At 59.8% G+C, this 57671-nt stretch carries 49 protein-coding genes (2 of these 49 cut by a window edge); 20 read left to right on the top strand and 29 right to left on the bottom strand.

Annotated features, from left to right (window positions below; translation table 11 throughout):
• Window positions 1-3423, top strand: partial view of a DUF4329 domain-containing protein gene (locus BKD70_RS09220; protein WP_047273180.1) — the 3' portion only. Its footprint begins 78 nt before the window's first position; the window shows 3423 of its 3501 coding nt (coding positions 79-3501); its start codon lies off the left edge, out of view; the stop codon is at window positions 3421-3423.
• Here the strand turns inward: BKD70_RS09220 and BKD70_RS09215 are convergent.
• The 14 genes from BKD70_RS09215 to BKD70_RS09150 all read right to left on the bottom strand — a co-directional run bounded on the left by BKD70_RS09215 (window position 3420) and on the right by BKD70_RS09150 (window position 17329).
• A complete protein-coding gene (locus tag BKD70_RS09215) occupies window positions 3420-4430 on the bottom strand; it encodes an iron ABC transporter permease (RefSeq protein WP_047273181.1) in 1011 nt (336 codons plus the stop codon). The genes BKD70_RS09220 and BKD70_RS09215 overlap by 4 nt on opposite strands.
• Window positions 4427-5377, bottom strand: a complete 951-nt coding sequence (locus BKD70_RS09210) for an ABC transporter substrate-binding protein (protein WP_047273182.1) — start codon at window positions 5375-5377, stop codon at window positions 4427-4429. Before BKD70_RS09210 ends, BKD70_RS09215 begins: the two co-directional genes overlap by 4 nt.
• Window positions 5374-6162: an ABC transporter ATP-binding protein gene (locus BKD70_RS09205; protein ID WP_047273183.1), complete on the bottom strand. Its 789-nt coding sequence runs from the start codon at window positions 6160-6162 to the stop codon at window positions 5374-5376. Before BKD70_RS09205 ends, BKD70_RS09210 begins: the two co-directional genes overlap by 4 nt.
• Before the next feature lie 18 nt (window positions 6163-6180).
• Window positions 6181-8307, bottom strand: a complete 2127-nt coding sequence (locus BKD70_RS09200; RefSeq protein WP_047273184.1) for a TonB-dependent siderophore receptor — start codon at window positions 8305-8307, stop codon at window positions 6181-6183.
• 161 nt (window positions 8308-8468) lie between these two features.
• The gene (locus BKD70_RS09195) at window positions 8469-9845 is read right to left on the bottom strand and encodes a PepSY domain-containing protein (RefSeq protein ID WP_047273185.1); all 1377 of its coding nucleotides are present in this window, start codon (window positions 9843-9845) and stop codon (window positions 8469-8471) included.
• Between the two features lie 91 nt (window positions 9846-9936).
• Window positions 9937-12027 carry a TonB-dependent copper receptor gene (locus tag BKD70_RS09190; protein WP_047273186.1) on the bottom strand — a complete coding sequence of 697 codons (2091 nt, stop codon included), beginning with the start codon at window positions 12025-12027 and terminating at the stop codon, window positions 9937-9939.
• Window positions 12028-12120: 93 nt separating this feature from the next.
• Window positions 12121-12489, bottom strand: coding sequence for a DUF2946 domain-containing protein (locus BKD70_RS09185; RefSeq protein WP_047273187.1), 369 nt, complete (start codon window positions 12487-12489; stop codon window positions 12121-12123).
• 48 nt (window positions 12490-12537) lie between these two features.
• Window positions 12538-13032, bottom strand: a complete 495-nt coding sequence (locus BKD70_RS09180; protein ID WP_047273188.1) for a copper chaperone PCu(A)C — start codon at window positions 13030-13032, stop codon at window positions 12538-12540.
• 48 nt (window positions 13033-13080) lie between these two features.
• Window positions 13081-13479 carry a DUF2946 domain-containing protein gene (locus tag BKD70_RS09175; RefSeq protein ID WP_047273189.1) on the bottom strand — a complete coding sequence of 133 codons (399 nt, stop codon included), beginning with the start codon at window positions 13477-13479 and terminating at the stop codon, window positions 13081-13083.
• A 102-nt stretch (window positions 13480-13581) separates the two neighbouring features.
• A complete protein-coding gene (locus BKD70_RS09170; RefSeq protein WP_047273190.1) occupies window positions 13582-13905 on the bottom strand; it encodes a DNA-binding protein in 324 nt (107 codons plus the stop codon).
• 5 nt (window positions 13906-13910) lie between these two features.
• Window positions 13911-14249, bottom strand: a complete 339-nt coding sequence (locus tag BKD70_RS09165) for a type II toxin-antitoxin system RelE/ParE family toxin (RefSeq protein ID WP_047273191.1) — start codon at window positions 14247-14249, stop codon at window positions 13911-13913.
• A gap of 41 nt (window positions 14250-14290) precedes the next feature.
• Window positions 14291-15031, bottom strand: a complete 741-nt coding sequence (locus BKD70_RS09160; RefSeq protein ID WP_047273192.1) for a cobalt-precorrin-6A reductase — start codon at window positions 15029-15031, stop codon at window positions 14291-14293.
• Entirely contained in the window at window positions 15028-16125 is a 1098-nt protein-coding gene (locus tag BKD70_RS09155; protein WP_047273193.1) for a cobalt-precorrin-5B (C(1))-methyltransferase, read from the bottom strand. Before BKD70_RS09155 ends, BKD70_RS09160 begins: the two co-directional genes overlap by 4 nt.
• Window positions 16118-17329 carry a bifunctional cobalt-precorrin-7 (C(5))-methyltransferase/cobalt-precorrin-6B (C(15))-methyltransferase gene (locus tag BKD70_RS09150; RefSeq protein WP_047273194.1) on the bottom strand — a complete coding sequence of 404 codons (1212 nt, stop codon included), beginning with the start codon at window positions 17327-17329 and terminating at the stop codon, window positions 16118-16120. The genes BKD70_RS09155 and BKD70_RS09150 overlap by 8 nt, the downstream gene beginning before the upstream one ends.
• Window positions 17330-17536: 207 nt before the next feature.
• Here BKD70_RS09150 and BKD70_RS09145 point away from each other — a divergent pair, with 207 nt between their 5' ends.
• From BKD70_RS09145 to BKD70_RS09105, 9 genes are all read left to right on the top strand, one after another.
• The gene (locus BKD70_RS09145; protein ID WP_047273195.1) at window positions 17537-22498 is read left to right on the top strand and encodes a dermonecrotic toxin domain-containing protein; all 4962 of its coding nucleotides are present in this window, start codon (window positions 17537-17539) and stop codon (window positions 22496-22498) included.
• A gap of 95 nt (window positions 22499-22593) precedes the next feature.
• Complete coding sequence (locus tag BKD70_RS09140) at window positions 22594-22806, top strand: hypothetical protein (protein ID WP_139047488.1); 213 nt, start codon at window positions 22594-22596, stop codon at window positions 22804-22806.
• Window positions 22807-22926: 120 nt separating this feature from the next.
• Window positions 22927-24258, top strand: a complete 1332-nt coding sequence (cobG, locus tag BKD70_RS09135) for a precorrin-3B synthase (protein ID WP_047273197.1) — start codon at window positions 22927-22929, stop codon at window positions 24256-24258.
• Window positions 24251-24877, top strand: coding sequence for a precorrin-8X methylmutase (locus BKD70_RS09130; RefSeq protein ID WP_047273198.1), 627 nt, complete (start codon window positions 24251-24253; stop codon window positions 24875-24877). The genes cobG and BKD70_RS09130 overlap by 8 nt, the downstream gene beginning before the upstream one ends.
• Window positions 24877-25608 carry a precorrin-2 C(20)-methyltransferase gene (locus BKD70_RS09125; RefSeq protein ID WP_047273199.1) on the top strand — a complete coding sequence of 244 codons (732 nt, stop codon included), beginning with the start codon at window positions 24877-24879 and terminating at the stop codon, window positions 25606-25608. Before BKD70_RS09130 ends, BKD70_RS09125 begins: the two co-directional genes overlap by 1 nt.
• A complete protein-coding gene (gene cobJ / locus BKD70_RS09120) occupies window positions 25605-27278 on the top strand; it encodes a precorrin-3B C(17)-methyltransferase (RefSeq protein WP_047273200.1) in 1674 nt (557 codons plus the stop codon). Before BKD70_RS09125 ends, cobJ begins: the two co-directional genes overlap by 4 nt.
• Before the next feature lie 691 nt (window positions 27279-27969).
• Window positions 27970-28755 (top strand): hypothetical protein, encoded by a 786-nt coding sequence (locus tag BKD70_RS09115; protein WP_047273201.1) that lies wholly within the window; start codon window positions 27970-27972, stop codon window positions 28753-28755.
• 71 nt (window positions 28756-28826) lie between these two features.
• Window positions 28827-29516: a hypothetical protein gene (locus BKD70_RS09110; RefSeq protein ID WP_047273202.1), complete on the top strand. Its 690-nt coding sequence runs from the start codon at window positions 28827-28829 to the stop codon at window positions 29514-29516.
• A 142-nt stretch (window positions 29517-29658) separates the two neighbouring features.
• Entirely contained in the window at window positions 29659-30309 is a 651-nt protein-coding gene (locus tag BKD70_RS09105; protein ID WP_139047489.1) for a hypothetical protein, read from the top strand.
• A gap of 37 nt (window positions 30310-30346) precedes the next feature.
• Here BKD70_RS09105 and BKD70_RS09100 read toward each other — a convergent pair whose 3' ends face one another.
• From BKD70_RS09100 to prmA, 8 genes are all read right to left on the bottom strand, one after another.
• Entirely contained in the window at window positions 30347-30943 is a 597-nt protein-coding gene (locus BKD70_RS09100; RefSeq protein WP_047273204.1) for a MarC family protein, read from the bottom strand.
• Window positions 30944-31015: 72 nt separating this feature from the next.
• Entirely contained in the window at window positions 31016-33805 is a 2790-nt protein-coding gene (locus BKD70_RS09095) for a hybrid sensor histidine kinase/response regulator (RefSeq protein WP_047273205.1), read from the bottom strand.
• Window positions 33806-33905: 100 nt separating this feature from the next.
• On the bottom strand, window positions 33906-35204 hold the full coding sequence (gene purD / locus BKD70_RS09090) for a phosphoribosylamine--glycine ligase (RefSeq protein ID WP_047273206.1): 1299 nt from the start codon (window positions 35202-35204) through the stop codon (window positions 33906-33908).
• Window positions 35205-35393: 189 nt separating this feature from the next.
• Complete coding sequence (purH, locus tag BKD70_RS09085) at window positions 35394-37001, bottom strand: bifunctional phosphoribosylaminoimidazolecarboxamide formyltransferase/IMP cyclohydrolase (protein ID WP_047273207.1); 1608 nt, start codon at window positions 36999-37001, stop codon at window positions 35394-35396.
• Window positions 37002-37082: 81 nt separating this feature from the next.
• Complete coding sequence (gene fis, locus BKD70_RS09080; protein ID WP_019408796.1) at window positions 37083-37403, bottom strand: DNA-binding transcriptional regulator Fis; 321 nt, start codon at window positions 37401-37403, stop codon at window positions 37083-37085.
• Window positions 37400-38413, bottom strand: coding sequence for a tRNA dihydrouridine synthase DusB (gene dusB / locus BKD70_RS09075; RefSeq protein WP_047273208.1), 1014 nt, complete (start codon window positions 38411-38413; stop codon window positions 37400-37402). The genes fis and dusB overlap by 4 nt, the downstream gene beginning before the upstream one ends.
• 195 nt (window positions 38414-38608) lie before the next feature.
• Window positions 38609-39844 carry a DUF3426 domain-containing protein gene (locus tag BKD70_RS09070; RefSeq protein ID WP_047273209.1) on the bottom strand — a complete coding sequence of 412 codons (1236 nt, stop codon included), beginning with the start codon at window positions 39842-39844 and terminating at the stop codon, window positions 38609-38611.
• 30 nt (window positions 39845-39874) lie between these two features.
• Window positions 39875-40753: a 50S ribosomal protein L11 methyltransferase gene (prmA, locus tag BKD70_RS09065; protein ID WP_047273210.1), complete on the bottom strand. Its 879-nt coding sequence runs from the start codon at window positions 40751-40753 to the stop codon at window positions 39875-39877.
• A 294-nt stretch (window positions 40754-41047) separates the two neighbouring features.
• On the opposite strand from prmA, the gene BKD70_RS24710 reads away from it, so the two are divergent.
• Genes BKD70_RS24710 through BKD70_RS09040 form a run of 6 tightly spaced genes read left to right on the top strand, consistent with a single transcriptional unit; the run spans window position 41048 to window position 44279 of the window.
• Window positions 41048-41587, top strand: coding sequence for a PAAR domain-containing protein (locus tag BKD70_RS24710; protein WP_070415361.1), 540 nt, complete (start codon window positions 41048-41050; stop codon window positions 41585-41587).
• Between the two features lie 5 nt (window positions 41588-41592).
• Window positions 41593-42519 (top strand): DUF6402 family protein, encoded by a 927-nt coding sequence (locus BKD70_RS09055; RefSeq protein WP_047273211.1) that lies wholly within the window; start codon window positions 41593-41595, stop codon window positions 42517-42519.
• The gene (locus BKD70_RS24175; RefSeq protein WP_080960295.1) at window positions 42516-42959 is read left to right on the top strand and encodes a hypothetical protein; all 444 of its coding nucleotides are present in this window, start codon (window positions 42516-42518) and stop codon (window positions 42957-42959) included. Before BKD70_RS09055 ends, BKD70_RS24175 begins: the two co-directional genes overlap by 4 nt.
• Window positions 42956-43399, top strand: a complete 444-nt coding sequence (locus BKD70_RS09050; RefSeq protein WP_047273804.1) for a hypothetical protein — start codon at window positions 42956-42958, stop codon at window positions 43397-43399. The genes BKD70_RS24175 and BKD70_RS09050 overlap by 4 nt, the downstream gene beginning before the upstream one ends.
• The gene (locus BKD70_RS09045; protein WP_047273213.1) at window positions 43396-43839 is read left to right on the top strand and encodes a hypothetical protein; all 444 of its coding nucleotides are present in this window, start codon (window positions 43396-43398) and stop codon (window positions 43837-43839) included. Before BKD70_RS09050 ends, BKD70_RS09045 begins: the two co-directional genes overlap by 4 nt.
• Window positions 43836-44279, top strand: coding sequence for a hypothetical protein (locus tag BKD70_RS09040; RefSeq protein WP_070415360.1), 444 nt, complete (start codon window positions 43836-43838; stop codon window positions 44277-44279). Before BKD70_RS09045 ends, BKD70_RS09040 begins: the two co-directional genes overlap by 4 nt.
• Before the next feature lie 125 nt (window positions 44280-44404).
• On the opposite strand, the gene accC is transcribed toward BKD70_RS09040, so the two are convergent.
• From accC to BKD70_RS09010, 6 genes are all read right to left on the bottom strand, one after another.
• Window positions 44405-45763, bottom strand: a complete 1359-nt coding sequence (accC, locus tag BKD70_RS09035) for an acetyl-CoA carboxylase biotin carboxylase subunit (RefSeq protein ID WP_047273215.1) — start codon at window positions 45761-45763, stop codon at window positions 44405-44407.
• A 17-nt stretch (window positions 45764-45780) separates the two neighbouring features.
• Entirely contained in the window at window positions 45781-46242 is a 462-nt protein-coding gene (gene accB / locus BKD70_RS09030) for an acetyl-CoA carboxylase biotin carboxyl carrier protein (protein ID WP_047273216.1), read from the bottom strand.
• Between the two features lie 25 nt (window positions 46243-46267).
• Window positions 46268-46723: a type II 3-dehydroquinate dehydratase gene (gene aroQ, locus BKD70_RS09025; protein ID WP_019408789.1), complete on the bottom strand. Its 456-nt coding sequence runs from the start codon at window positions 46721-46723 to the stop codon at window positions 46268-46270.
• A gap of 118 nt (window positions 46724-46841) precedes the next feature.
• Entirely contained in the window at window positions 46842-48614 is a 1773-nt protein-coding gene (locus tag BKD70_RS09020; protein WP_047273217.1) for a protein-disulfide reductase DsbD, read from the bottom strand.
• Window positions 48615-48728: 114 nt separating this feature from the next.
• A complete protein-coding gene (locus BKD70_RS09015) occupies window positions 48729-50690 on the bottom strand; it encodes a methyl-accepting chemotaxis protein (RefSeq protein ID WP_047273218.1) in 1962 nt (653 codons plus the stop codon).
• A 53-nt stretch (window positions 50691-50743) separates the two neighbouring features.
• Window positions 50744-52414, bottom strand: coding sequence for a PleD family two-component system response regulator (locus tag BKD70_RS09010; protein WP_047273219.1), 1671 nt, complete (start codon window positions 52412-52414; stop codon window positions 50744-50746).
• A gap of 285 nt (window positions 52415-52699) precedes the next feature.
• On the opposite strand from BKD70_RS09010, the gene BKD70_RS09005 reads away from it, so the two are divergent.
• The 4 genes from BKD70_RS09005 (at window position 52700) to speA (ending at window position 57041) form a co-directional block, all read left to right on the top strand.
• Window positions 52700-53767, top strand: coding sequence for a DUF2333 family protein (locus BKD70_RS09005; protein WP_047273220.1), 1068 nt, complete (start codon window positions 52700-52702; stop codon window positions 53765-53767).
• A 3-nt stretch (window positions 53768-53770) separates the two neighbouring features.
• Window positions 53771-54304 carry an NUDIX hydrolase gene (locus tag BKD70_RS09000; protein WP_047273221.1) on the top strand — a complete coding sequence of 178 codons (534 nt, stop codon included), beginning with the start codon at window positions 53771-53773 and terminating at the stop codon, window positions 54302-54304.
• 231 nt (window positions 54305-54535) lie between these two features.
• Complete coding sequence (locus tag BKD70_RS08995) at window positions 54536-54907, top strand: translation initiation factor Sui1 (protein ID WP_047273222.1); 372 nt, start codon at window positions 54536-54538, stop codon at window positions 54905-54907.
• A 217-nt stretch (window positions 54908-55124) separates the two neighbouring features.
• Window positions 55125-57041 (top strand): arginine decarboxylase, encoded by a 1917-nt coding sequence (gene speA / locus BKD70_RS08990; RefSeq protein WP_047273223.1) that lies wholly within the window; start codon window positions 55125-55127, stop codon window positions 57039-57041.
• 68 nt (window positions 57042-57109) lie between these two features.
• Here the strand turns inward: speA and BKD70_RS08985 are convergent, their stop codons facing one another.
• On the bottom strand, window positions 57110-57671 hold the end of the coding sequence (locus BKD70_RS08985) for an MATE family efflux transporter (protein WP_047273224.1). The gene runs 788 nt beyond the window's last position; only the last 562 of its 1350 coding nucleotides appear in the window; the start codon falls outside the window, past its right edge — the gene reads right to left on this strand; the stop codon is at window positions 57110-57112.

The following is a 57671-nucleotide window of genomic DNA, read 5'->3' as shown; positions in this document are numbered from 1 at the left end:
TTTGCGTATGCCGATGATGCGGCCCGCTTCGCCCACGAAATGATTGGCGATCGACGTGAGGGTGAGTACGGCGGAGTCATCCTGCAACGTCACGACGGGAAGTTTTTCGCCACGTTACCCGTCAAGGGCCAGAGCAGGATGTTCTCTCACGAGTTGGTGCTGTCGACAGACGCCGACAATAATTTTTTGCACCCCCCCGGTTATACCTGCCATGCGTTCTATCACTCGCACCCCAATAACTACGCCGAGGTGAAGCGGTATTTTGCGCAGTGGTCAAAAGAGTCGGTCGAGACGTCGATGAACTTCTTCTCACCCCCCGATGTGGTGTTCACCGTGGGCATGCGCGGGTTCGCACGCGTAGGCTATTTGTCGGGCCTCAATGGTTCGCTGATCAAATATGTGCCCAGCGGGTCCGAGCAAGAGGCCGCGCTGGTGGAGGGGTATCAGAAAGGTTTGGTCCGAGCCAAACAGTTGATCAGTTACGTGCATGAGTTGGCGGCTGTTGGTGAACTCAGCGTGATTCAAACCAATGACATCTGGGGCTGGAAAGTCGGAAAGGTCGACGCGGATTTTAAGATTTACAACCCGGCGACGCTTCCTCAGGCACCGAACAAGCAGATTCAGCAACCGGCCTACAGCCCCGTGTTTTCAAGCCTGCTGGATGCGGTGAAATACACTCGGCTGCGCATGTACCAACAACCTGAACAGCAGTTCGGCTACCTCCTCAAATACAAGGATCAGGCGCAATACCTGGCGACTGAGCCCGTGCCCGGCGCTGAACACCTGTTCAAGCCTGACGCCGTGTTCACGCTTAACGCAGCGGGGGCTGTGGTCATCCCCCGTAATCTGGAAGTGGTGGCCCAGTATTACTGCGACAACCTGTATCACGCGCCGGATCAGGTGCCCGCGCAGCAGCGTCAGGTCTACAAGCGTTTCGTCGAGCCTAACGCCATGGCGCAAAGCATTCGCATGTCGCTGGCCCTTCGGTTTGGGCGGGATGTGGCACCGCTGCCCCTCTACATCACGGTGCGTGACGGCGCCTTGCTTGAGTATCAACCGTCCAGCACGTTGGCCGAAGAGCCCTATGTGCGAACGCTCAGCCAGGCACAAGGGGGTGGGCTGGCGATCAAGCGTGACCTGCTGGGCGGCCACGTTACCCCCACGGCCTATGTCCATCGGCTGGCGCAAATGGGGACGCTGAAGGTGCTGTACCACAGCGATCTGTGGGGGTTGCCAGGCACGGTCGATCAACACTGGACGCCTTATGCGCGCCTGAGTCGCAGGGCCTTGAGCCCGTCTTTTTTAACGATGGATGACGCTGCCCGTTATGTTCACCGCAAGATTAAAAAGTCACCGAATGCGGACCGTATCTTCGGAGGGTTGATATTTCAGCGCCTCGACCAGCGCTTTGTGGCCACCGAGCCGTTGGCGGGTCGCGGTGAGACCTTTGATCCTTACGGCATCATCCCCGCTGAACGCTTTGACCTGACCCCCACGGGCGGAACCATTGTGGGTTTTTACCATTCTCATCGGCCGCAAGACTCGATGTTGTTGCCGCCGGGTGTCGAACAACAGCTCTACGCGGACATGCTGGAACCCCATGAAGTGTGTGCCGCCATCCAGGACCGTGACTGGGCGCCGGTGCGCTTTCTGTCGACCCCGCAAGGCGCGTTGCTCAAATACGTGCCCAGTGGCACTGACCGGGAAAAGAAATTCCTTGCTCGCGTCGCCCCCCCGGTGAGCAACCCTGAAAACGTGCGGCACAACGCGCTGCAACTCAAGTTGCGCACGCATACGCTCAAGGCCACCGAATACGTGGGGCAGATCGTGCGCACCGGTGATTTGTATGTGGTGGAAGGCAACACCCTTTGGGGCAATCCGGGCAAGGTCACGACCCACTGGAAGCCTTCACCTGAACCGGCACCCGTGCCACTGGCGACCGAGCAGCCCGCCTTAAGCCCGGTGTTTACCCAGGCGCAGGATGCGGCGCGCTATGCCCACCACCGCATGGGGGCGCGCACGAAGCGCCAGTTCGGTTTTATTCTCAAGAGTGTTCACAGCGAAGAGTTTGTCGCGACGTACCCGCTCGAAGGTGGCGGTCTGGGGCTGGATCGGGTGTTCCCCCGCAAACCCTCCGAGCGCGACAACACACTGCCCGGCGATTTCAAAATCCATGGGGTTTACCTGGGAACGCCCGCGACGTATTTCTCATCACCCTCGCACGTGAAGGACGTGCGCAACCTCAATACGCTGCTGGGGTTTGTGACCCCTGACGATTTTGCCGACGCGCTGGGTCTGGTGAACCTGGTCAAACAGCAGCGGGGCGCGTTCACGGGCGACGTGCCGCTGTACCTGTCGACTAACGACGGCGCGTTGCTCAGCTATGTGCCGGTCAACCTGTGGGCACAGCTGACCTCCGGTCTGTTTGGTTCTTGGGGCCGCCCGTTACTGACGCAGATCCTGAACGGTGAATTGCACGTGACGGAGTACGTGCATCAGGTGGCGGCCAACGGCCAACTGGAGGTCGTAATAAAGAGCGCCCTGTGGAATGCACCGGGGCACGTTACGCAACAGTGGGTGCCTTATAAAAAGGCGGCGGCGATGCCGTTTCCGGCCACCCGGCGCTTCCCGCTCAGCCCGGTGTTTGCCCACCCCGATGACGCCGCCCGCTATGTGCACGCGCACATCCCGCACCCCAACCAGTTGAATGTGGTCGCCGCCATTCTGGGCAAGGCCGACTACAACACCTATGTCGCCATTGAGCCGAACTCGGGCGGGGAAGTGGCCAATGCGCCGCAAACCCTGCTGTTCACCCACAAGCACGTGGACGGCCAGTTACACCCGGTGCCGCTGTTTGCCGCCGGGTACTCGCGCAAGCACCTGCTGTTTTCGCGGGCGTATTCATCGCAGGCGGGTTACAGCGCGCTTGAAAATAACTTGCTGAACAACATGTTCTGGCCAGTGGATATTTGCTACGCCACCCGCCTGCTAAAAACCTATGACAGTGACAACAGTTTTGAGGTGATCTACCACTCGACCAATGATGGCGCCCTGCTCAAATACCGGCGCGGCGCGACCCTGGCGACGCAGCAACTGTGTGAGTCCATCAGCGGCTCAAACCTGACCTATGAGGGGTACTTTGCCGAGAACTATGAACCTGACCGCACCACTCGCCGTTACTACGAAAAGGCGCCCGAGCCTCAAAAGCCCGTCGAGCTGCTGACCCGCGTTCTCAATACGGGGCAACTGAGCGTGATTACGGTCAGCCGCACTTGGCCGAACAAGGGCGAGGTGCAGCACACCTTGACGATCAACATCGAGCCTGCAGCTGAGTTGTTCGAGTGGGACGATCCTCGCAAGGTGCAACTGGTGCCCACCAACGGCGCGGACACGCCTTCCGCGCCCTGGCATGACGAGCTTTAGCGTTTACGCATCAAGCCAATAAAAAACAACCCGCCAATCGCCGCCGTCGCCACGCCGATGGGCAGGTCTTCAGGGGCGATCAGGGTGCGGGCCGCGACGTCGACCCAGACCAGAAACACACTGCCCAGCAGCGCTGAGACCGGCAGCAAACGGCGATGTTCTGCACCCACCAGACGGCGCGCAATGTGCGGGATCATCAAGCCGACAAAACCAATCGAACCGCTGATGGCCACCAGTACGCCGGTCATTAGCGAGGCGATCAGAAACACCCGCAGGCGCACGTTGCGTGCATTCAGGCCGAGGGTGACGGCGGTTTGTTCGCCCGCCATCAGGGCATTCAGCGGGCGGGCCATGCCCAACAGCAGCACCAGCCCCAGCAACACGCTGGCGCCGGGGATGGCCAGCAGTTCCCAGCGCGCCAGCCCCAGACCACCGAGCATCCAGAACAGCACGGCGGAACTGGCGCGGTGGTCGCCCAAAAACAGCAAGGTGTTGGCCACGGCCATCATCACAAACGACACCGCCACGCCGCATAACAGCAGGCGGTCACTGTCTAGTCGGCCCTGACGGCTGGCGATGACCAATACCAGCAGCATGCTCAGCAACGCGCCAATAAAGGCCGCGATGGGCAGGGTCAGTAAACCGATGATCTCGCCCACGTGCAGCACCACGATCACGGCGCCCAAGGTGGCGCCGCTGGTGACGCCCAGCAGGTGCGGGTCCGCCAGCGGGTTGCGGGTCACGGCTTGCAGCACCGCGCCGATCAAGGCCAGCCCGGCCCCGACCAGCGCACCCAGCAGCATGCGCGGCACCCGTATCAGCCACACGATGTGTTCCTGCCCGGCGCTCCAGTTCACCTCGCCAATCCCGAACAGCTTGTGCAGCACGATGTGCCACACCACGTCCACGGGCACCCGCGCCGGGCCGAACCCAAGCGACACGACGCACGAAACCAGCAGCACAGCGCCCAGCCCCAACAGCAATAGCGCATAGCGACGCGCCATCATTGCGGATGAAAGCCTTTGGCCAGGGTCTGGATGGCCAGCACGTTGTCGATACCCGGCGTGGCCTGGACGTAGGGGATGACGATGAAGCGTTTGTGACGGATTGCGTCCACCGATTGCAGCGCGGGGTGGGTTTCCAGGAAGTGCTGTTTCTGTTCGGCCGTCACTTCGCTGTAGTCGACGATCACGATCACCTCGGGATTACGTTCGACCACGGTTTCCCAGTTGATGCGCGTCCAGCTGGCGTCGATGTCGCTGAGGATGTCGTTACCGCCTGCCGCTTCAATCAGCGCGTGCGGGATGCCCAGACGGCCGCTGGTCATGGCGCGGTCTTCACCGCTGTCATACAGGAAGACCCGCGGTTTTGAGGCGGGAAGGGTCTTTTGCACCTCAGAAATTTCTTGCTGCATGTGAGCGATCAGCGCGTTGGCACGGTCCTGCACGTCGAAGATTTTGCCGAGGTTGCGCAGGTCGTTGTAGGTGTCTTCCATGCTGGCTGGCGGGCGCTTCATGACAAACGCGCAAGACTCGGTCAGCTCGTACACATTGATGCCCAGCGGTGTCAGGGTCTGGGGAGTCAGGTCGCCGCCCACACGCATGCCGTAGTCCCAGCCCGCAAAGAAGAAATCCACATTGGCATTGAGCAACGTTTCAACAGACGGGTACTTGCTCGCCAGTTCGGGCAGGCCGTCGAGGATCACCTTCATTTGCGGGGTGACGGCCTTCCAGCCGCTGATGCCGCTGTAACCGGTCATGTGCGGCTTCAGGCCGAGGGCCAGCATCATGTGCGTCATGTTGATGTCATGACTGACGGCATGCTTGGGGGCTTCATTGAAGGTCACGTCACGATTGCAGCTTTGGATCGTCAGCGGGTAGCGGGTGGCGTCGGCCTGGGCCAGTTGAGTGCCGAACACAGCGCAGACGCAGAGAACGAGGCGGATCAGGTTCATGGTTGGGTTATCCAGGTGATGCGCGGGTAGCCGGCCAGCGGATGTTCATCGATCAGGGCGTCGACGCCAAACACCTCGCGCAGCAGGGTGACGGTCAGCACCTCGCGAGGCGTGCCGCTGGCAACGATTTTGCCGTGGTCGATCACATACAGGCGGTCGCAAAAAGCGGCGGCGAGGTTCAGGTCATGGATGCTGGCGAGGGTGCCGATGTTCAGGCGTTTAACCAATTGCAGCAGTTGCAGTTGATAGCGCGGGTCGAGGTGATTGGTCGGCTCGTCGAGGATCAGCAGGTCCGGTTGCTGGGTCAGGGCGCGGGCCAGAATCACACGCTGTTTTTCACCGCCCGACAGGGTGGCAAACGCGTGGTCTTCAAAGCCCTGCAAGCCCACGGACGCGAGGGCGTTTTGCGCCAACTGGCGGTCGGTGACAGTGTCGCCGTCAAACAGCCCTTTGTGCGGGGTGCGGCCCATGGCGACCACTTCATCGACGGTCAGGCCAAAGGCATCGGGGAATTCTTGCAACACCACGGCGATGCGTTGCGCGCTCCAGCGGGGGGATTGTTGCCAGAGGTTGTGTTGCCCAAGGTGAACGGTGCCGGCCTCGGGCTTGCTGAAGCGGTAGGCGCACCGCAGCAGGCTGGTTTTGCCGCTGCCATTGGGCCCGATCAACCCCACGAACTCACCGGCGGCCACGTGCAGGTTGGCGTCACGCAGGTGGAACTGGTGATGACAATGACCGTGCCCCAGGGGGGACCAGGCGAGTTGCGTGAGGGTGAGGCGCGGCATAAGTGTCCAGGTCAAACGTTAAAAGGCGTAATCGGCCGTCACAAAGAACGAGCGCGGCTCGCCCATGATCCATTGCTGGCCGCCATTGTATTGGGTTACGGCGTACTGGCGATTAAACAAATTATTCAACCGCACGCCCAGGGTGGTGTTCGGCAGGGCGTGCCAGCTCACCGTGGCGTCTACCACGGTGTAGCTCGGCAGTTCGACGCTGTTGGCCGTGTCGGCGTAACGCGCATCGACATAGCGCACTCCGGCGCCTGCGTTCACGTCGTCGGTGATGACCTTGCTCACCCACAGGTTGGCGGTGCGACGGGGGACGTCGGTGGGGCGGTTGCCTTTGCGCGATACGCCGTCTTCGTTGAAGGTGTCGTATTGCGCCCGCACGATCGAGGCGTTGGCTTGCAGCGCCCAGCGGTTCGGCAGTTGCAGGTCGAGGCTGGCTTCCAGACCGTTTGACGATTGCTCGCCCACTTGCAGGGTGCGAGTGACGTTCGCGGGGTCAGTGGTCAGCAAATCCTTTTTGACAATGTGATACGCCGCCAGCGTCCATTCGCCCCGCTGGTCCCAGAACATCTGCTTGAAACCGACCTCGGTCTGATGCGCATGGGCCAGACCGTAGTCTTGCTGGCTCTGACTCAGGCTGATCAACCCGCCGACGCCATCCACGCTGGTGGCCTGTTGGGCGTAGAGCGACATGTCCGGGGTCAGTTCATAGACCAGGCCGACTTTCCAGCTGTTGGCGGACAGGCCACGGTCACTGCGGGTGGTGTCGCCGTTTTCGGCGAAATCATCGCGATCCAGGTGCACGATGTCGCGGCGCACGCCGGTGACCAGCGACAGTTGGTCGGTCAGCTCAGTGCGGTTTTCGGCGAACAGCGACACCTGCTGCGTCGTGCTGGTGAATTGGTCGCGGTACGGCGAAGCACTCTCGAACTGGCCACGGTTCGGGTGGTACAGATCGACAGGTTGGCCGTTGGGGGCGACATCGTCATACGGCGCATTGCTGTGCAGGCTGAAGTGGATGCGGTTGTAGTCCATGCCCACCAGGGTTTTGCTGTTGAGGCCGAACAGGTCGTGATTGAGGGTGAAGGTCTGACGGTCACCGAGTTGTTCCTGATCGTGCTTGATGCTGAAAAACCCGCTACGCAACAGGCTTTGGCTGGCCTGGTCCCACGCATGGTTTTCGGCGTTCTGCCAGCGCCGCTGGGCTTTCAAGTAATACAGTTCGTTGCTGGCGCTCAGGGTGTCGCTGATCTGCCATTCGGTGTTCAGGCGCGTCCACTGATCGTTGTAGTGCAGTTTGGCGTCGCGCACGTTGTAGTTTTTGTCGCGCAGACCCTTGTGGTAACGGCCGTTGATCAACGGCACGCCAAAGTCGTTTTGCGGTTGCTGGTCGCCGTAGTCGTGGCTCAGCGTGAAGGCCAGGTCATCCGTGGCCTGCCAGCGCAGGGCGGCGCTGATGAAGGTGTTTTCTGAATCGCCATGGTCGATCCAGCCGTTGCTTTGAGTGTGGTTGATGTTCAACCGGTAGCTCAGGGTGTCGGTCAGTGAGCCGCCGCTGTCCAGCGCTTGTTGTCGGGTGTCATAGGAACCGTAGCCGATGCGCACGTGGTTTTCGATGTCGCCACTGAACGGTTTTTTCGGGATCACGTTGATCACCGCGCCTGTCGCGCCTTCGCCATACAGCACGGACGCCGGGCCGCGCAGGACGTCGATGCGTTCCACCGACCAATCGTCAACCGGGAAGGTCACGGTGCCTGCGCCGCTGTACAGGCGCACGCCGTCATACAGCTGCATGACCGAGCCTTCGCCGACAAAACCGCGGGCCGAGTACGCAGAGCCGCCGTTACCCGGTGTGCCGGTGTTGCTGATGCCGGTGGTGCGGGTCACGGCGTCTTGAACGCTGCGATCGCCACGGGCCCGGATCTGCGCGCCGGTCAGGTTTTCGACACTGGCCGGAGTTTGCAGACTGTTGAGGTTCAGGCGCGAACCGGTAGACGTGGCGGTCTTGAGGTCGATGTGGGAATCATCGGCTTCAGGGGCTGTGATGGTCGCGGCAGGCAGCATCAAGGACGGTGCAGTGTCGTCCGCTTGCGCAGCGGTGACGGTCAGCAGGCAAAGGCTGGAGAACAGGTACTTATTCATCGGGACAGTGAGTCGCTTTTCAAAGGTATGCCCGCTGCCTCCTGGCGGCGGGTGATGAAGCCTCAATAAAGCGGTTACACATAACCGCCTTAGTGGGTTTTTTATCAGCGCGCCATTATCCCCGAGTCTCTAGCGCGCGGCTCTCGAACTATTCACGTTGGTCATGAGTGCTGCTCACGTTGTGGTTTAGCGCGCATCAGCAATAACAACCGGTCAAGCACCCAGACGGCAATCAAAGACACGCCCACCAGCGGGAACAGTACCGCCAGCCCCAGCATGATCAGCACGCCGGTTTTCCAGGTGGGCAGCGCATGGCGCAGCGGCGGTACGCCCAGGCGGCCTTGTGGGCGACGTTTCCACCAGATCACCAGGCCGCTCACCGAACTGAGCAGAATCATCAGGCACACCAGCAGGATGGCGATCTGGTTCAGTGAGCCGAAGAGTTTTCCTTCGTGCAGCATCACGCCCATTTCAGTGGCGCGGGCGACGTTGCTGTAATGCTGCCAACGCACGTCGGCCAGCACTTGGCCGGTGTATTGATCGACATGCAGGGTGGCATCGTCACGCGGATCGTCAGCGAAGACGGCGACGGTAAAGACGCCTTCGGCGGTGGTCGGCAAGGTGATGCTGTAACCGGGTTCGACGTTGCGCCGGGTGGCGGTGTCGACCACCTGTTGCAGGGTGATGGTCGGCGCGGCCGGGCCACTTGCCTGGGCGCCGTGGCCCATGTGTTCGGCATGGGCGCCCGAGACGGGCATCGGGGTGTTCTCCATTGCCCAGGGCACGGTTTGACGGGCTGCGGTGTTGAGGCTGCGCGCTTCCAGGTCAGATTTGGGGACGTTGTTCCACATGGCCGCCGGGAACTGATTCCACAAGTCGGCGTATTGCTTGCCCCAGAAGCCGGTCCAGGTCATGCCGCTGATCAACATAAACAGCAGCAATGCAGCGCCCCAGAAACCGGTGACGGCGTGCAGATCGCGCCACAGCACACGCCCGCGACGGGTCAAGCGTGGCCACAGCACGCCTGCCGCCGATTGCCCGCGCGGCCACCACAGGTAAAGCCCGGAAATCACCAGCACCACGCCCCAGCCCGCGGCCAGTTCGACCAGGCGATCGCCCAGCGTGCCGATCATCAACTCGCCGTGCAGCGCTCGGGCCACGGCTTGCAGGTTGAGCTTGGCATCCTGCTCGCCCAGCACCTCGCCGTTGTAGGGGTTGATAAACACGTTCAGCTCGCGCCCGCCGTTATGGATGACAAACTGACCGCTGCGCTGCGGGTTGATCGGGGGCAGGTACTGGCTGATATGCCCCTGTGGATAAGTGGCCTGGACGCGGGTGAGTTGTTCGTCGGCGCTGAGGCTGTGATGACCGGGGCTGACGTTGATCAGGTGGTCGTAGAGCAACGGGTCAAGCTGGGGCTTGAACAGGTAAATGATGCCGGTCAGGGCCAGCAGGATCATGAACGGGGCAACAAACAGCCCGGCGTAGAAATGCCACCGCCAGGCCAGGTTGTAAAAAGAGGGGGTTGGTTGGCTCATGTGAGCGGCTCCGCAAGGTCAGCAATTGTTTTCAGGCATCACCCCGGCCCTTGCCTTAAGCACAGGACCGGAGTGAGGGGCAACGTGGTGCTTAGAAGCTCACGTCAATTTTTGTCCACAGCGTGCGGCCGGGCTCGTTGATCGGCGTCGGGTCGCTTGCCGGGTAGCCGTAACCTGCGTTGCCGGCCATGTTCAGGTGTTCGCTGTAGTTTTTATCCAGCAGGTTGTCGACCCCGGCGCTGACTTTCAGGTTTTTGCTGATGCGGTAGGCGCCGTTGAGCGAGAACACGCCAAAGCCTGCGCTTTTGTCGTAATCCTTGCCCACCACGTTACCGGCGTTGCGATCGATCCGGTCTTGCCGGGCCACCACGCGCCACAAGGCACCGGCGCTCCAGTCGTCTTCGCTGTAGGTCAGGCCGAGGCGGGTGTCGAGCGGCGGCATTTGCGGCAGGGCCTTGCCATCCGTGGTGTTTTTGCCCCAGGCATACGCCAGTGTGGCGTCGGCTTTCCAGCGGGCGGTCAACTGATACGCGGCTCCCAGTTCGCCGCCCATGACCCGGGCGTTGACGTTCTGTGCCTGGGACGATCCCTTGGCGTAATCGAACAGGATGTAGTCGCGAATCTCACCGGCGTAGACCGAGGCCCAGGCTTCGAGGCGTTCGGTTTTGTATTGCAGGCCCATGTCGAGCTGGGTGGTCTTCTCGGGTTTGATCGCGTCGAATGCGTTCACCGAGCCTGCGGGGCCGGATGACGGTGAAAACAATTCCCAGTAATCCGGGAATCGCTGGGCGTGGCCCAGACCGGCGTAGACGGTGGTCGGGCTGTCAGCGATGTCGTGTTCGTAGCGCACAAAGCCGCTGGGCAGTGTGTCGGCGCGGGTTTTATCGAGTGTCGGGTTGGGCTTGCTCATCATTCCCGAGCCAATCCGCGCGCGGAAGTCCTTGGCGGACGCACGGTCAAGGCGGGCACCGGTGATGACACGGTCGCGCTCAGCGGCGTACCAGGTCAGTTCGCCAAAGGCCCCGTAATTGTGGAAGTCGGCGTCTTTGCTCCAGTTCTGGTCCTTGTAGGTGTCGATGCCCATTCCCATGCGTTTGCGGTGTTCGTTGGTCTGAGCGTCGATGCCGCTGATCAATTGATAGTCGGCCCAGCGCCAGGTGGCCTTGATGCGTGCGCCCAGGGTGCGGCGATCGACGTTGGAGGCCATGGGCCCGGCCATCATGCCGGTGCCGGACGGGGTGCGCAGGGTGTAGTTGTCCATCACGTGGTCGGCGTAGTTGTAGTAAACCTGCGCTTCGACCTTATCGAGCACTTCACCGATGTTGGACTTTTCAAAGCGCAGGCCCAGGCTTTCGCGCTTGTACTGGCTGCCGTCCATTCCGCGACCGGCCGAACGTGCCTCGCCGTCGCCCTTGCCGGCAGTGAGTTCCAGCAGGGTGTCGGCATCGGGGGTCCATCCGAGGGCGATGTCGCCGTTCCATTTGTCATAACGTGACGGCACCGTGTCGCCATTGCCGTCTTTGTAATCGTCGGAATGCGCGGTGTTGCCGATCACCCGCACATAACCCAGCGGGCCCCCGGCGGCGGCGTCGATGGTTTTGTCGAAGCGGCCATTGGAACCCGCCAGCACACTGGCGTTTACCCGCGTGCCCAGCTCACCAAAGTGCTCGGGTGCGCGATCAAACAGGATGGTGCCCGCTGAGGCGCCTGGCCCCCAGAGCACGGTCTGCGGGCCTTTGATCACGGTGAGTTGATCGTAGGTTTCCGGAGAAATGTAGGACGTTGGGGCGTCCATTCGGCCAGGGCAGGCGCCGAGCATCATGCCGCCGTTGGTGAGGATGTTCAGGCGTGATCCGAACATGCCGCGCAACACCGGATCGCCGTTGGTGCCGCCGTTGCGGATCAGGGCAAAGCCGGGGATGGTTTTGAGGTAGTCGCCGCCGTCGCTGGCGGGCACGGGCTGACGCGGGTCTTTCGGGTTGGTGACGATGGTCAGCGGGGAACTGGGCGCGACGGCAGTCACCACCGTCGGGCTGAGTTCACGCACGTGCCCGGCGTGCTCATCCACGGGGTCGGCGGCCAGAGCCAGCGGGGCGAACAACGCGCAGCACAGCGCGCTCAGGGCGAAGGGGAACACCGTCTGGGGGTGAGGCAAACGGGAGGCAGCAGTAAAACGGGACATAAACATTCCAATATTCAAACGAATACAACACGGCCACGCGCCTGCCTGGGGCAGGGCATAAGACGGGCCAGGGTGAAGTTGTTGTGTCGGTGGTTAAAGGAAGGCGGGCGGCGCGCGTGATCGGGCGCCGGGGAAGACCGGTTGCCGGGCGTGGCCCAGTCGGGGGTTGGACGCCAGATAACTTTCGGGCTCAGGGGGATTGAACAGGGCCAGGTCAACCGTGCCGGGGAGCGCGGGGCAACTGAACAGCAGCGTGCAGTACCCGCATTTTTCCCACATGGCGTGGTGATCAGCGGACGGTTGTTGAGGCTCGGCGTGTTCGCTGTGCGCCGACACCCGCATGTCCATCGGCATGGGCATGGAGGCGTGATGATCCATCGGCATCGCTTGGGAAATCAGCGGGCCGATGAAAATCATCAACATGGCAAACAGGCTCAACCAACTGCCGCGGATCTGCGACATGGGCGGCCTGGCGCGACGGGCGCTCACGGGGCTCAAAGACCTTGGCGGTTAGTGGGCGTGCGAGGTTTCCTTGCTGGCGCCCGGTGCCTGTTTCTGCACGTTTACGTCGACTTGCACAGCGCCTGCCTTTTCAAAGTGCAGGGTCAGGGGGAAGCGCTTGCCGTCTTGCAGCAGGCTGCGGTCTTTGAGGTTGAACAGCATCACGTGGTACGCCATGGGGGCAAACGTGACAGTGCCACCTGCCGGGACATCCACCGTGGGCACGCGCTGCATTTTCATCAGGTCGCCCTGCATGACGTGCTCGTGGATCTCGGCTTTTTCGGCAATCGGGGTGTCTGCGCTCAACAAGCGGTCGGCGGTGTCGCCGGTGTTCTTGATGATGAAATACGCCGCGACAGTCGGCGCATTGGGCGGCAGCTCCTGGGACCAGGGGTGAGCGATCTCCAGCGCACCAACGGTGTATTGATGAGCGTTGGCGAAACAGGCAGGCAACATCAAAGCCGCCGCTATCAGGGCGTGCTTGACCAGTGACAGATTCAACATGGTAATTCTCCGGAACGATTCAAAGCGCAAAGGGGTTGCGAGGATGAATCACACCAGAGGAGAGGCGCGGGGGTTGAGGCTTGGCCATTGCTGGCGCGGGGTAGGGCGTTTCAGGTGATCCGGCACTTGGCTATGGCCGTGCTCGATGGCCGCGAAATACAGCGTCGGGACATGGGACGGCAAGGCCACCAGTGGCGCCGAGCCCGAGCAGCACCAGCAATGTTGCATGGTGGAATGATCGTCGTTCTGGCTGTCGCCAGCGTCAACCTTGCCCAGCGACACGGCTACCATTTTGGTACCGGTCGAGGTGCAAAAGCTGCTCCACATGAACTGCTCGGTGGGCGCCTGACGGGCGCCGCTCATCGCCCCTGCCGTCGACATGGCGAGCATGTTGAACAGCACTGCGAAGCAGGCGATCCAGGCAAATGCAAAGCGTTGTCGGGACATGACGAATTCCGTGAGTGGAGCGATCAAGGGCGCTATTTAGCCTGAATGATCGGCGTAAGTAAAAAGGCCGGGTGCGGCGAAGTGTCGCTTTGGGTGTCTCATTCAGTGAGCGGGTACGGCATGCACCTCTATGGCAACCCCAAGCGATGAGCGCATTACCGAGAAGATGGCGGCCAGGTTGTCCATGCTTGGATTGCCTCCGACAGACAGCATTCTGTGCAGGCTCTTGCTGGGCTTTGCTGTTTCCTTGGCAAGCCCCTCAAAGCCAACCGTTGCATTCACCAAGTCACGAAGGATGACCCGGGCCATTTCAGGTTCGCCGTTAAGGAAAAGAGTAGCTGCCTCATCGAGTAATGCTTGAGCAAATGCAGGGTCGCGTTCGGCTCGCTCAGCAATCGTCTGTTTGAAACTTCTTGTGAGAGCCATAGAGTTTACCTCGCGTGTTTCGTGGTGTTTTTGTGGCGTTTGTACTCGCTAATTAATTTTTTAGCGTGCTTGATATCCTGCTGCTGGCTGGATTTATCCCCTCCGCCAAACAGAATGATCAACTGCAGGCCTTCTTGTAACAAATAGATTCGATAGCCGGGGCCCCAATCTATGCGGTATTCCCCTAAACCTTCAAACCATTTGATGTTAGAGGTGTTTCCCATCTCTAGACGCATGATGGCTGTAGCGACCTTGGCTGCTGCTTGAGCGCTTAATGACGAAAACCAGCGCTCGAAGGGGCTGGTCTGGTCGGGGGTGCAATATTCTTGAACAGTGATCGTCATGCCATAAAGGTAACTAATAAGTTACTTTGCGGGCAACCCCTTCACGTGTTGCTGATCATTTCAGCGTCATTTTCCAACGCGCTCAGCACCTCCCCAACCCCCCAAAACACCCGATCTACCTCCGCCAATTCGGGGCGTTTGAGGATCAACACGGGCACGCCGCGTTCGCGGGCAACCTCCAGTTTGGGCTCGGTGGCGCTGCTGCCGCTGTTTTTACTGATCAGTACATCGATGTGTTGCTGCTCAAACAGGCGCCGTTCGTCGTCGATCCTGAACGGGCCGCGGGCGCCGATGACCGTGCAGCGTTCGTTGCCGGGATACGGGTCCAGCGCGCGCAAGGTCCAGAATTGATCGGCGGGAATTTCGTGCAAATGCGCCAGCGGTTCTTTGCCCAGCGTGAACAGCGGGCGTTTGAAAGGCGTGAGCGCCGTGACCAGTTCGTCCCAGTCCGCCACCTCACGCCAATCGTCGCCGGGTTGCGGCTGCCAGACCGGACGCCGCAACGCCCAGCATTCAATACCGCAGGCGCGGGCGGCCAAGGCTGCATTGCCGCTGATTTGCGCGGCATACGGGTGTGTCGCATCCAGGAGCACATCGATGTGCTGCTCGCGCATATAGCGGGCCAAACCCTCGGCACCGCCGTAGCCGCCGACCCGTACTTCACAGGTCAGGTCAGTCGGCACACGGCCCACCCCGGCGAGGCTGTACACGTGCTGTGGCCCCAGGGTGCGGGCAATGGCCAGCGCTTCGGTGACGCCGCCCAGCAGTAAAATCCGTTTCATTCAAAGGCTCCCGCATGGCCCACAATCCCGCCCTGGCGGTCGATGGCGAAGACTTCAACCTGTACCTGGGTGGGCACCACGCTGCGAGCGAAGTTCAGCGCGTGCTGACACACCGCGTCGCCCAAGGCGATGCCGGCTGCATGGGCCATGGCCAAGGCTTGCTGGCTGGTGTTGGCCTGACGAATGGCGGTTTGCAGTGCGGCGTCAGCCCCAATGGCGGCGGCCCAGTCAGCCAGTTGCGGCAGGTCGATGCTTGAGTGGCGACTGTGTAAATCCATGTGCCCGGCAGCCAGTTTGCTGATCTTGCCGAAGCCGCCGCACAGGCTCAATTTATCCACAGGGACTTTGCGCAGATGCTTGAGCACCGCGCCCACGAAGTCGCCCATTTCGATCAGCGCGATCTCCGGCAGGTTGTACACGCCGCGCATGGTGTCTTCGCTGGCATTGCCGGTGCAGGCGGCGATGTGCAGGTAGCCGTTGGTCTTGGCCACGTCGATGCCCTGATGGATCGAAGCAATGTACGCCGCGCACGAGAACGGGCGCACGATGCCGCTGGTGCCCAGAATCGACAGACCGCCCAGAATTCCCAGTCGCGGATTCATGGTTTTCAGTGCCAGCGCTTCGCCGTCGCGGACGTTGACGGTCACTTCAAACCCCCCGGCGTAATCGCAATCACGGGCCAGTTGCAGTAGGTGATCGGTGATCATTTTGCGCGGCACCGGGTTGATCGCCGGTTCTCCCACGGGCAGTACCAGACCGGGCCGGGTGACGGTGCCTACGCCCTGGCCAGCCACGAAGACGACGCCCGCGGCGGGGATCAGGCGCACTTGCGAGTACAGCAGCGCGCCATGGGTCACGTCCGGGTCGTCGCCCGCGTCTTTCAGGGTGCCCGCCTCGGCGCCCCCGGCCAGCAGGCGACAAAACTCCAGGCGCATCGTCACCACCTTGCCCTTGGGCAGGGTGATTTCAACGGCGTCATGACACACGCCGCTTAGCAACAGGCGTGCGGCAGCCAGGCTGGTGGCCGTCGCGCAACTGCCCGTGGTCAGGCCGCTGCGCAGCGGCGCGGGTTGTTCAGCGGTTTCGTCACGCATCGTGGGGTTTGGTCACATCTAACAGGGTGATCGGCAGCGCTTGGCGCCAAGTGTCGAACTCCCCCAGCGGCCGGGCGTGAGCGACGTGCAGACGGGTCAGTTCCCCGCCATGCAGAGCGCGCCAGTTCATCAGGTGCAGTTCGCTTTGCAGGGTGACGGCATTGGCCACCAAGCGGCCACCGGGCTTGAGTTGCTGCCAGCACGTGTCGAGAACGCCTTCGCGGGTCACGCCGCCACCAATGAAAATCGCGTCGGGGCGTTCGAGCCCGGCCAGCGCATGCGGGGCCTTGCCGCGGATCAAGCGCAGGCCGGGTACGCCCAGCGCGTCACGGTTGTGTTCGATTAACTGCTGACGGCCCTCATCAGCTTCGATCGCCAGCGCGCGGCAGCTCGGGTAGCTACGCATCCACTCAATGCCAATCGAGCCACTGCCCGCGCCTACGTCCCACAACAGTTGGCCGGGCAGGGGCGCGAGACGCGCCAGGGTCATGGCGCGCACGTCACGCTTGGTCAACTGGCCGTCATGCTTGAACGCGCTGTCGGGCAGTCCGCCGATACGCGACAGCGGGTGCGCGTCGTGAGAGGCGATGCATTCGATGGCAATCAGGTTCAAGTCGGCCATGTCGCAGGCGTTCCAGGCGTCGGCGCTCGCCTCGATGCGCCGCTCGGTCGGGCCACCAAGGTGTTCCAGCACATGCACCCGGCTCGGGCCAAAGCCGCGCTCGCTCAACAGCTCGACGACGGCAGTCGGGCTGCTGGCGTCATTGCTCAGCACCATCAAGCGCACACCGCTGTGCAGGTGGGCATTGAGCGCAGCCACGGGCCGCGCCACCACCGAGAGCGTCACAACGTCCTGCAGCGCCCACCCCAAACGCGCCGCCGCCAGCGAGAAAGACGACGCTGAGGGCAGTACGTGCATTTCGTCGCCGGGGATCACACGCGCCAGACTGGCACCCACGCCGAACAGCATCGGATCGCCGCTGGCCAGCACGCAGACCGGTTCGCCGCGCAGTGCCACTACCGGCGCCAGCGAAAAGGGGCTGGGCCACGTCAGGCGTTCAGCGCCGATGCAGGCTGGCAGCAAGTCCAGCTGGCGCTGCCCGCCGAACACCCGCGCAGCGCTCAACAGCGCACGCCGGGCCGTTTTGCCCAGACCGCTGAAGCCGTCTTCACCAATTCCCACAACTGTTAGCCAGGGCGACATGCCAATCCTCTTGTTAAACGCCGAAGTCATCGTTTACCCGCCTGTGCAAGGCGGTGCGCATGATAGCGCGCCTTGTGCCTGTCGGTTGCGCACGCGTGTCAGGAGCACGCCTTAACTATGTAGCGCCAGGGGCGGGAAGGGCCACGGTAGCGTTTGGGAACACCTCTGGGGCCCGACAGGCGGTCCCGGCAACCGTCAGGAGTTTCCATGAACCTTATTGCACACGCGGCGTTGACCGAGCAGGCCTTGCATGCCCTTTACCTGCGCGGTCTTGACGCTGCGCAAACAGCCGGGGTTATCGGCGCGTTTGAACATGACTGGCTGAGCCAGGCGCTGACTGCCGTGCCCGATGAAACCGGCAATGCGATCCCCGCTCACGTCAGCAGCGTGTTTTTGAGTCGGCATCAGTCCCGTACGGCGCAGTGGGCAGGTGCATTGCTGCTGACGCACACAGCCGCCACGCAGTCCCCGGTATTTCTGCTGACCCCGCTGGGGGCATTGGAGAAATTCAATGACATCGAGGCGCTGAGCGCTGCGTTGGAACTGCTGCTGGATGACCCCTTGCTGCGTGAACCGGTGCTGCGTTTTTGCCCGGTGGACGTGCGACCGTTCCTGAGCCTGACGGGCGAGCTGACCCTGCGAACCCGTGACGTGCCCGCGCCGGTCCTGACGTACCTCAGCCAGACACTGAATGATTTTCTGACCGCCAGCCAGGCCGATACGCTGGAACGGCTGCTGGCCACGCCCACTCTGAGGGCCTTGGTGGATCAACAGTTACAGGTTCAGCTGGAGCTGCACTTTGCCGGGCAGCCCGTGACGGCTCAAAACATTCACCGGGCCAGTACGCCGCAGGGTCAGACACCTGACGACCCCGGCCCCAGCCTGAGCAGCGTCGCGCTGGAGTTGTTTGTTAACGGCCAGTTAGCAACGGACCGTTCATACACCTGGACCGGTCCTTTTACCCGAAGTCCGGCAGAAAATGACGCCGACCTGGATCGGCGATTTACGCGTGTGCTCACGGCGGCGACCGAGCAACTCATGACCCGTATGAGCGAAGCGATGTCTGTTTTTTGGGACCTGCCTGCGGGCCCCCAGCCGAGCCCGCATGCGTATGGCGTCGCACGGCTGGGTGATGTGTTTTTTCAGCACCTGGTGCAAGCCCGTCAGGCCGGCGAAATCTCTGCGCAGACGTTTCAGGCTCTGCAACAACTGCTTGCCTCACAGCATGACCCCGCACGCATCGGGGCGGCTCGCCTGTTGGTGTCGCAGGGCAATGGCACTGAGGTCGAGCTGGCGGGGTTGTTGTGCCTTTATTTTCCGGGGCAAAACAATGGCGTGTACGTGTTCAGTGCCTCGACCGGGCTGGTGAGCATATCGACCCGTGCACGGCTTTCCAGCTATGTGCTGAGCAAGCTGCGCAGCCCTGCCACATTTGACACCATTGCTCGTCATGCGCCTCAGGATCAGCATCCCTTGCTGGCCGGCATGGTCTCGCCCACGCTGCGTGTCGAAAACATTGCCGGTGCGGTCTTTGAAGATTGCATTCATGCCGTACGGGCCAAGCAGATCCGCGACCTGGTTTATCTGGCGGGCCAGTATCAGGACCGTCGACTGGCGCTGGCTGCGGTGGACCACGCACTCGATATGCGCGCGCTGATCGATCCCGGTCTGTTGGCGCTCAATAGCCGGGGGCGCTGGGACAGTCGGTTTTTGCCCGACAGCAATGGCTTGCCGCTGGCCGTCAACGAGAACGGTTTGTCCGACGTGTTGAGTCTCAAACTGCCCAAGACCCTGGCCCAGAGGGATGCGTTACTCAGGCAGTGGCCGACGCCACGGATGTGCGCCCGTCATTTATGGGTGGCGGTGTTGAATCAAGAGGGGCAACGCTTCATCGATGTCTCTGAGGTGTGGGTGCAGGTGTTTGACGCGGATGAGTCTTCAGTTGGCCGTGTGCCGGTGCGCACGCTGACAGTCATTGATGCCTTGCTTGAGCGTGTCACCGGTCGTTACCCCTTGCCGCAGAACCCGGCGTTCCTACAGGGCGGGATCAGGTCCTCAATCGATGAGGAGATCAAACCCCTCAAACGCGTGAGCGGCACCAAGTTGCTGACACTGCTGGACATGCTGGCAAAAACATTCGATCAGGCCTTCAAGCAGCAACTCTCGACCTTCTTCTATACGCCCTACACCTCGCTGGCGCCGGATACCCTGGCCCGGCATCTGGCCACACTCAGGCACGTGATGTTGCGCGCTGATCTGCGATTGATGGTGAGGGGCAATCACCTTGAGACCCAGGACAAACACGTCATTTCTACAGTCTTGACCTACCCGGTGAGTACTCAGCGTCCGGCGCTCAATCAGTTTGTGCCGGACGTATTCGGCGTGTTTCTGAATCTCGGCGCGCCGTTGAGTGGGGTCAGCCTCACCCACTGCCTGCTGATCACCGAGCGGGGCGGGCAGGCGTCTGAAAGTGCAGGTCGGGCAATCCTCTGGACGCCAGTGTCAGGCTTTGAGGGTTTTGCGTCGGTGGACCAGTGCAAGGCGCATCTGGAGGCGCTGTTACTTGATCAAAGTCTGCGCAGCGACCTGTTAGACCAGGTTCGCTGGGATGAGCAATCGCTGATTGGCGAACACCTCGACAGTCGCAGCGATTGGGCGGTGGAGGGGGAGAATCAGTGGGTCAACTTCGAGCGCTTCGACGAGGATTTTGTGTATCAGAGTCAGGAAGCGGCCATTAACAAAGTGTTGCTGGATGCCGATTACGTGTGCCGTCAGGCCCGGGATACTCCCTTGACCGCGCACAGCTTTGAAAACCTCGCCCGCAGCCTGTTGAACGAGGGCCTTGCCGGGCTCAACCTTGAACGCCATCGCGAAATGGCCGAGACGCAGCAGTTAGAACATGCACTGCCGCTTTGGTTAAAAAATGCATCCCGGGCCGAGCAATTGGCGTACGCCAACCTGCTGCAACGCTACCCGTTGGCCGTGCAGGAAAATGGCAATTACTTGCAGGGCATTCCCGACATTGAGGGCTACGCCCGCACGGAGCTCAAGGCGCAGTTGGCGCTCGATTTCCCAGATCGTGCCCTGGACCCGGACGCCATTGAAGTTGTGCTCGACACTTACGTGGCCGCGCCGGTTGCGGTGGGCAGCACCCCGTCGTTTTTGGCCGCCGCCACGTCCCGTGATATCCAGCCGTTGACCCGGTTCGCGCTCAACGGCTTCAACCGGCTCGAGGGCGGATCGATGTTTTTGCGGCCCGTAAATGGCAACGCCTTGCCGCTGGCGCTGGACGCACGCTATGCCACGCGTCTGGTGCGAAGGCTTGATATCGGTCGGCACTATCAAGCCTTACTCAAAAGTACCCTGGCTCCTGAAAGCGAAGGCGCCGCACAACGGCAACGGCAGTTCGGCGACCAATTGTTGCTGCAAGTGCTTGAACAGGGGCTAAGAGAAAAACTCAGTGGTTCATTGTCCGCCACGGCGTATGCCTATTTGAAACACGTCATCGAACGCCCCGACGGCATTGCGCGCGACCCGCTGAACGGTGTTGCGCTCATCATCCGTCCGCTGGAACTGATCGCCGACCCGGGCCGCACCCCGGACTTGGCCACAGGCCTCTATATCGTGGGCCCGCCGTCTGGCGAGGTGGGTCCACAGTTGCTGTGGGTGATGTACAACGAACATTTTTCACTCAAGGAATACGCCAGCGAAGGGCAGTTGCTGGCGGACCTCTACACCCGTGAGTCTTTGCAGAACGTGGTGTTGCAACGCTTGCCCGCCTTCGAGCGAAAAACATACGCCAATGGCGGATTTGTCGAACCGCACTTGCCGCACTATTCGGATTCGCAATTGCTGAACGGATGGCAGACCCCGCCGCCCGTGGCACTGGCCAATCGCCCTATTCTGGGCAATCTGTTCTCCACCTTGTACCGGGACAACTACCGGCTGTTATTGGAAATGGCGGGCTTGCAGTCCAAGACCACGGCGCAGGCCGATTGGGAGTCCTTCACGTATTTAATGACGTTGGTGGTTAATACGGCCGTTATGTTTGTGCCCGGCAAGCTGAGTATTCCCATTGTGGTCTGGCAGGCGCTGGGGCTGTTTCGTGAAGGCTTGAGCGCAGGGAAGAAGGGCCAATGGGTTGAAGCAGTGGCCAATTTCGCCCTGTCATTGGTGGTGCTGGCGACGACACGTCGCGCTTGGCATTCACTGATCCGTTCGGCGGGTACGGGCGTGATTGATGAGGTGGGAGCCGAAATAAGTGCGCGTGCCGATCTGCAGTTTCAAGGGCCTGCGCAGGGGTTGACGCCCTATCGGGCCAATGATGTCGCGCTGGTGGATTTAACCCACGACCCGCAGACACAGATTTACAGTGACCCACAGACCGGTCTGTATTACGTCCCCTTGAGCGCGCAGGTGTTTCGGGTGCAGGCGTGGCGCAATCGCTGGCGCATCTACCTGGATGAAACCCGAGAGGGCCCGTTGATTAAACTCAACGCACAACAACACTGGGAAGTGGACGTGGCTGAGCCGCTGCCGGGCGGTGGGCCTGCCGCGTCCAGGATGAGCGAGTTCGGCACCTTGGCAACCAATGCCCTGACCTATGAAATACAGGCCATCGGCATGGACAGTATCGGGCGTCGCTTTCCGGGTAAGGCGTTAAACATCCGCCAGGCCCATGAATTGGCCACGATTTATCTGAAACGCGCAACGCAGGTCCTCAAGGACCTGGATGCGCCGGGCAGCACGAACAGAAAAAACCGTGAGTTTCTGAAAACGTTTTTTGGTCTCGAAACGCTGGAGCCGGTTCATCTTGAGCACGTCAAGACACGCATTGACGCGTTACTCGCGCGGTTCCTGCACCCTGACTTGTCGCCTTACACGTCGCGTAAATACGTGGTGTGCCGCTCCCGTTTCAACTCGCGGGCCTCAGCCTTTGTCAATCGCGCCGACAGTTCAAGGCGCATCTATTTGACGGAGGTTTTCTTCAATACCTTGTTTGAGCGCTCTTATGCGTTGAACCACCCGTATTTAAAGGCCGCGTCACCGCCTTTTCGCGCCGGCCAGCATTTGCGTGCGTCGTTTCTGCTGCACGAGGTCACCCACGATGTGCTCGACACCGAGGACATTCATTATTTGAACGCGGGTTCCCCTACCCCGACGTGTTAGACGAGGACTTGCCCTTTGGGCGCCACCTGAAAACGCTAAACCAAGAGATCCAGAGAAATCACTCACCTCACGCGACCACGGAGCATTTGTTTAAAGTGTTCAACCCCGAAACCCAGCAGTGGGAAGACATCCCCCGTGGCCCGGCTAAAACGTACATCAAGCAAATTGCGGGCGTGAGCACGTTGGATCAAGCCCGTCTGGTGTTCAGAAATGACCCTGTCAAACGGGTTGAGATGATGCTGGCCAATGCCGATACGCTGGTGCTGCTGATTGTTCAATTAGGGCGTGTCTACCCAGTATTGGCTTAGGGCAGGGCAGCGGACGAAGGAACGGCGTGGGCATTCCGTCCGGCAGGCTTTTCATGCATCGCCCCAAAGCAGGCATAATGCGCGACCCGCGATAGCGCATTGCCTGCTCTGGATTGATCCTTGACCTTGCCACCTGATTTCCCTGCCACGACGCCAGTGCGCCCTTCGGGCTGCCCCGGCTTACTGCGCATTGTCCAGGCGATGGACGGTGGCATTTGTCGCGTCAAGCTGGCAGGTGGCCTGATCACCGCGCAACAGGCTGAGGCGGTGGCGGACGTGGCGCACCGTTATGCCAGCGGCGTGATTGAGGCCACCAACCGCAGCAACCTGCAGATTCGTGGCGTCGGCCCGGCGCATCAGGCGTTGATCGAGCCGTTGCTGGCCGTGGGCCTTGGGCCAGCGAATGCCGCCAGTGACGACGTGCGCAACCTGATGCTCAGCCCGACCGCGGGCATCGATCCGCAACAGGTGATCGACACATGGCCGCTGGCACGCCAGATCCTCGGCAGCCTGGAGAGCACGCCGCGTTTTGCCGAGTTGTCGGCCAAGTTCGCGGTGCAGCTGGACGGCGGCGAAGCGCTGGCCATGCGGGAGCATCATCACGATCTGTGGCTGTGCGCTTTTGAATGCAATGGCCAGCCACTCCTGGCCTTCGGCCTTGCGGGTTGCCCGGCGCAGGATGCGGCGCTCGGTAGCGTGCCGGTCGAGCATGGGCATGCACTGGTGATGGCCGTACTCACGCTGTTTCTGGAGTGGGCGCGCCCCGAGCACACCCGAATGCGCCACCTGTTCAAAGAGCGGGCGATCACCGATTTTGTCGCGCAACTGGCGCAGCGCCTCAGCGTGGCGATCGGCCCCGCGGCCGCGTGGCCGCGCGCGCCCCACAGCAGGCAATCGCCCATCGGAACTTATCCACAGCGAGAAGCAGGTCAGGTCTACGTAGGCGCGACCTTGGCGTTGGGGCGACTCGATGCCGCCCTGCTCAGCGGGCTGGCGAAGGTCGCCACACGCTATGGAAATGGCACTTTGCGCTTTACCCCTTGGCAAGGCGTGCTGGTTCCGCATGTGCGCGACGAACAGGCTGCGTGTGTCACTCAAGCGCTGCACGCCTTGGGCCTGTTGTGTGATGCGCAACACCCGCTGACGCAAATAGTCGCGTGCACCGGTTCCAGCGCCTGCATCAAAGGGCTGGCCGATACCAAGCAGGATGCGCGCCGACTTGCGAGCCTGATCTCGCAGCCGCAGCCCATTCACCTGACGGGTTGCCTGCGCTCTTGCGCGGCGGCCCATGTGGCGCCGGTCACGTTGCTGGCTGTAGCGCCCGGTCATTACGACCTCTATTTACGTGACCCGCAGCACGCCGGATACGGTGTGCTGCGCGAGCGCAATCTTACTATTGAAGCGGCGGGCGCCTGGCTTGAAGCCCGCCAACGGAGCAACACCCATGATTGATTACATCCGCGACGGTCAAGAGATCTATCGCAACTCGTTCGCCATTATTCGTGCCGAGGCCAACCTCGACAGCATCCCGGCGGACCTTGAAAAACTGGCCGTGCGGGTGATCCATGCGTGCGGCATGGTCGATGCCATCGAAGACCTGCGCTTCTCGCCGGGCGCGGGCAAAGCCGGGCGAGATGCATTGGCCGCTGGCGCCCCGATTTTGTGTGATGCACGCATGGTGCTCGAAGGGGTGACCCGCACGCGCTTGCCTGCCAACAACAAGGTGATTTGCACCCTCAAGGAAGACGGCGTGGCCGAGATGGCGCTGGAGAAGGGCAATACCCGTTCGGCGGTCGCCCTTGAACTGTGGCGTCCGTATCTGGAAGGCAGCGTTGTGGTGATCGGCAACGCGCCGACCGCACTCTTTTATTTGCTGGAAATGATCGATGCCGGTGCGCCAAAACCGGCACTGATCCTGGGCTTTCCGGTGGGGTTTGTCGGTGCGGCCGAATCCAAGGCCATGCTCGCGGCTGACAGTCGCGGCGTGCCGTTTGTGATCATGCAGGGCCGTCGTGGCGGCAGCGCCATGGCGGCGGCTGCGGTGAACGCCCTGGCCACGGAGATTGAGTGATGGTGCAACCAGGACGTTTGATCGGTTTGGGTGTGGGGCCCGGCGATCCTGAATTGATCACGGTCAAAGCGTTACGCCTGCTGCGCGAGTCGCCCGTGGTGGCGTACTTCGTGGCCAAGGGTAAAAAAGGCAACGCATTCGGCATCATCGAAGCGCACCTGCAAGGTGCGCAAACCCTGATGCCTTTGGTGTACCCGGTGACCACCGAAGCCTTGCCGGCGCCGTTGTCGTACGAACAAATCATCAGCGATTTTTACGATCAAGCCGCAGTCGACGTGGCGCAGCATCTGCAAGCCGGACGCGACGTGGCGGTGATCTGCGAGGGCGACCCGTTCTTCTACGGGTCTTACATGTACCTGCATGATCGCCTCGCGCAGCAATTTGAAGCCCAAGTGGTGCCGGGTGTTTGCTCGATGCTGGGCGGTGCGTCAGTGCTGGGCGTGCCGCTGGTGTATCGCAATCAGAGCTTGTCGGTGTTGTCCGGCGTGTTGCCGCACGAAGAGCTCAAGCGCCGTCTGGCGGATGCCGATGCCGCCGTCATCATGAAGTTGGGGCGTAACTTCCATAAGGTGCGCGAAGTCCTGAGCGAGCTGGGCCTGGCCGAGCGGGCGCTGTACGTGGAGCGTGCCACCATGAGCAATCAGAAAATTGTGCCTTTTAATGACGTCGATCCCCTGTCGTCGCCATATTTTTCGCTGATCATCGTGCCCGGCGAACGGTGGCAAGGATGAGCCGCCCCGCTGCCGCCATTGTCATCCTCGGCACTGGCAGTCTGGCCACCGCCCGGCGTATCCAGCAGATATACCCCACCTCACTGATTTATGGCCTGGCTGAACGGGTAGCGGGTGCGGACCGGGTTTACACCGACTTTGGCGCCAACCTGCGTCAGCTGTATGCGCAGGACACGCCCATCATTGCGCTCTGTGCGGCTGGCATTGTGATTCGCACCCTCGCCCCGTTGTTGCTGGAGAAGGGGGCCGAGCCGCCGGTTCTGGCCGTTGCTGAAGACGCCAGCGCCGTGGTGCCTTTACTGGGGGGCTTGAGCGGGGTCAACGATCTGGCGCGGGAAATCGCTGCGGGCCTGGGGATTGCACCCGCCATCACCACCAGTGGCGAACTGCGTTTTGGCACCTGCCTGCTGAATCCGCCGAGTGGCTATGTGCTGGGTGATGTGGAGCTGGGCAAGCGCTTTGTGTCAGACCTGCTGGCCGGGGAATCCGTGCGCATCGAAGGGGACGCGCCCTGGTTGGACAGTGCGCAACTGCCCGAACACCGAGATGCGCGTCTGGCGATTCATGTGGGCAGCGAAGCGCGCGAGCCTGTGGCGGACGAGTTACGGATTTACCCGCGCAATGTGCTGGTGAAAGTCAACGCCGTGGTGTCAGCGCACACCGTTGGCGACGTGCTGCGCGAAGCGAAAGTCGCCTGGCAATCCCTGGCGTGCGTCGTGGCCGGCGAATCCCTGATGGCTGATATCCAACTGCGTGAAGTGGCCACTGAACTGGGTGTGCCGCTACGTTTTGCAACTGACGATGATGATTTTGCCGAGCAGTCAGTCGCCTGGAGTGAGCCTGTGAATGCTGTGACCGTGGGGGTGGCGCCCGTGCCACTGGTCATTGAGCGACTGGGACGTGCGCGTGGACGCCTGGCCGTCATCGGGTTAGGGCCAGGCGCTGCCGAGCTGATGGTGCCCGCCGTCAAGGCCGAGCTGGAACGGGCCAACGACGTGTTGGGCTATGAAACCTATGTGCGCATGGCCGGGCCGTTCCGTAACGATCAAGTGCTGCACTGCACCGACAACCGCGAAGAAATGCAGCGAGCCCGGCATGCCTTCGAGCTGGCGACCCAAGGGCGCTCAGTGGTGGTGGTGTCGTCTGGTGACCCTGGTGTGTTCGCCATGGCGGCAGCCGTACTGGAAGCACTGCACGAGTCCAACAATCCGCTCTGGCACAGCGTTGACCTGGAGATCCTGCCGGGCGTGTCGGCCTCCCTGGCGACGGCGGCGCAGGCTGGAGCGCCGTTGGGGCATGACTTCTGCGTGATGTCGCTCTCGGACAACCTCAAGCCATGGGCCATCATCGAAAAACGTTTGGACCTGGCGGCCGAGGCGGATCTGGCGCTGGCGTTCTATAACCCGATTTCCCGCTCACGCCCTTGGCAGCTAGGCGTGGCACTGGACATCGTCGCCCGTCATCGTCTGCCTGCGACGCCGGTCGTCTTGGGTCGCGATATCGGCCGTCCGGGCCAGACGCTACGTGTGACGACCCTTGGCGCGTTGACGCCGGATCAGGTGGACATGCGCACCATGGTCATCATTGGTTCGTCGACGACATGCGCATTCCGTCGTGCTGACGGACTGGAATGGGTCTACACACCGCGTTGGTATGGGCAAAAGCCCTGACGTACTGAATAAATGGCCTCTTTAATGAGGCCATTTTTTTATAACGGTAATGTTTGGCCATCCTAATGCCCTAGCACTGTCGGAATATTCGTCAGTGTGCGTCAAATAAATATATGAGGCTTACTGGTTTTTATTAATGTGGCAGTGTGAATAACTCCTATGCTGGCTATATAGAGTTTGAATCAGGTGGCGTACGTGGCAAAAGCCCGTGTGCGAAGGGGGAGAGGTCGATTAAGTTAGTTGTAATGAGCTCGATGTAAGCGTCATTGTTTCTAATGCGCAGGATTCGGTTGAGGGGCAGGCCATGGGAAAGTGTTCTGGGCGTTGGTTCGGCTCTGTACGAAAAGTAATATCACAAACACTGCATCGCACAAACCGTTGAGCATCAATCGACTACCTGCGCTCATGCGCCCGCCACGGCGAGGTTGTTCGACTCTATCCGCAACCAAATCCCAGGGTACATCAAGGTAGTCAGGGCGACTCTCCAGTCCAGTCTGATAAGTGCTGTCTTATTGTTCTGTTCAGGGATGAACGTCGGATGGAGTTGATCGGGGCGGGAAGCAACGTTTTAGTAATGCGTGTTTCTGTAATATTAAGTAAGGAACCATTTTTTGTATTGTAGAAAAAGCAGGCTATGTTTTATTTAACGGGTCGGGAAGGCTCGCTAAATAAAATCAAATGGAGTGATTGTATGATTGTTAGTGAAAACGTTGCTTTTACAGACCAAGAAGCCGAACAGTTTTTTAATGCGTTGCCCGTCAAGCAAAAAATGCAATTTTTAACGACGCCTGAATCGCCAAGCGTGGGAGGCGAGACAACAGAAGAAACTGCCCTGATCGGGAAGGAAACACCAATCGTTATTGCATTTGCTGATGGTGTGGCTCCTGAGAAGCGTCAGGCGGTTATGAATATTGCCCAGCTCTCTGAAGCTTATGCCGATACAAAAGCAAACCGTAAAACCAATGCCTTGGCATGGTACGAGGCTTACCATGAATCAATGAAGGCGTGTGGTTGGACCTTCACCAATTATATATATACCACCCATGATACGAAAAATGTCAATGTCACCATGGACAGTCTCGTTTTGGAAATAGTTGCTATGGCTGCAGGGGCGAATGCCGCAGCGATCGTTCCTTTACTGGGTAAAGTCTTCGATAGAATCAAAAAAGACAATGCCATCATTACGTTGTTTGATAACAACAGTAAGGGCAGTAGCGTAGGCAGTTGTCAGATCATGCCGTGCATAGAGTCTGAGGGCGGTATTGCTGTGACTGTCCTGGCCGGTCTGGAATGTACTTTTAACTCCTCCGAAGGCGGTGCCTGGTTCTGGAAGTGGAAGGCTTCGAGTCTGAGTGTTCAAAAAGCGGCGACTCAGATGAACTTGAACTTTGATTCCTATAAGCGCCGTGAGCACCATATACTCGGTCAGCTTGATAAGTCTTCTGATGATTTTTTTGCAAACATAAATCTGAAATGATTCGTCAGCGGGGCGGCACTTTATAGTGTCGCCTCGTTCATTAGCGCTATGTCCGAATAAGGGGGATGTACATGGAGTACAAGCTCAAAGTCGTATCAGGCCAGTTAATTTTTTTACCGGATAACTTGCCTGTGCCGTTTGAAAGTGATCTTGCCTGTTCGCAATTGTTTATGCAGTTTTATGCGGACGGCAGAGCTGACAGATTCGCTGAACTCGGCAGCTGGGATCAACATATCGGTGAGGCGCGTATACAGACGAAGTGGATAACAACGCTTTCACAGAATGTTGATGTAAAGCCAAGTGAGGATGCTTTTTTTGACGTGCTCTCTGTGATATCAGAGCTAATTAATCAGGCACACACTATTAACTCCGGGGTTTCACTGAAGCTCCTGCGCGATGGGCTAAAGGCTTTAACGTGTGACGCACAGGCGCAGAAAGTGTTTTTTGATTCAGTCTTTAAGCGTTCCGTCTCTGATCTGACCCTGAATGATCAAGGTTCTTTAAATGTTTGTTTCCTGCTCAGTGTGCTCAATCCTCAGAATCAGCTGTTAACGGTTCAGGTTCGTTTGAGCGTTCATGGGGATCCGGGCGCAAATATTTTTATTCGGCCCTTAGAGGGTAAAGAACTGATTGGTACGCCCTCGCTGACGGTATCAAGTGCTGAGTTGAATACGCGCATGTACGATAAGGTCAGAGGTAATATAAATGCTTTAGTGAAAGATATAGCAGTCGATCAGATTGTCGACTTGGCGATTCATTAAAGCATCGGGCTGTTTAATCGAGTAGATACCCCATCTACCCCGCGCAACGAGTAGGGATGAAGCAGGAATGTGATTTGCCGAGCCCGGCGGGTTTGCGCGGTAACTTATTTAAAGCATACGTGCTACGAATGGAAAATACGGAATGAGTAATCGCGTCGTTATGGTCGGTGGTAGTCTTCTTTCATTTGTTGACGGATTCTCGCCCCAAGAACAACAGGATATTATGAACAGCCTTGCGCTTGCTCAATACAGTGCTGACAAGTCTTTGAAGAACGACAAACTGCTTGTGGACTGGTTCGATTTGTTCACTGAAAGCCTGATGGCGGTGGGGTGGGAGGTCGATGAAGATATGCGTTCCGGCTGGGCCGAAACAGGTATTTTTTATAGCCTGGAAGAGGCCGTTTTAGACGGCCTTAAGTACGTAAATCAAGCGTCGCTTCGTGCTTCGCTCAAGCATTCGATTGAAATGTTGAAGTTGGACAAGGCGTCACAAGACATATTTGAGAGCCGTAATCGCAATGGCTCAATGGCCCATTATCAGTTTGTTCCCTGTGAGCATCGCAAGGCCTTGGGGAGCTATATGTTCGTAAGCGGGATGAAAGTTAAATCGCGCGTCAATCTCGATAATATTTTTTTCGATGGTAAAAAAATCAAGACGGACGATGCTTTGGATGTGCAAACAGCCTGTTCCGGGTTTTATTTGAGGACCGAAAACTACAACCCTCATCGAGAGATTGTTCTGCAAAAAATGAGTGAAATTGGTGACGATTTTTTCAAAAATCTGAAGCAATAGGCCTCCAGAGAGCTTATGCAGAGCTTTAGCTATCAGCTCAAGGCACCAGATACCCCTTCACCCCGGTAAAGATGATCTGTGCCGCGAGCGCGCATACGAATAACCCCATCAGGCGGCTGACGATTTGTAAGCCTTGTTCACCGAGAATGCGTTCAATCCGGTTGGACAGGTACAACACGATGCCGACCGTCAGGCTGGCCAGCGCGATGCTGGTGATCGCCATCAGTTTGTCGTCCCAATGCGGTTGGGTAATTCCCATCACCAATAACGCACCGATGGTCCCAGGGCCGACGGTCAGCGGGATGGTGAGTGGAACGATGGTCACATCCTGCTGCACGTTATCTGTCTGCACCGCCGACTTGCCTTGAGCCATGCCCAACGCCGAGATGAACAACACACTGCCGGCGCCGATGCGGAACGCATCCACCGTGATGCCGAAGACATTGAAGATCGTGCGCCCGAACAGGTACAGCAACACGCTCGAAATCAGGGTGGCCAGGGCGACTTTCCAGGCCAGACGGCGACGTTCCTTGTTCGAGTAACCCCGCGTCAGGCTGATAAAGCACGACAGCACGAAGAACGGGCTGTAGAGCACCAGCATCTTCAAATACACACTGAACAGCACATGGAGCATGGTATGAGCTCACGTCGAAGGAAGGCGCCGAAAGTCTATCAGGCGGTTGGAGGTCTGTCGGCAAACTCGCCATTAATGTAACGAGGGCGATTGTTCCTGAGATTGACGCAGCTCACGTTGGGCAACCCAATATTCGACCAGTTCGCGCAGTTGCGAGAGTTCGACCGGTTTGGCCATGTGGCCGTCCATGCCCGCCTGACGGGCGCGGTCTTTATGTTCGGTCAAAATGTGAGCCGTCAATGCCACCACGGGTGTGCGTACCCGTTGGTTGCTGACTTCCCACGCCCGCAATTGCTCAGTGGCCGAGAAACCATCGAGCACCGGCATTTCGCAATCCATCAGCACCAGGTCATAGCGTTCGGCCTTCATGGCTTTCAGGGCTTCGGCGCCATTGCAGGCGGTGTCGGGTTGCAGATTGAGTTTGCCGAGCATGCCGCGAATCACTTTGGTGGAGATGTTGTTGTCTTCCGCCACCAGAATCCGGAAGTCCCCTGGCACAGTGGTGGGCAACGTCGGGGTGCCGGCTGTGGCTTTGCTGCTGATGACCTGACCTTTATTGCGCTGGCTGAGTTCATCGGCCAGTGTGGTTTTCAAGGTGTAACCGGCCACTGGTTTGGCCAGGATGCGTTTGATCCCGCAGTTTCGTGCAATGATTTTGCTCGGCGCATTGCTGATGCCCGTCAGCATGACCAGCAGAATGTCGTGATTGAGGCTCGGGTCTTCCTTGATTTTGGCCGCCAGTTGCATGCCCGTCATGCCAGGCATGTTCTGGTCGAGCAGGACGATATCGAAATAGTCGCGCAAGTGGGCCTTGGTCCGCAGCAGTGCCAAGGCTTCTTTGCCGGAGGCAGCCGCATTGACGTTCAAGCCCCACGCGGTGCATTGCTGCACCAATACTTTGCGGCAGGTGTCGTTGTCGTCGACCACTAGCACGCGGGCGCCTTTGAGCGGGCTGTCGAGGTCGGAAGTTTGGTGCTCCAGGTGCTGAGGATCCAGCGGCAAGGTCATCCACAGGCTGCTGCCTTTGCTCTGGCCGGGTTTGATGCCGAACTCGCCACCCATCAGCATGATCAATTGCCGAGCAATCACCAGCCCCAGGTGCCCGCCCAACCGCGTGGCGGCCAGGAAGTTCTTGCTGTGCAGTTCCGCGTGCAGCAGGGCATCGCGCTCCTGCTCATCCATGGGCTGGCCAGAATCCTGAACCGTGATGCGCAGGCGTGGCGGGTCGCTGCGCTCTTCAAGTGCCACGACAATCAGGATTTCGCCCTCATCGGTCTTCTTCAGCGCGCTTTCGAGCAGGCTCAGCAACGTCTGGCGCAAGCGGGTCGGGTCACCGCTGATTACCCGCGGTACTTGCGGTTGAATGAAGCTGATGAGTTCGACGTTCTGTTGCTCTGCCTTGGTGCGGAAAATACTCAGGCAGTCATCGATCAGGGCGTTGAGGTCAAACTGCACGTCATCCAGCTCGATTTGCCCGGACTCCAGCTTGGAGATGTCGAGAATTTCGTTAATCAGCGTCAGCAACTCGTTGCCGGCGCTGTGAATGGTTTGCACGTAGTCCCGTTGTTTGACGGACAGCGGCGTGCCGAGCAGCAGCTCCGTCATGCCCAGCACGCCGTTCATCGGGGTGCGGATCTCATGACTGATCTTGGCCAGAAATTCGGCCTTGGCATTGACCTCGGCGTTACTGGCCGCCAATTCACGGCTGATGCTGAATTCGTCTTCTGTGATGCTTCGATTGCGCTCACTCAAGGCCAGGCTCATCAGGAAACCGCTGATGCAGACGATCAGCATCAGGGCCAGTACCAGCTCTTGGGGGGCTATCAGGGTCAGGCCCAGCAGGGCAGGCAGAATCACCAGCGTGCCGAGGTTGAAAATAGCGATGGCCACCACGAACAGCCGGGCCGGGCGATAGCCTTTTTGCAGGTGATAGACCGAGACCAGCAAGATGCTCAGGCTCGCCAGGGCGACCAAGGCGTAGGTCATCAGGTTGAGCGGCAGGTTGTCGATGAACAGCAACAGCAGGCCGCCGAGGGCAATGATGAGGATGTCAGCCAGCAGTAGCCTGTTGATCGGGTGCGGGCCGCGCGATGAGAAAAAGCTGTAGGCGAACATCAGGCCGCAGGGGGCTGTCAGCAGTAGCGCCAGATAAGCGCCGGGTGTTTGCGCGCCATGCCATTCGGGCAACCACGGGCCCAGCAGGTTCAGGAACAGCGCAGAGCTGGTGAGCAGCAGGGCTTCACAAATCGCCAGCCACAAGCTGCTGATCGAACGGGTGAATCCGAAACGGGTGAGGTTGTGCAGAACCAGCATCAGCAGGCAACCCAACAGCAAGCCGTAGAGCAAGGGTTTGCCCTGATTGGCCGCCAGCATGACAGCGGTGTCGAGGGTGATGTAGGGCCGTAACTGATGGTCGGAGACCAGCCGCAGATAGACGTCCAGCGTGCGACTGCTTTGGGGCAGCGGCAGCATGTAGTCACTGCTTGGCAGGGGTTTGTCGGCCTGTGTCAGGGTATTGCCGGCGGTGACTTCTTCGATCAGTTTTTGATCGTCGAGCACGTACAGGTCCAGCCGGGACACATCGGGCGCAAACACTCGCAGGATTTGCTCGTGTTTGTCCGGTACCAGCCGGAAACGCAGCCACAGTGCTTCTCCCGGCTCAGCGGCTTTGAGCTGATCGAGTTCAATGGGGCTGAATTGAGTTGCGAATCGAGATGAATGCACATCGCTGATTTGCAACGTGCCTTGAGGGTCTGACAGCACAGACCAACTGCTGCCCTGAGCAGCATGTGCCGGCAGTAAAACAAGCAGAGCGGTCAATAAACTGACAAAAAAACCAATGGCGATCCTGAGCCAGCGCACGGCGAAATCCCTTCGTAGAGTAAAGCCTGATGAATAACTATGCGCGGCGCTGGAACAGTTAGGCAAGGGTGGGGTGCCCTTGCCTATCCATCTGGATTGCTTATTCCTGACGGTCGCCACGTTCGCGTGCAATTGCGCGATAACCAATGTCGTTACGGTAGAAGCAGTCATCCCACTCGATGGCTTTGGCCAGCGCGTAAGCGTGCTGCTGAGCGGCTTCGACCGTGTCGCCCATGGCCGTTGCACACAATACACGACCACCGGCCGTGACCACTTCCTGCGCGGCATTCAACGCCGTACCGGCGTGGAACACTTTGCCCTCGAGCTGCGCCGCAGCGTCCAGACCGTGAATCACCGCGTCTTTAGCGTAGTCGCCCGGGTAGCCGCCGGCTGCCAGGACAATCCCCAGGCTTGGACGCGGGTCCCATTGCGCTTCAACCTTGTCCAGTGCCTGAGCCAGTGCCGCTTCGATCAGCAACACCAGGCTCGACTGCAAGCGCAGCATCACCGGTTGGGTTTCAGGGTCGCCAAAACGGCAGTTGAACTCGATGACCTTAGGATTGCCGGCTTTGTCGATCATCAGGCCTGCATACAGGAAACCGGTGTAGATATTGCCTTCTTCGGCCATGCCACGAACGGTCGGCCAGATCACCTGATCCATCACGCGCTGGTGAACCTCGGCCGTCACGACCGGAGCAGGGGAGTACGCGCCCATGCCGCCGGTGTTCGGGCCGGTGTCCGCATCGCCGACGCGCTTGTGGTCCTGGCTGGTGGCCATTGGCAATACGTTCTTGCCGTCGACCATCACGATGAAGCTGGCTTCCTCGCCGTCGAGGAACTCTTCGATCACAACGCGCGAACCCGCTTCGCCAAAGGCATTGCCGGCCAGCATGTCGCGTACGGCGTCTTCGGCTTCAGCCAGGGTCATCGCGACGATCACGCCTTTACCCGCAGCCAGGCCGTCAGCCTTGATCACGATCGGCGCGCCAACTTCTTGCAGATAGGCCAGCGCCGGTTCGATTTCGGTGAAGTTCTGGTAATCGGCGGTCGGGATCTTGTGACGCGCCAGGAAATCCTTGGTGAACGCCTTCGAACCTTCCAGCTGAGCAGCGCCTGCGGTTGGGCCGAAGCAGTCCAGGCCACGGGCGCGGAACAGATCGACCACGCCGGCCACCAGCGGCACTTCCGGGCCCACGATGGTCAGGGAAACGTTCTTCTCGGCAAAGTCGGCCAGTTGCTCAAGGGCCAGTACGTCGATATCGACGTTTTCGCACTTGGCTTCAATGGCTGTACCGGCGTTGCCCGGCGCCACGAACACTTTCGCAATGCGTGGGTCCTGAGCGACTTTCCAGGCCAGTGCGTGTTCGCGGCCACCGCTGCCAATGATCAAAACATTCATTTCAAAAACCTCGGATGACGCTGAATTCTATTGAGAGCCCAAAACGTTTCACGCTTCAGGAGACCGAACTGAAGCCGGTTGATGCCAGGCGTGGGTCTTGCTCGATGAGCGCAATTGCCGGTTGGCAATACGCATCATCGAGGTCGGCTCCACGCCGCAGAAACTGGCTTCAGCGTGGCCGTCGCCTAATTAATGGCGGAAGTGGCGCATGCCGGTGAACACCATGGCAATACCGGCTTCGTCGGCCGCGGCAATCACTTCGTTGTCGCGCATCGAGCCGCCTGGCTGGATCACCGCAGTAATGCCTGCCTTGGCTGCATTGTCGATGCCGTCACGGAACGGGAAGAATGCGTCAGAGGCCATGACCGCGCCCTGAACCTGCAAACCGGCGTGCTCGGCCTTGATGGCGGCAATGCGGGCCGAGTTGACGCGGCTCATCTGGCCTGCGCCCACGCCGATGGTCTGGCGGCCCTTGGCGTAGACGATGGCATTGGACTTCACATACTTGGCCACTTTCCAGGCAAAGATCAGGTCGTGGATCTCTTGTTCGGTCGGTGCGCGTTGGGTCACGACTTTCAGGTCTTCGCTGCCGATCATCTCGATGTCGCGGCTTTGAACCAGCAGACCGCCGTTCACACGCTTGAAGTCCCACGCCGGAGCGCGGTTCTCGCTCCACTGGCCGCAGGCCAGCAGGCGTACGTTGGCTTTGGCAGCCACGATGGCGCGGGCTTCTTCGCTCACGGACGGAGCGATGATGACCTCCACGAACTGGCGCTCAACGATGGCTTTGGCCGTTTCGGCGTCCAGCTCGCGGTTGAAGGCGATGATGCCGCCGAACGCAGACTCGGTGTCCGTGGCGTAGGCCAGTTCGTAAGCCTGGCGGATACCGCCTTCGGCATCCGGGCTGACCGCAACGCCGCACGGGTTGGCGTGCTTGACGATCACGCAAGCCGGTTTGACGAAGCTCTTCACGCACTCCAGCGCAGCGTCGGTGTCGGCCACGTTGTTGAACGACAGCTCTTTGCCCTGCAGCTGGGTCGCGGTGGCGATGCTGACTTCGGCCGGTTTGGCTTCCACGTAGAACGCCGCTTTCTGGTGCGGGTTCTCGCCGTAGCGCATTTCTTGTGCCTTGATGAACTGGCTGTTGAAGGTGCGCGGGAACTGACCGCGGTCTTCGGTGCTCAGGGTCTCGGCGGCCTGGTTCACGGTGCCCAGGTAGTTGGCGATCATGCCGTCGTAGGCGGCAGTGTGTTCAAACGCCTTGAGCATCAGGTCGAAACGCTGGGCGTAGGTCAGGCCACCGGCCTTGAGGTTTTCCAGCACATTGGCGTAATCGCTGGCATTGACCACAATGGCGACGTCTTTGTGGTTTTTGGCCGCAGAACGCACCATGGTCGGGCCGCCAATGTCGATGTTTTCGATGGCGGTCGGCAGGTCGCAACCCGGCTTGTTGATGGTGGCTTCGAATGGGTAGAGGTTCACTGCGACCAAGTCGATCGGCTTGATGCCGTGCTCGTTCATGATGTCGTCGTCAATGCCGCGACGGCCCAGGATGCCGCCGTGGATTTTCGGGTGCAGGGTTTTTACCCGGCCGTCCATCATTTCCGCGAAGCCGGTGTAATCGGCGACTTCAACCGCGGCCACGCCGTTGTCTTGCAGCAGCTTGAACGTACCGCCAGTGGACAGGATCTCGACGCCGAGGGCTTCCAGTTCACGGGCGAAATCAAGGATTCCGGTTTTGTCGGAAACGCTGATTAGAGCGCGGCGGATCGGCAGGCGGGTAGTCTGATCGGTCATCTCGATTTCCATCAAAAGCAAAGGAGTCAGCAAAAAAGGCGGCCCGTTTTACGAGGACGCCTTTCAGGTTTGATTGAATGCTTACAGCAGATCGTACTGTTTGAGTTTCTTGCGCAGGGTGCCGCGGTTGAGCCCCAGCATCTCGGAAGCCTTGGTCTGGTTGCCCTTGACGTAGTTCATGACGCATTCGAGCAAGGGGGCCTCGACTTCGGAAAGAACCAGGTTGTACACGTCCGTGACTTCTGCGCCCTCCAGGTGGGCGAAATAGTTGTGCAGCGCCTTTTCGACACTCCCGCGAAGGGTCTGGCCTTCTTCGCTCGGCGTATTGAGGTGCTGTTTCAAATTGACGTTGTCGCTCACGGGCGTTGTTCCACTCACTAATGTCTCGGTCATCATCGTCATGCGGCCACCCATCCTTCGTCCCCTGTCCCCAGGCTCTTGTGTCGTTCGGCGAAAAACGCCTGAACGTTGGCGCATTGTGCTTCCGTATCTTCTAAACGATTGAAGTGGGCGCGAAACTCCTTGGCGCCCGGCAAGGTTGCGAGATACCAGCCGACATGCTTGCGGGCAATGCGAACGCCCAACACCTCCCCATAGAAGGCATGCAATGCGGCCAGATGCTCTAGCAGAATACGTTCCACTTCGCTCATCTCCGGTGCCGGCAATAGCTGCCCGGTACGCAGAAAATGATCCACTTCGCGGAAAATCCAGGGCCGCCCTTGAGCCGCCCTGCCTATCAACAGTCCATCTGCGCCGGTCGCGTCGAGGACGTGACGGGCCTTGTGGGGTGAATCGATGTCGCCGTTGGCAAAGACCGGAATCGACACCGCCTGCTTGATCGCGGCGATGGTGTCGTACTCGGCTTCACCGGTGTAGAGGTCGGCACGGGTTCTGCCATGAACCGCCAGTGCTGTGATGCCAGCCTGTTCGGCGATTTTTGCCACGGTCAGGCCGTTTTTGTTGTCCCGGTCCCAGCCGGTACGGATTTTCAAGGTGACCGGCACATCAACCGCAGCCACGACGGCCTGCAGGATCTCGTTCACCAATGCTTCGTCTTTCAGTAGTGCGGAGCCGGCGGCCTTGTTGCAGACCTTTTTTGCCGGGCACCCCATGTTGATATCAATGATCTGTGCGCCCAGTTCCACGTTGGCCCTGGCGGCGTCTGCCAGCATCTGCGCATCTCCGCCGGCGATCTGTACCGAGCGAGGCTCGGGATCACCGTCGTGAATCATGCGCAGGCGCGATTTACGGCTGTTCCAGAGACTCATGTCGCTGGTGACCATTTCCGAAACAACCAGGCCTGCACCCATGCGTCGGCAAAGCTGACGAAAGGGCTGATCGGTGACACCCGCCATCGGGGCGAGGATCAAACCGTTGTGCAATGTATATGGGCCGATGCGTACCGCCGACATAGGACTTCCCTGTTGTGGGGCCGGATCTTGGGAGTTCGAAAAAGGGTTGGCATGATACCCGCTCTCGATGACCGGATAAAGACGCAATTGGATAAAAATTGAACAGCGCGCCAATGCCTGAGCCGCCTGTCAAGGCGCCAAAAGCAGGTCGCTGTTCAGTGGCCGCTCACGCGTTCGGGCAAAAAGCCGGGGTTTTCATTCCGGAGAATGGAAACTCAAGCTGTAATTCACCGCTTTTGGGCCCGGATCCAGAATATCCAGTGCAACGTGGATCGGGGTTTGAGGCGGCATTTCAGCCTTGCCGGCCATCTCCCCGCTCAGGTACTCGCCGGGTTTGAAGCGACGACTGGCAATCATTTTTCCGTTGAGGTCTGCAAAGCGCAGTTCCAGCAAAGGGAACGGTTGCGAAAACGGTGCGCGGTTGTAGAGGATCGCATCGACCACCAGGGCTCCGGCAAACTCGGGGTGACTGCGCACCACCAGATTGCTGCTTTTGATCCGATCAATGTCGACCTTGGAGGGCACCGTGCAGCCGAGGGTCGGGCACAGTTGCTGGAAAATCGGCCGGTACTGGTCCTGGCGAGCCAGTTCTTCAAAGTGGTAGGCAATGTATTGGGCGCCCAGCGCGGCAGCGGCCACTAACACCAGCACGAACCACAGCAGGCGCTTGCCCCAGGGGGTACGGCGCTTTTGCCAGTCGAGGTGCAGCGGGTCGTCGACCAGATTTTGCAGCACTTCTTCGCGCACACCCGGTTCGTGGCGTTTGCGTTTGTCCTTGGTGGCGGAGGGCGGCGCCAATGGCTCGTCGTCATCGTCATCATCCACGGCGGACAGATGCATCAGTGGTGGTTCCGGCTCTTTATCCAGCGACAGCTGAAGCGGGGGCGTGTCATCCGGATCGTCGAGGTCCAGGGACAGCGACGGCTCGGTGCGGCCCGAGTCAGCAGGTTCTAGGCGCTCAGGCTCAGCCTCGATAGCCTCGGCACGCTCGGCGGCCGAATCGCTGAACAGGCTGTCTGACCACTGGCGTTCTTCGCCGTCATCACTGTCGCGGCGTGCGCTCAGTGTGTCTTGCCGGGTGGCGGAAGGCTGGCCGAAGCTTTTGCTGGGCTGGATCTCCAGCTCTTCGAGTCGGGCCAGCTCCTTGTCCAGATCCAGATGGTCGAGGTCCAGCTCGGCAGCCTGCCATTGCTTCTGGCTGATGGGCTCAGGCGCGGCAGGCGACTCGATCGGCCGGGGCTCGGCTGCCGGTGCAGCAACGACGGGTTGCTGTTCCTTTTCAGCGCTCTTGTTGAGCAGTTGCTGCGCAGCATTGAACACTTGCAGGCAAGCGCCACAGCGCACCACACCGCGGGCCATGCTCAATTGAGAATGGTTGACGCGGAAGCTGGTTTGGCAATGTGGGCACTGTGTTACGAAGCTATCGCTCATGCGGCCACCCGGATTAGACAGGCGTGCATTCTAGCGCCGACGACCACTGATGCGCACCCAGCCATCGCGGTTAGCGATCGGGTCCAGATCAAAGTCGTGCGCATAGGCGGCTGCCACGTCCTCGCCTTGTTCGGCCAGGATGCCGGAGAGCGCCAGACGGCCGCCCGGTTTGACCAGGCTCGACAGTTGCGGCGCCAGTGCGACCAGCGGACCAGCCAGAATGTTGGCCACCAGTACGTCTGCCTGAACCTGCGGCAGGTCTTCTGGCAAGTAGAGCGGGAACAGTTCTTCAGCGATGTTGTTGCGGCCAGCGTTATCGCGGGACGCTTCCAGCGCTTGCACGTCGATGTCCGTGCCGACGGCCTGTTTGGCGCCAAGTAGCAGGGCGGCGATGGCCAAAATGCCCGAGCCGCAGCCGAAGTCCAGTACGTCGCAGTTTTTCAGGTCCTGACCGTCGAGCCATTCAAGGCACAGCGCGGTGGTCGGGTGAGTACCGGTGCCGAATGCCAGGCCCGGATCGAGCAGCAGGTTCACGGCTTCGGGTTGCGGCGCGGCGTGCCAGCTTGGAACAATCCACAGGCGCTGACCAAAACGCATCGGCTCGAAGTTGTCCATCCAGCTGCGTTCCCAGTCCTGGTCTTCGATCACTTCTGCGTGATGTTCAGGCAGTGGTGCGCCGGTCAGCAGCTCCAGATGGGACAGGACGAGTTCGGCTTCAGTGCCGCCTTCGAACAGTGCCAGCAAATGGGTGTGCGACCACAGCGGGGTGGTGTTGAGCTCGGGTTCGAAGATCGGCTGGTCTTCGGCATCCATGAATGTGACCGAAACAGCACCGACTTCGAGGAACGCGTCTTCGTAGGTTTCGGCTTGTTCCGGGCTGATGGCGAGGCGTACTTGCAGCCAAGGCATGGCGGGCACCTTTGAAAAATAGGAATGTGCAGCCAGCGGGCTGCGAGAAGCGCGCCAGTTTACGCGAGCGCAGGCCTCCCTGCTATGGCAGGCCATCTGTAGGCGGGTGGGCAGGGCCATTCGCGCAGGAATTCGATATTGGGCTGATGGCGTTTATGGACACGTCCTACATACCGTGATCGCCAATCTGAGCACTCTCTTCCTGATTACTGTGTATGAGGTTCGTTCATTCAATGACTGGGCTTCATGGTTCTCAGCCGTGCTCCCTGAGGGGCTATGCAATAGGAGAGGCTTATGGCCTTGGGCTATTTTATTGGTCTGGACGACAAAACGACCTGCGGTGGAAAGGTGCTCGAGTCAGACCCTGGCATTACGTGGAGTGGCATGCAGCATGCCCTCGAAGGCCACTTGGTCAGTTGCGGGCAAGACGGCAAGGCCTACCCGATTTGCGGCGGCGTTGAGGGGTTCATCAGCCATGGGCGGCGGGTGGCTGGCACGCTGGACAGCCGCAGCGGTTGCCCTTGCCAGGCCGAGCTGATTGCCTCTGTGACTGTGCATTCTTATGTCACCGATTCAGCCCCGGCATTCAAGGGCGGCTTGACCGCCGGGCCACAACCCATGCCCGCCACCTTCAGCACAACGTGCGACGAGCGTTTCCAATTGCTCAATCAACATGGCCTGCCCCTGAGGCAACTGGGATATGCCGTGCTGCAAAACGACCACTGTATGGGCTACGGCACACTCGATGCACAAGGCCACACCTGCTCTTGCGCCAGCGTCAGCCCTGAACCATTGGGCATCGCCATCAACGCCCCGTCACCGGTTATGGAGTAAGCAGCATGTCCTTGAATGATTTCCAGCGTACCAACGCCACAGGCCCGCAAGCCTTGTATCAACTGCCGCAAGCCAGCTCGCGCACCTACAGCCCCACCCATACACCGGCCAAAACAGTGGTCGTCCAGAGCCTTGCCCTGAGCCGCTTGCCCGGCGCCATGCGCGCGATGGGCTGGCACACGGCAGCGGCCTTGATGCAGCGCTGGTTTGACAGCCCGGCGTGGGCGATGCCGGAGGCGTGGAAGGAGCGTAAAACCCAGCCTGACCCCCTCAGTCTGAAACCGGCGCAGTGCGATGAGAGCATTGTAAAAATGGAGTGGGCTATGGGGTATGAGCGCTGTCGTGAGGCTGTTGACGAGGCAGAGTCTCTGCTTACGACCTCTAATGGGATTGAGCGCTTGAAAGACCTGTTAAAGAGGTCTGGATGGATGGGGTATGGAGCGCGAAAGCTGGGTTCAAACTTAATGTCATCTTTGCAAATGGATGTTGTATCGCAAGTGAATTTCACTAGGTTCGGGTCCGCTTGGCACTCGCTCGACGACATGTACGGAGCCTTGGGTAATGCCGTTTTGAAAGTTGGAGTAGTAGGAGAGGCATTTACTGAGGTAAATCCAGTTACCAAACAACTTCGTCATCTATTTCATGTGGAAAGGGTTGGTTTCTATATTCGCGACCATTACGACTTCAATGGTCTGCAATATCTGGGCACTTGGACAGAGGATCGTGTACTGACCAAGGCAGAGACCGCTTTTACCTTGAGCCTTCATGGTCAACTCGTATTGCGTCTAAAGGAGGGGCCTTTTGCTGCTGTCACCAATGGTGATTTTCGGGACTATCGTGACAAAACAGGCAAAGGCGGCGACTTCATCATTTATTCAGATGTACTCTGGAAAAAATCTGGGCAAGTCATTGATCTTGGGGGATGGGTGTGAAACCAGCCTCACGACGGTTAGCCTTTCGCATGGTCTTTATCTGTATTGCCGGAGGGGTATGGGAGGCCTCGCAGTGGTGGGAGAGAGGCTTGGCGGAGCGTTTGGGTGATCCTGAAGTAAGCCCCGGCGGTTGTTATAGGGTTGAGAGTTTCAAACCTTTTTGGGTGCTACCCAATATTTTTCATAGGCGACCGGATCCTAACGAAGTTCACTCACCAGAGTGGTTTCCGTGGTGGGGATATCCAGGTTTTTTTCGCCTGTACGATCATCGCACTGAAGAATTGATCTCAGAAACCAAGGTTCATGACTGGGATTCGATCGTTGAGAAGGTGAGTTGGGGAGGAGGTTCAGGTCAAGTGAGGTCCGGCATGATTCGTATCGGCCCCAACCTCCCCGACTGCCCGGGTGATGTTCCCGGAAAAATGAGGCGCGAACAATGAAGTCCAGCTCGCGACGCATCGCCTTTTTCGTCACCTATATCACCATTGCGGGCGGGTTATGGACCGCTTCGAACTGGTGGGAAAGAGGATGGGCTACGCGACTGGCGACCGATAGCGTCAGTCCCGATGGCTGCTATCGAATTCAGAGTTTCAAGCCCTATTGGCTTTTGCCAGATACCTTCCATAGGCGTTCAGACCCCAATGAAGATCAGCCGGCTGAGTGGTTTCCGTGGTGGGGTTATCCAGGTTTTTATCGTCTTTTCGATAACCGCAGTGGCGAGTTGATTTCAGAAACGAAAATCTATGATCTGGAGTCGGCGGGAGGCAGGCTTAGTTGGGGGGAGGGTTCTGGCTATGTTATGGCCGGTTTGATCATCATCGCCTCCAATCTCCCCGACTGCCCGGGTGATGTCCCCGAAAAAATGAGGCACGAACAATGAAGTCCAGCTCGCGACGCATCGCCTTTTTCGTCGCCTATATCACCATTGCGGACGGGTTATGGACCGCTTCGAACTGGTGGGAAAGAGGATGGGCAGCCAAGGATAGTGAGTCGAGTATCAGCCCTAATGGCTGTTACCGAATTGATAGTTTCAAACCCTATTGGGTGCTCCCTGATTTTTTGCATCCCATGCCCCATCCGTTCGGGGACCTGCCGCCAAAATGGTTTGCTGGGTGGGGGTATCCAGCTTTTTTGCGTCTTTACGATCATCGAAATGGCAATCTGATCTCAGAAACTGAAATCTATGATGCGGAGTCAGCAGGCGGGCAACTGGACTGGGGGAATGGATCAGGCGATGTGTGGATTGGGATGATCCGCATGGATCTCAACCTCCCCGACTGCCCGGGTGATGTCCCCGAAAAAATGAGGCGCGAACAATGAAGTCCAGCTCGCGACGCATCGCCTTTTTCGTCGCCTATATCACCATTGCGGGCGGGTTATGGACCGCTTCGAACTGGTGGGAAAGAGGATGGGCTACGCGACTGGCGACCGATAGCGTCAGTCCCGATGGCTGTTATCGAATTCAGAGTTTCAAGCCCTATTGGGTTCTTCCGAATATCTTTCATCGTGAGCCTGATGTTAATGGAGTTAATTCCCCTGCGTGGTTTCCGTGGTGGGGTTATCCAGGTTTTTATCGTCTTTTCGATAACCGCAGTGGCGAGTTGATTTCAGAAACGAAAATCTATGATCTGGAGTCAGCGGGAGGCAGGCTGAGTTGGGGGGAGGGTTCTGGCTATGTTATGGCCGGTTTGATCATCATCGCCTCCAACCTCCCGGATTGCACCGGCGATCACCCTGGCGAAACAAGGCGCAAGCAATGAAAGCCATGTCTCCACCTATCGCTTCTACGCGGCCTGAATCAACCGTGTAGTCGGGTACCCAAAAGCCTGGTGCCCCAGACACAACAAAGCCGCTCGAAAGCGGCTTTGTTGATCAGGAATCAAACTTACTGGTTAGCCAGTTTGTGTTCCAGGTAGTGAATGTTGACGCCGCCTTTGCAGAAGCCTTCGTCATTCACCAGGTCGCGGTGCAGCGGGATGTTGGTTTTGATCCCGTCGACCACGATTTCGTCCAGGGCATTGCGCATGCGTGCCATGGCTTCGTCACGGGTCGAGCCCCAGGTGATCAGCTTGCCGATCAGGGAGTCGTAGTTGGACGGAACCTTGTAGCCGCTGTACAGGTGCGAATCGACGCGAACGCCGTTGCCGCCCGGCGCGTGGAAGTGCTTGACCATGCCAGGGCTTGGCATGAACGTCGCAGGGTCTTCCGCGTTGATCCGGCACTCCAGGGAGTGGCCGTGAATGTTCACGTCATCCTGGGTGAAAGACAGCTTATTGCCTGCCGCAATGCTCAACATCTCTTTAAGGATGTCGATACCGGTGACCATTTCGGATACCGGGTGTTCTACCTGCACGCGCGTGTTCATTTCGATGAAGTAGAAACGACCGTTTTCGTACAGGAACTCGAACGTGCCCGCACCCCGGTAGTTGATATCGATACAGGCTTGAACGCAGCGTGCCAGTACTTCCTGGCGGGCTGTTTCGTCGATGCCCGGCGCCGGTGCTTCTTCCAGGACTTTCTGGTGACGGCGCTGCAGCGAGCAGTCGCGGTCGCCCAGGTGGATCGCGTTGCCCTGGCCGTCGGAAAGCACCTGAACTTCCACGTGACGCGGGTTGGTCAGGTATTTTTCGAGGTAGACCATCGGGTTGCTGAACCAGGCGCCCGCTTCTTCACGGGTTTGCTTGGCTGCTTCGATCAGGTCTTCTTCACGGTTGACCACGCGCATGCCGCGACCACCGCCGCCGCCAGCGGCCTTGATGATCACCGGGTAGCCGACTTCGCGGCCAATGCGCAAGGCGGTTTCAGGGTCTTCGGGCAGCGGGCCGTCGGAGCCTGGCACCGTGGGAACGCCCGCCGCGATCATGGCGTGCTTGGCCGATACCTTGTCGCCCATCAGGCGGATGGTGTCAGCTTTCGGGCCGATGAACGCAAAACCGGATTTCTCGACCTGCTCGGCAAAATCGGCGTTTTCCGCCAGGAAGCCGTAGCCCGGGTGGATCGCCGTGGCGCCGGTCACTTCGGCTGCCGCGATGATGGCCGGGATGTGCAGGTAAGACAGGTTGGCTGGTGCCGGACCGATGCAAACGGTTTCGTCTGCCAGGCCCAGGTGCATCAGTTCCTTGTCAGCAGTGGAGTACACCGCGACGGTCTTGATGCCCAGTTCCTTGCACGCCCGCAGGATGCGCAAGGCGATCTCGCCGCGGTTGGCGATGAGAACTTTTTCCAGCTTCTGAGGCTTCAACATCGTTGGCTCCCCGTGGTTCAAACGATGGTGAACAGCGGTTGGTCGAACTCAACCGGCTGACCGTTTTCTACCAGGATGGATTCAATAACACCGGCTTTTTCAGCCTGGATGTGGTTCATCATTTTCATCGCTTCCACGATGCAGATGGTGTCGCCGACCTTAACGGTCTGGCCCACTTCAACGAACGCTGGCGAAGTAGGCGACGGGGTGCGGTAGAACGTACCGACCATTGGCGACTTGACCACAAAACCGTTCAGTGTTGGCGCAGCCGGTGCGTCAACTACGGTGGCTACCGGGGTCGCGGCAACAGGAGCAGCGGCAGCCGGCGCTTGCATTGGAGCCGGTGCGTAGAACTGCTGAGCAGGAGTCTTGCTGTGACGGCTGATGCGTACGGACTCTTCGCCTTCTTTAATTTCCAGCTCGTCGATGCCGGACTCTTCCAGCAATTCGATCAGTTTCTTAACTTTACGGATATCCATGAATCGTCAACTCCCAGTGGGTCGGTCAGGGGCGTTTAGCTTGTAGTTCAAGCTGTTCCAGGGCGGCCTCCAGGGCCAGTCGATAACCGCTGGCGCCAAGGCCGCAGATCACACCTACCGCAACGTCGGAGAAGTAGGAGTGATGGCGGAAAGGTTCGCGTTTGTGCACGTTGGACAAATGCACTTCGATGAATGGGATGCTCACCGCCAGCAGCGCGTCACGTAATGCCACGCTGGTGTGGGTAAAAGCAGCCGGGTTGATCAAAATAAAATCCACGCCTTCATCGCGTGCGGCATGGATGCGATCGATCAATTCATACTCGGCATTGCTTTGCAGGTAGAGCAAATGGTGACCGGCCTCGCGGGCCCGTTGTTCGAGATCCTGATTGATCTGCGCCAGCGTTGTGGCGCCGTAGACGCCCGGCTCGCGGGTGCCTAGCAGGTTCAGGTTGGGGCCGTGCAGCACCAGAAAGGTCGCCATCTGCTTTTCCTTGTTATGTCAGTGCGGGGCGACTATGCCGAAAAGCGTAAACGCTGTCCAGTTACCTGCAATAGCCAGCACGATGCCCGATGTTCACGCAAAGTTTGTGACTCAGGCTTTAAATCTGGTCATTTGCGTTAGCGACACGTTCGGCGAAGTCCGCGGCATTGATCTCGCCGATGACTCGTTGGTCACTGATTTCGCTGCCATTTTTGCCAAAGAACATCAGCGCCGGTGGGCCGAATAATTGATAGCGGTCGAGCAGGGTACGTTGCTCGGGGTTACTGGCCGTGATGTCAAAACGCACCAGCCGATAACCGCTGAGCAGATCCAGCACGCGCGGGTTGTTCAACACCTCATGTTCGATGACTTTGCAGCTGATGCACCAGTCGGCGTACCAATCCAGCAACACCGGCTGCCCTGCGGCCTTTGCCTCGGCCAGCGCCGCGTCCAGTTGGGCCGGGGTGTTGACGGTCTGCCATTGGCGGGTGGTGGTGTCGGCACGTTCGCCGAGGGTGACAGGCGCGGGGCTCGCCAGAGGTTTGAGCGGATCGCCTTGCCCGCTCAAGGCGCCGTACCAGCAAAAGAGCGCATACACCAGCAGGAACAGGCCCAGCAGTTGCGCCAGGCGCTGGCGCGGCGATTTAAAGGCGAACTCCAGCGTGCCCAGAAACAGGCTGACCCCGGCCGCCAGAAAACCGATCAACAGCAGGGTGGCCGGGCCCGGCAGCACCCGGCTGAGCAGGCCCACCGCCAACCCCAGCAACAACACGCCGATGGTGTTTTTCACGGTCACCAGCCACGGGCCGCTTTTGGGCAACCACGCCGCCCCGCCCGTCGCCACCAGCACCAGCGGGGTGCCCATGCCGAGCCCCAGCACCAGCAGCTTCAGGCCGCCGCCCAGCGCATCGCCGCTGGCGCTGATGTACAGCAACGCACCGGCCAGAGGCGCCGATACGCACGGCGAAACCAGCAAGCTGGACACCACGCCCAGCACCGCCGCGCCCCACAGCGAGCCGCCTTGAGTGTTATTGGCCACACGGTCCAGGCGATTGCTGATGGCGCGTGGCAGTTTGAGTTCGAACACCCCGAACATCGCCAGTGCAAACACCGCAAAAAACAGCGCGAACGGCACCAGAACCCACGCCGATTGCAGGCGCGCTTGCAGGTTGAGCTGCGCACCGAACAGTCCCATCAGGGCGCCGAGCAAGGCAAAACAGGCCGCCATGGGCAACACGTAAGCCAGCGACAGGCTGAAACCGCGCCAGCCGCCCACTTGGCCGCGCAGCACCACGCCCGACAGAATCGGCAGCATCGGCAGTACGCACGGGGTAAAGGTCAGGCCCAGGCCCGCAAGGAAAAAGATCGCCAGTTCACGCCAGCTCCAGGCACTGGCGGGCGCGCTTGATGCGTCAACTGACGCGGCGGGCGTGCCTTCGATGGTCAGGCGCACGGTTTCGGGCGGGTAGCACAAGCCCTTGTCGGCGCAGCCCTGATAGGTCACGACAAGCGTGAAGGCGCGTTGAGCATCAGCCGGGCGCGGCACGTCCACGTCGACAATGCCGTGATACACCTGCACATCGCCAAAGTACTCATCATGCTTGGGTTCGCCGGGCGGCAGTTGCACCGGGCCCAAGGTGATATCGGCGGGGTCGGTTTTGAACGCAAAGCGGTGCTGGTACAGGTAGTAACCGTCGGTCGGCACAAAACGCAGCTTGATGTTCGTGGGCGTGCTTTCGATCAGGTTGAGCTTGAACGCCTCGCTGACCGGCAGAAAATCGCGGCTGTTATTCACGGCGCCCAGCGTAGCGCTGGGGCGGTTGTCCAACAGTCCCGCGCCCATGGCGGGCACGGCGACGAGTAAACACAAAAGCAAAAACAGGCGGCGCATAGTGATCTCGCTAATCAAACGTGCGCGCATGATAGCGGAGTGAGAAACGCTGTGCCGAGCGGGGCTGACCGTTGATGGGGAGCGGCGGTATCGCAACCATCCGCGCGCCCGGCATTACACCCGAAACGCCTGCACCGCGGCATTCAACTCGCCCCCCAACACCAGTAAGCGCTCACCTTGCTGGCGACCCTGGCTAATGCGTTGCAAATTGTCGTCACCCAACTGATGAATGCGTTCACTGTGATCGCGTATTTCACTGACCGCGCCGCTTTGTTGAGCAGTGACGTCGGCAATGCGGATGGCGGTGTCGGAGATGGTGGCTATCGCCCCGACGATTTCATCCAGCGCGCCATCGGCGGCTTGCGCCTGCCGGGCGGTGTCCCGGGCATGTACGACCTGGGCGCGCATGCCTTCGACTGACTGGCGCGCGGCCGTTTGCAGCCCGCCGATCAGGGTTTGAATTTCGCCGGTCGCCCCTGCCGTACGTTGGGCAAGCGTGCGCACCTCTTCGGCGACCACTGCAAACCCGCGTCCCATTTCACCGGCACGGGCCGCTTCAATGGCGGCGTTGAGCGCCAGTAAGTTGGTCTGATCAGCGATGGCGCGAATCACCGTCAGTACGCCACCGATGGTGGCGGACTCTTCGGCCAGTTGCTCGATCATTTGCGCGTTGCCTTGCACTTCACCCACCAGTGCATGCAGCCCGGTCAAACTTTGACCAATGACTCGCTGGCCTTGGGCAACCGCCACCCCGGCGCTGCGGCTGGCATCGGCCGCCTGACTGGCGTCACCCGCCACTTGTGAAATGGTCGCTTCCAATTCACCCAGGGCGTCGCGGATTTGCGCCGTATCGCCTGCCTGCCGCTCGGCGCCGCTGTGCAAACCGTTGCTCACCTCGGCCAGCGCCTCACTGCTGCCTGCCACCTGTTCGGCGTTGACGCGCAAGGTGCCCACCAGATTGACCAAGTAATTGCGCAGGCGATTGAGCGAGGCCTGAATGTCGTGCAGTTCGCGATTGGTTTTGCCCAACTGAATGTCGCGGCTGAAATCCCCTTGTGCCCAGGTCGACAGCATCGGCACCAGGCGGGTCAACACGTTGGCCAGTCTGCGCTGCAACGTGTCGATCAGCAGTGCGATCAGCAGAATCAGGCCAATCATCGCGCCCTGAATCAGCCGCACTTCGCTTTGAATCTGCCCGTGCTCAGCGCGTACCGCCGGCTCCAGTCCGGCGATGGCTTGTTGCACTGCGCCCAGCTTTTCATGCGTGGCGTCAGCCAGTTGAGCGCGCTGTTCGATCTGGCTGCGGGTGCGTTGCAACTCGGCGGGGTAGCGGCTCAGCAGGTTGTTGAGTTCACGTTTGAGGGGGATGCCAGCGTCTTCGGTCGCGCCCGTGTGTTCCGACTCAAGGCCCATCAGTGCCGCGAAATCGTCACTGGCCGAGGCGCTGTTGGCGCTGACCCCCAGCAAAGGCAGCGCCTCGATGGTTTGCGCTTGCGCACGCATGTTGTCCAGCTCGCGCGCCACGTCCGCCGCCAGCTCACTGCGCCCGCTACTGACCAGTTTGTCGCGGCTTAAAGAGAGTTTTGCCAAGTGTTGGGAGGCATTGAGCAGCGGCACCAGATAGGCGTGGGCGTCGGGGCCGCTGGCTTGATGGGCATACTGGCTGAGTTGCTCCAGAGTGGCACCCAGCTCCCGTTCGGCCTGCAACAGCAACGCTTGCGGGTCACCGGCCAGTTTGCCAGCGGCCAGCAGTTCGTTGCCACTGTACGTGCTCAGGCGTTCGAGGCTGGGGCGCAAGGCCTCGGCCAGCGCAACCGGGAGCGGGGTCAGTTCGGTTTTCAGCGTGTTGAGCGCGGTCGTGGCATCGCTCAGGCGCAGGGCGTCGCCGCTGGCCAGGTAATCTTCAATATTGCGCGCCACCTGGTTCTGGAACTGCTGGGACAGGCTCAAGTAGCGTTCCATCAGTTGAAACGGCCGTTCAAGCGCGTGTTGCGACCACGCCAGGGTGGCGCCGAGGGCGAGGCACACGGCGACCAGCAACAGGGTGTTGAGGTTGGTAAGCAGCTTCAGGCGCATCTGGGATTTTGCCTACGACGCAATGAGAAGCGGCTGAAGTTATTGCACGTGCGTTACAGCGATGTGACGGGATTCGGCAATTTGACCGAAATAGTGGCAATTTGCCTTGCCGGGTGAAAGCGCTCGATCCGGTTGCGCCCGTTGTGCTTGGCGCGGTACAGCGCTTCGTCTGCCTGAGATGCCATGACCAGGCCGTCTGTGTCCTCTTTGAGTTCCACCACGCCCGCGCTGAAGGTGCAGCATAAATCTGTGGGCTGGGCCGGGTAATGAATCTCCGAGAAGCGCTCGCGGATGGTGTTCAACACCGCGTGGGCCGCTTCCTGATCGGTGTCAGGCATCACAATGGCAAACTCTTCGCCGCCATAGCGCCCGATGAAATCGGTCTTGCGCAAACGCTGTTTGAGGAACAGCGCCAGGCTTTTGATCACCCGGTCGCCCATGGGGTGGCCGTAGGAGTCGTTGACCCGCTTGAAATGGTCAATGTCGATCATGGCAAAGCTCAGCGAGCGACTTTCGCGGCGGGCGCGGAAGGTGCAGTCTTCGAGTAGTTGCAGAATGTGCGTGTGGTTGTACAGGCCGGTCAGGCTGTCGCGCACCATCCGCGCCTTCAAGTGCCGTGCCCGGGCGGCGCGGTTGCGCACGGTGGTAATCAGGTGCCGGGGTTTGATCGGTTTGGTCAGGAAGTCGTCGCCGCCTTCGCTCATGGCGTCCAGTTGCTTGTCCAGGTCATCTTCGGCCGACAGGTAAATGATCGGCACGCTGACGTAGCGATCATTGTGGCGGATCACCTTGGCCAGCTCGGTGCCGGTGCAGGCGGGCATGTACATGTCGAGGATGATCAGGTCAGGCTGGAAGTCGGCCAGTTCGGCCATGGCCTGAATCGGCTCGATCAGGGTGCGGGTCACGATCCCGGCGCTGTTGAGCAGCCGTTCGGTGTGCAACGCCTGAGCCCGGGAGTCATCAATGATCAGCACTTTGTACGGTTCGTACTGCGCGACGCAGGTCAGTACCTCGATTTTTTCCATCAGGCTGGAGGCTTCGAGGGTGCCGGTCAGGAACTCCTGCCCGCCCGCGCGCACGGCGGCCAGTCGGGTGGGGGTGTCGGTTTCATGCAGGCTGAAAAACAGCAGCGGCAATTTCTGCTCCAGCCCCTCCTGCGCTTCGGCGGCCAGCAGCAGGCCATTGCTGGCGCCACTGAAATCCACGTCCATCACGATCGCGCAGGGCAGGCGTTCGGCCATGGCGCTGCGAAAGGCATTCACGCTGGGCAGCGATTGCGCGCCCAGGCCGAAAAAATCCAGTTGCTTGGCCAGTCGCTCGGCCCGGTCATGGTCCTGAAGCAGGATGTACACCGGCTTGCGCAGCGGTGGCAGAAAGGTGTGATCCAGCTGGTCGCCGTGGCGCAGACCAGTACGCGACAACCGCTGCATCAGGCGGTTGAGTTCTGTAATTAACGTACTGCTCAGGCGCCCGCGGTTGGCCTCGACCTGCTGCAAGGCCTGGCTGATGGCGCGGGCCAGTTGCGAATGCTCGGGCTGCTCGAAGCGTGCGGCAAACCGCAGCAGGCGCAGGTTGGCGTCGCTGAGTTCCGCGAGGTCTGAGGGGGCCCATTCATTGCCCTGTAAACGTTGCCAGATCTCAAGAATTTGACGTGCCTGATGGATGACCCGCTGGGCAAAGTGGTTCTTGAGGCGCTCGCGGTTCGGGTCTTCTTGCTCGGTCATATCCAGACTGCTTCGTGAGTGGGGCATGCTGAGGTTCGACTAGTGGCTCTATGCTAGCAGCTCTTTGGAAATGCACGAGCCCTCACACGAAATTAACGTTGGCCGGTTACATTTAGGCGTTGAGATCCTTCTGTGAGGGGCGCGAGCGTGGTTTATAGTGGCCGCCGCCTGTTGCCAGCGCCTTGTTGCAGATCAACCGGCAGGCGATTAAAAACAGGCATATAAGGCACGATGGGTTAGGGTTGTGGTCGAACCGTTGAATTCAGTAATCGAAAGGATATAGCCATGCTGGACTGGAAAAAACGTGAGGGCAGTGCCCGCGAGTCGGTCAAGGAGACCAGGACAGAGCCGCGTGGCTATTTCAAAAGCATCTTGCTGAGCCGCTCCATTGCCACCCTGGTGGGTGTGTATGTGCTGGTGTGCCTGGGGCTCGGCTGGTACTGGAGTCAGGAGCCGGATCTGTTCCCGGTGCAGCAAAACGCCCAGCAGGCTGCCGAGCGTGACGGCAAGCAAATGGTGCCGGGCTTCACCACCGTCGAAACCCTGAAAACCGTGGCCGGTACCTTGCTCAACAAGCCGGGCGGTTACCTGTCCAATGACCGCTTCCCGCCGGGCCTTGTGCTCGACAACATTCCGAGCTGGGAATACGGCGTTCTGGTGCAGGTACGCGACCTGACCCGTGCCCTGCGCAAAGACTTTGCCCGCTCCCAGTCGCAGTCGGCTGAAGACGCGGATCTGGCCAAGGCCGAGCCGCGTTTCAACTTCGACAACAAGAGCTGGATGCTGCCGTCCAGCGAGTCTGAGTATCAGGAAGGCATCAATTCCCTGAGCCGCTACCAGGCTCGCCTGTCTGACCCTAATCAGAAAAACGCCCTGTTTTACGCCCGTGCCGACAACTTGAACAACTGGCTGGGTGACGTGGGTACACGTCTGGGTTCGCTGTCGCAGCGTCTGTCGGCCAGTGTGGGCCGGGTCAAACTCAATAGCGCGCTGAAAACCGAATCCTTGCAACCGGGTCAGGTGCCGGTGGTTGACGAAGAAGTCGTCGAAACCCCGTGGATGCAAATTGACAACGTGTTCTATGAAGCGCGCGGTCAGGCCTGGGCCTTGTCGCACCTGTTGCGTGCCATCGAAGTCGACTTCGCGGACGTGCTGGCCAAAAAGAACGCAACCGTCAGTGTTCGCCAGATCATTCGTGAGCTGGAGGCCGCTCAAGAGCCGGTCTGGAGCCCGATGATCCTCAACGGCAGCGGCTACGGCATGCTCGCCAACCACTCGCTGGTCATGGCCAACTACATTTCCCGCGCCAACGCGGCGGTCATGGACCTTCGTCAATTGCTCTCACAAGGTTAAGTGATGGCCATTTCACCCCGGGAGGCCGCCCACCGCGCGGCCTCTGACGCCGAGCAAGTCGCTTGGGTCGATCGCGAAGACCGGCTGCTGGGCAGTTTGCCCCGTGCCGAGCTGCGTGATCGGGGGGAAATCGGGCGGGGCACCTTCATTTTGTTGTTCAACTCCTCCGGCGAGCTGTGCGTGCATCAGCGCACGCTGAGCAAGGCGCTGTACCCCGGTTACTGGGACGTGGCGGCGGGCGGCATGGTCGGGGTGGACGAAACCTATGCCGAGTCGGCAGCCCGCGAGCTGTACGAAGAGCTTGGCGTCAGCGGCGTCCCGTTGACGGCCCATGAGCGTTTTTACTTTGACTGCCCGGACAACCACCTGTGGTGCGCCGTGTTCTCGGCGGTGTGGGACGGGCCGTTGCACGTGCAGCCCGAAGAGGTCCAGCAAGCGTGCTTCATGCCCGTGGCGCAGGCCTTGCGTTTGAGTCAAACCCAGCCGTATTGCCCGGATTCACTGGCGGCGCTCAAGCGTTATCTCGACAGCGTCTGAACGCAGTCGCCTCCCTCGTCAGCGACCCCGAGCGATACACAACATTTGCGCCGATTGGCTCTTGGGCACTGGCGAATTTGCCGTTACACTGCGCGACCTTTTTCAAGCTCAAGCGGCATTCCCGTCTGAGTTGCGCTGCCCCTGCCAGAGTGGGGCTTCGCGGTCGGTATCCCATGGCGCTCCCGCGCCTTGCACCGGCCAATTTTTTGTCCTCCATCTAGAGGATTGCCGGTGGCCAAAAAAGCCGCATCCTTCGCCGCCCTTGGTGGCCTGGTATTTTCCACCGACGCAGGTCGTCACTGTCCGGACTGTCGCCAGCCGGTGGACGCCTGTACCTGCAAACAGACCCGCCTCCCCGAAGGTGACGGCATTGCCCGCGTGCGTCGCGAAAGCAAAGGCCGCGGCGGCAAAACCGTGACCACCATCACCGGTGTGCCGCTGGCTGAAGACGCGCTCAAGGAGCTGGCCACCACGTTGAAAAAACGCTGTGGCACCGGTGGCGCGTTGAAAGACGGCATCATCGAGATCCAGGGCGATCACGTCGACCTGCTGCTGGCCGAACTGGTCAAGCAGGGGTTCAAGGCCAAAAAGTCCGGCGGCTAGCAGCCTCTGTGAAAACCACCGTTGAGCGCGCCTGTTGCCCTGTCGGGCTGACAGTGAGGGCTTGACCATGGTTTTCACAGAGCCTGTTATGACGGGTTTCTAAACTCCGCGCTGTTGCCAGGGTCTACCTTGCACAGACGAATCGTCACTTTCACGCCTTAGACTGCGCCAGCCTGGTTTCAGGTTGGGCTATTTGACTTATATATAGGGGACTTCGATGTCCGTACGACGCACACGCAAAGACGATGGCAGCCAATGGACAGTTGCGGACAGCCGCAGCGTTTATGGGATCCGCCATTGGGGGGCCGGGTATTTCGCGATCAATGAAGCCGGTCGCGTAGAAGTACGTCCGAACGGCCCGAACAGTTCGCCCATCGACCTGTACGAGCAAGTTGACGAGTTGCGCAAAAGCAGCGGTCTGTCCTTGCCGTTACTGGTGCGCTTTCCCGATATCCTGCAAGACCGTGTACGCCAGCTGACCGGCGCGTTCGATGCCAACATCGAGCGTCTGGAATACCAGAGCCAGTACACCGCGCTGTACCCGATCAAGGTCAACCAGCAAGAGGCCGTGATTGAAAACATCATCGCCACCCAGGACGTGTCGATCGGCCTTGAAGCCGGTTCCAAGCCCGAACTGCTGGCCGTGCTGGCGCTGGCCCCCAAAGGCGGCACCATCGTCTGCAACGGTTACAAGGACCGCGAGTTCATTCGTCTGGCGCTGATGGGCCAGAAGCTGGGCCATAACGTGTTCATCGTGATCGAAAAAGAATCCGAAGTGGATCTGGTCATCGAAGAAGCGGCATCGCTCAAGGTCAAGCCGCAGGTCGGCCTGCGCGTGCGCCTGTCGTCCCTGGCATCGAGCAAATGGGCAGACACCGGCGGCGAGAAATCCAAGTTCGGTCTGTCGGCGGCGCAGTTGCTGTCGGTGGTCGAGCGTTTCCGCGCGGCCGGTCTGGATCAAGGCATCCGCCTGCTGCACTTCCACATGGGTTCGCAGATCGCCAACCTGGCCGACTACCAGCACGGCTTCAAAGAGGCGATTCGCTACTACGGCGAACTGCGCAACCTCGGCTTGCCGGTTGACCACATCGACGTGGGCGGCGGTCTGGGCGTGGACTACGACGGCACGCACTCGCGCAACGCCAGCTCGATCAACTACGACATGGACGATTACGCCGGTGTGGTGGTGGGCATGCTCAAAGAGTTCTGCGATGCGCAGAGCCTGCCGCACCCGCACATTTTCTCCGAGAGCGGCCGCTCGTTGACCGCACACCACGCCATGCTGGTGGTGCAGGTGACCGACGTCGAGAAGCACAACGACGACGTGCCGGTGATCGAGAACAAAGAAAGCCTGCCCGAAACCGTGCAGTGGCTGATCGACCTGCTAGGCCCGACCGACATCGAGATGGTCACCGAAACCTACTGGCGCGCCACCCACTACATGAGTGACGTGGCTGCCCAATATGCCGATGGCAAGATCAGCCTGGCTGAAAAAGCCCTGGCCGAGCAGTGCTACTTCGCCGTATGCCGTCGCCTGCACAACTCGCTCAAGGCGCGTCAGCGTTCGCACCGTCAGGTGCTGGACGAACTCAACGACAAGCTGGCCGACAAGTACATCTGCAACTTCTCGGTGTTCCAGAGCTTGCCGGACACGTGGGCAATCGGCCAGGTGTTGCCGATCCTGCCGTTGCACCGCCTGAACGAAGAGCCGCTGCGCCGCGCCGTGCTGCAAGACCTGACCTGCGACTCCGACGGCAAGATCAAGCAATACGTCGACGAGCAGAGCATCGAAACCAGCCTGCCAGTCCACAGCCTCAACGAAGGCGAAGACTACTTGCTGGGCATCTTCCTGGTGGGCGCCTATCAGGAAATTCTGGGTGACATGCACAACCTGTTCGGTGATACCGACTCGGTGAACATCTACCAGAAAGCGGACGGCAGCGTGTACCACGCCGGTATCGAGACCCACGACACCATCGAAGACATGCTGCGCTACGTGCACTTGTCGCCTGAAGAGCTGATGAACCACTACCGCGACAAAGTGGCCAGCGCCAACATCAGCGTCAAAGAGCGCACCCAGTACCTCGACGCCCTGCGTCTGGGCCTGACCCGTTCGTCCTACCTGTCTTCGTAAGCCGTTCGAAGCCAGACAAAACGCCGCCCTCGGGCGGCGTTTTTTATGTGCGCGCAATCACCCCGAGTTCACGCGTTGGGGTTGAACCACTGGTCCTTGCGTTGCATCGCCCAGGCATAGGCCGCCAGCGTCAGGCTGCGCAGCACCATGAACAATAGAAAACTGATCCACAGCCCGTGGTTGCCCAGGCGTTGCATGGCCCAGGCGACGGGCAGGGCGACGATCACGCTGATGACCATGGCGTTGCGCATTTCGCGCGCGCGGGTGGCGCCGATAAACAGCCCGTCCAACAGGTAACTCCAGACGGCAATCAGGGGCAGCAGCGCCAGGTACGGCACGTAGTGAAAAGCGGTTTCGCGCACACTCGGGATGTCGGTCTGCATCTCGATAAACAGATGCCCGCCGAACAGGAACAACACCGCAAAACCTGCGCTGGCGATCAGCGACCAGCCACTGGCCACTACCATCGAACGGCGCAGGGCGGTCCGGTCCCGGGCGCCAATGGCATGACCGCACAGGGCCTCCACGGCATGGGCCAGGCCGTCCAGCGCATGGGCCGCCAGCAGCAATCCGTTGAGCAACAGCGCGTTGGCGGCCACGGTGGCATCGCCCAGGCGCGCACCTTGCAGG

The organism is Pseudomonas sp. BS-2016, from assembly GCF_001806145.1.
Classification (GTDB): domain Bacteria; phylum Pseudomonadota; class Gammaproteobacteria; order Pseudomonadales; family Pseudomonadaceae; genus Aquipseudomonas; species Aquipseudomonas lundensis.
This window is presented reverse-complemented; position numbering and strand designations above follow the sequence as displayed.

Bases quoted from the DNA above. Each gene is read 5' to 3' on its own strand.
- BKD70_RS09210 (WP_047273182.1), bottom strand. From the start codon at position 5,377: ATGAACCTGATCCGCCTCGTTCTCTGCGTCTGCGCTGTGTTCGGCACT.
- BKD70_RS09200 (WP_047273184.1), bottom strand. From the start codon at position 8,307: ATGAATAAGTACCTGTTCTCCAGCCTTTGCCTGCTGACCGTCACCGCT.
- BKD70_RS09190 (WP_047273186.1), bottom strand. From the start codon at position 12,027: ATGTCCCGTTTTACTGCTGCCTCCCGTTTGCCTCACCCCCAGACGGTG.
- BKD70_RS09005 (WP_047273220.1), top strand. From the start codon at position 52,700: ATGCTGGACTGGAAAAAACGTGAGGGCAGTGCCCGCGAGTCGGTCAAG.
- purH (WP_047273207.1), bottom strand. From the start codon at position 37,001: ATGACCGATCAGACTACCCGCCTGCCGATCCGCCGCGCTCTAATCAGC.
- BKD70_RS09145 (WP_047273195.1), top strand. From the start codon at position 17,537: ATGAACCTTATTGCACACGCGGCGTTGACCGAGCAGGCCTTGCATGCC.
- BKD70_RS09170 (WP_047273190.1), bottom strand. From the start codon at position 13,905: ATGGCTCTCACAAGAAGTTTCAAACAGACGATTGCTGAGCGAGCCGAA.
- BKD70_RS09180 (WP_047273188.1), bottom strand. From the start codon at position 13,032: ATGTTGAATCTGTCACTGGTCAAGCACGCCCTGATAGCGGCGGCTTTG.
- BKD70_RS09020 (WP_047273217.1), bottom strand. From the start codon at position 48,614: ATGCGCCGCCTGTTTTTGCTTTTGTGTTTACTCGTCGCCGTGCCCGCC.
- BKD70_RS09055 (WP_047273211.1), top strand. From the start codon at position 41,593: ATGTCCTTGAATGATTTCCAGCGTACCAACGCCACAGGCCCGCAAGCC.
- BKD70_RS09130 (WP_047273198.1), top strand. From the start codon at position 24,251: ATGATTGATTACATCCGCGACGGTCAAGAGATCTATCGCAACTCGTTC.
- BKD70_RS09070 (WP_047273209.1), bottom strand. From the start codon at position 39,844: ATGAGCGATAGCTTCGTAACACAGTGCCCACATTGCCAAACCAGCTTC.
- prmA (WP_047273210.1), bottom strand. From the start codon at position 40,753: ATGCCTTGGCTGCAAGTACGCCTCGCCATCAGCCCGGAACAAGCCGAA.
- BKD70_RS09100 (WP_047273204.1), bottom strand. From the start codon at position 30,943: ATGCTCCATGTGCTGTTCAGTGTGTATTTGAAGATGCTGGTGCTCTAC.
- dusB (WP_047273208.1), bottom strand. From the start codon at position 38,413: ATGTCGGCGGTACGCATCGGCCCATATACATTGCACAACGGTTTGATC.
- BKD70_RS09165 (WP_047273191.1), bottom strand. From the start codon at position 14,249: ATGACGATCACTGTTCAAGAATATTGCACCCCCGACCAGACCAGCCCC.
- accC (WP_047273215.1), bottom strand. From the start codon at position 45,763: ATGTTGAAGCCTCAGAAGCTGGAAAAAGTTCTCATCGCCAACCGCGGC.
- BKD70_RS24710 (WP_070415361.1), top strand. From the start codon at position 41,048: ATGGCCTTGGGCTATTTTATTGGTCTGGACGACAAAACGACCTGCGGT.
- BKD70_RS09125 (WP_047273199.1), top strand. From the start codon at position 24,877: ATGGTGCAACCAGGACGTTTGATCGGTTTGGGTGTGGGGCCCGGCGAT.
- BKD70_RS09160 (WP_047273192.1), bottom strand. From the start codon at position 15,031: ATGAAACGGATTTTACTGCTGGGCGGCGTCACCGAAGCGCTGGCCATT.
- BKD70_RS09015 (WP_047273218.1), bottom strand. From the start codon at position 50,690: ATGCGCCTGAAGCTGCTTACCAACCTCAACACCCTGTTGCTGGTCGCC.
- BKD70_RS09150 (WP_047273194.1), bottom strand. From the start codon at position 17,329: ATGTCGCCCTGGCTAACAGTTGTGGGAATTGGTGAAGACGGCTTCAGC.
- fis (WP_019408796.1), bottom strand. From the start codon at position 37,403: ATGACGATGATGACCGAGACATTAGTGAGTGGAACAACGCCCGTGAGC.
- BKD70_RS09050 (WP_047273804.1), top strand. From the start codon at position 42,956: ATGAAGTCCAGCTCGCGACGCATCGCCTTTTTCGTCACCTATATCACC.
- BKD70_RS09110 (WP_047273202.1), top strand. From the start codon at position 28,827: ATGGAGTACAAGCTCAAAGTCGTATCAGGCCAGTTAATTTTTTTACCG.
- cobJ (WP_047273200.1), top strand. From the start codon at position 25,605: ATGAGCCGCCCCGCTGCCGCCATTGTCATCCTCGGCACTGGCAGTCTG.
- BKD70_RS09115 (WP_047273201.1), top strand. From the start codon at position 27,970: ATGATTGTTAGTGAAAACGTTGCTTTTACAGACCAAGAAGCCGAACAG.
- BKD70_RS09185 (WP_047273187.1), bottom strand. From the start codon at position 12,489: ATGTCGCAGATCCGCGGCAGTTGGTTGAGCCTGTTTGCCATGTTGATG.
- BKD70_RS09195 (WP_047273185.1), bottom strand. From the start codon at position 9,845: ATGAGCCAACCAACCCCCTCTTTTTACAACCTGGCCTGGCGGTGGCAT.
- BKD70_RS09045 (WP_047273213.1), top strand. From the start codon at position 43,396: ATGAAGTCCAGCTCGCGACGCATCGCCTTTTTCGTCGCCTATATCACC.
- BKD70_RS09155 (WP_047273193.1), bottom strand. From the start codon at position 16,125: ATGCGTGACGAAACCGCTGAACAACCCGCGCCGCTGCGCAGCGGCCTG.
- BKD70_RS09010 (WP_047273219.1), bottom strand. From the start codon at position 52,414: ATGACCGAGCAAGAAGACCCGAACCGCGAGCGCCTCAAGAACCACTTT.
- speA (WP_047273223.1), top strand. From the start codon at position 55,125: ATGTCCGTACGACGCACACGCAAAGACGATGGCAGCCAATGGACAGTT.
- aroQ (WP_019408789.1), bottom strand. From the start codon at position 46,723: ATGGCGACCTTTCTGGTGCTGCACGGCCCCAACCTGAACCTGCTAGGC.
- BKD70_RS09105 (WP_139047489.1), top strand. From the start codon at position 29,659: ATGAGTAATCGCGTCGTTATGGTCGGTGGTAGTCTTCTTTCATTTGTT.
- BKD70_RS09175 (WP_047273189.1), bottom strand. From the start codon at position 13,479: ATGTCCCGACAACGCTTTGCATTTGCCTGGATCGCCTGCTTCGCAGTG.
- BKD70_RS09205 (WP_047273183.1), bottom strand. From the start codon at position 6,162: ATGCCGCGCCTCACCCTCACGCAACTCGCCTGGTCCCCCCTGGGGCAC.
- BKD70_RS09000 (WP_047273221.1), top strand. From the start codon at position 53,771: ATGGCCATTTCACCCCGGGAGGCCGCCCACCGCGCGGCCTCTGACGCC.
- BKD70_RS09040 (WP_070415360.1), top strand. From the start codon at position 43,836: ATGAAGTCCAGCTCGCGACGCATCGCCTTTTTCGTCGCCTATATCACC.
- purD (WP_047273206.1), bottom strand. From the start codon at position 35,204: ATGAATGTTTTGATCATTGGCAGCGGTGGCCGCGAACACGCACTGGCC.
- accB (WP_047273216.1), bottom strand. From the start codon at position 46,242: ATGGATATCCGTAAAGTTAAGAAACTGATCGAATTGCTGGAAGAGTCC.
- BKD70_RS09215 (WP_047273181.1), bottom strand. From the start codon at position 4,430: ATGATGGCGCGTCGCTATGCGCTATTGCTGTTGGGGCTGGGCGCTGTG.